Source organism: Haladaptatus sp. HS23, from assembly GCF_056892285.1.
On record NZ_JBXGLH010000006.1, the window covers coordinates 286,879 to 338,518 of the forward strand.

Sequence of the window (51,640 nt, forward strand, 5' to 3'; positions counted from 1 at the left end):
ACAAACACCATCCACGCAAGACCTACGTTCAGCAACCAGAATGCACGTTTCAGGTTCTTCGAGTCCCACGCACCGGGTTTTGTGGTGAACCGCAGGAGATACGTCGCCATCCCGAGCGCAAGAAAACCGAATGCACCGAACATTGAGGCGTGAGCGTGGCCCACCGTTAGGAACGTCCCGTGTTCGTAGTAGTTGATGATCGGGAGGTTGATGAAAAACCCGAGTGCGCCTGCACCAACGAAGTTCCACACCCCAGAGGCAATGATAAACATGAACGGAAGTCTGTACGGGAATGCCTCCCCAGCCGTCATGTATGCTCGGTACTGGTTGATTGCTTCGAAGAGGATGAACACTAGCGGGATGAATTCCAGTGTCGAGAAGAGACTTCCGATAGGCACCCAGTATTCAGGGAGTCCAATCCACCAGTAGTGGTGCGAGACGCCGATAACGCCTGACCCCATCACGAGTAGCGCTTCGAGAATGACGGCCTTCTCCGCACTCCGTCGCGATAGGAGGTTCATGGCGACGAGGGCAACACCGGTGACGGCGACGACAAAGAACTCGAACGCTCCCTCGACCCACATATGAACGACCCACCAGCGCCAGAATTCCGTCACGACGATGCTCGTCTTCGGTGTGTACAGCATACTCGCTGTGAATAGCAGGCCGATGGAGCCGCCGGCGTAGATAATCATGTGTGCGAGTCCGTAGCGACCCTCTCGGTCGAGAAGTGGTTTGAACCCACGGGCGACGAGGGCAGTCCAGAGTGCGAACCCCACGAGCAGCCCAATCTGCCAGAAACGGCCGACCTCGAGGTATTCGAGGCCCTCGTTCCCGATCAGCCACCAGAACGAACCATCAATGTATCCCTGTGCACCGAGCCAGATACCAATCAATCCACCCACAACCACGACAAACAGCGCGCCGAGCAAGACGTGGATGAGCGACTTCTGGTTGTCCGGTTCGTAGCCGGTGAGAAGCGGCGGGAGGAACAGACCGATACCAAGCCAGAGGGTTGCTATCCAGAGCACCGCGAGATCGATGTGCCAGGCCTTTGTGATGGCGAACGGCAGCGTCGCCATCGCATCGATGCCGAGCGCTTTTGCGATGCCGTAGAATCCTTCGCGTTCGATATAGTAGTGTGCCATCAGGCCACCCAGCAGTGTCTGGACGAGAAATAAGATAGCCGCGACCGGGACGAACCGGACGGCTGCGAACTGGCTCGGTGAGAGTGTGACCTCCTCAGGGTCGGGGACGTCAATCCCCTCGGTCCCCGGTTCGGAGAGTTCGATGGATTTGTAGAGCCAGATTCCGGCCCCACCACCGGCAATGAGTATCACCATCGCGAAAACGCTCCAGAGCATCGCAGAGACCGGAGCACTGTTCCCGGCACCCGGGGTGAACGGCCATTCGTTGGTGTAAGAATTGTCGCTCCCGGGTCGGTCGGTCGCAGAGAATAGCGACGTCCAAAGAGCGAAATCCGCGAATCGTCTCGCATCGTCCGCCGAGGAGACGAACTTCGCCGGGATACCGTGTTCGGGCGCACCTCTATAGTAGCGCTCGACGTACGCATTGCGGACTTGCTGGTAGGCGTATGCCTCGGTGGCACTGAGTTCGATTGTGTCGTCGATGACGTTGTCTTCGAGTTGGTGTTCGACAACCGCGTTCACGCTCGCCTGCTCGGCCTCATCGAGATCAGCGTAGGGCGTCTCGTAGCGCTCACGGGCGACATACTGACGCATATTCGTCACAACCCGATCGAGTGCGTCGGCGGTATAGTCGTCTCCAAAGTACGCGCCGTTGCCCAGTATCGATCCCTGATTCATGAGACCATTCTGTTGGAAGACGGCTTTCCCGCTCACGATTTGGTCATTCGTGGTGAGCGTCTTACCGTCTGGACCGACAATTTTGTCCGGACGCTCAGGTGACTGCTCGTAGGTGAGATACGCACCCGCTCCCATAACAATCAGGTTAAAGACGAAAGCCACTACGAGTACCTTTGCCAGCGTTTGTCTACTTACGTTCATTTATCGAAAAATACAGAGCCGGTTTCAAATAGATTCCCCCGAACATGATCATTCAATTGCTTCCCTTTCGACTGCATGCAATATGATATAAGAGTCTCTATGAAAATTTCGAACTTAGGCACCCAGCATGTGAATGAAGCTGTGTGCGGTTGGTAGAGACGGCACTGCTAGATTCCCCGTTTGTTCGAGTGCTGAGATCGGCGGTTGATTCCCCAATACTTGATGGCACCAGTGATGCTTGGAATAAGCTGTGTCGGTAGTCAGTCAGCGCTCTACGCTGGTCTGACTGCCGTTCCATATTTCATGAGCGCTCTTGTGAAGAAAATTGTTGGTAGAGAGCAGTGAGATATCAGATACAAAGCGTCGGAGGTTGTAGCAAACAATTCACACAAAGGATGGGTTCTCAATGGTCGAAAGAACTATACTGCTTTAGGTTGGCCTAAACTCATGAGTGGAAACGAATCCGAGTTGGAAAAGAACAAGCGAATCGCTCGACGACTCCCGGAAGAAATCGCGAGCAAAGGTGTAATCGAGCTCGTGGATGAGTTGTTTGTCGATGACATCGACGCACAGGTTAAGCCATTCGGAGAAGCACATGATAAAGACACCTTTCGTGAGATGCCACAACAAATGCGTGGGGCATTCCCCGATCTCGAGGCAACCGTTGAAGATATCGTTGCCGAGGATAATCGCGTCGCGATGCGTCTGACATTATCTGGAACCCACAAGGGGCAATTTATGAATCTCGAACCGACAGGTGAGCGATTCGATATCGAACACTCGGTATTCCTTAGGATCGAAGATGGAAATATTGTTGAACATCGGGGGCAGATCGACACTTTCGGCCTCTTTCGTCAGCTCGGTGTTCTCGACGAACCGTCTGTATAACGGTGAAGAATCACGGTTAGTTTGGAAAGTCTGGAAGTAATCTACTTCAGCTTACGAGCTAAGTTAGTACTAATAGTTGGTTTGAAACTCTCTGTATAAGCCACTGCTCGATTAGGACCAACCCAACAGAGAGCATCACATAGATTTTACTTTGTGGTAGCTGGCTCAACAATCAGTTCGCTCCCCCTGTCAGTATCAACCGTTTGGACACCCGATTGATGACCGATCACTCCGTTTTGTGCTATTTACTACTCATGTATCGACCGAACAATTGTATCGCGCGACTGGGCTGTGAAATCCCCGTTGAGTCATCGAATGGATTGGTCGTATCGAACACGATCGTTCCATTGAAATCCTGCGAGCCAGCAAGATACCACATGTCTACTGCAGCGACACCGAAGACAGCAAGTACTATAATATAACGTTGTGGTGCGACCTTCGCAAATGATCCAACGGCGTTTATCTCTTTAATTTCACTTAATCAATTTTGGAGGTCATCGGAATCCCGTGTGTCGAGTAAAATATCCCTGCCATGCTGTGCGAATTCCTGACCAGATAGAAAGTACGAACATGTTAGTGACATCCTTTCTACGGATTGAGTGAGTAGAGATCAGTAGAGTCAGATGCGATCGGATGCAAAACTCACACGTCGAACCGTACTCCGAGCGACCGCAATCGGTGGAAGTCTCCTCCTCGCGGGGTGTCTCGGAAACAGTGGTGACAGCACCCCTATCGAAAGCGATTCGGAGAACAACCAGTCAGACGACGTAGCCCAGGAGTCATCAGCATTCGGGGATTGGTTCGAGGATGTACCAAACTACGATAGTGTCGTGGATATCACCGACAAGAATACCGTCACTGTAACGGTCGGGGCAGACGACGGGTATACCTTCGCCCCGCCTGCCATCAGGGTATCACCTGGGACAACTGTCGTTTGGAAGTGGTCGGGGAATGGCGCCTCACACAATGTCGTCGAATCGAACGGTGCATTCAAGAGCGATCTGTCCGGGGAGAACGGACACACGTTTGAACAGACGTTCGATGAGGAAGGAACGTACCGATACTACTGTGAACCGCACAGAGCGATGGGGATGAAAGGCGGCGTCCTCGTCGAATAGTGAGTCACTGTACTGCGGTCGCTACAAACCAATCGACGACCCTTCCCTCGGCCCGATGGAGGATGTCGCTTGCCGTAGCTTTCGAGATGTCCAGCGATTCCGCGACATCCGTTAACGTCGCTCGCCGTGGCGTCTCGTAGTACCCCTGTTCGACGGCTGCAAGAAACACTTGTTGCTGGCGGTCGGTCAGGATGGCTTCGGCGTCGCTGTCGCCGATGCTTCGAACGTAGTCGATATCGAACTGGATACCCGACGTTTCCAACTGTTCACTAAGTGCGGAGAGTCGGGCCGAAGAGGTCGTCAGTTCCCATCTCGCGGTTCCATTGACGACCTCAAATGGCGTCTGCAACGGGATCCCGATCTCCCAGACCGGGTCTAACAACACGGGATTTGTCGTCTCGACCTGTAACAGTGCTTCGTCTTCATCCTTCCAAAGCAGTTCGAGCGAGGTGATATCCTCGTGGTGTTCCGTGTCGGTAAGTATCGGCACGAGATTCCGCGTCGTCAATTCGAAAAGCGCAACGCTCCGTTCGACTCCCGAGAGGACAGTGATGACTCTGAATACACAATTCGGATGCTCTTTCGAGACGTGGGCGATCCACGTCTCATCTGGGATGGTGATGGTGAATTGAGCTCGTGGCACTCGTTTTCCTCCGTCAATAGACTGCAGGAGACACATGTGCAAAGAGGCGGTTCCTAACATGTTCGCATACCGCTGATCCGTTCGCAAGAACCGTTTCAGTCATCTGTGATAAAAGGAGCACGAGAGGTTATCGAAAACATGCAATTACGAACCAATCCGTTCTTCGGGATGGCAGGACTATACCTGACGGTCGGATTACTGGCCGTAGTAGGGAAACTTGCTGTCGAGGCAGGATTCGTAGAACCGCTTTCACAGCTTCGGTGGGTGATGATCCACTTAGTCACCATCGGTGCGATGACGCAGGCGTTGTTCGGCGCACTTCCCCACCTCGTTGGTAGCGTCGACGGTTCGACGACTGGTCTTTCGGTTCGATCCCGTTGGACACAGTGGATCTCTCTGAATACGGGGTATTCACTCATCTTGTTCGGGATGACGACCGGTTCGAATCTCGTGGCAGTCACAGGTGCGACCATCGTGTTGTTCGCGCTGGCGCTTCTGTTGGTCACGATGTACCGAGTCAGTGCTGATTCACATGGCTCACTGCTGAGTCGATACTATCGTGTCGCACCGTGGTTTCTCGTCGTCGGGATCCTCGCTGCGTTCGGGATGTTGCTCAACGTTCACGGTCCCGGTGGTTACTTCGGTTCGATTGAAGCGCACGTTCACGCGAACGTCTGGGGGTTCCTCGCCCTCGTCGTCGCTGCGACACTCTTACATCTCGTCCCCGCACTGGCGGGTACTGAACTCCGTTATCCTCGTCTAAAGCGCGTTACGTTCTGGGGCGTGACAATCGGTACGGTCGGTCTCGTTTCGGGACCGTGGTTGGCGATGCACGTGTTGACCTTCACGGGACTTGCCATCTACGTGATCGGAACGATTGCACTGCTGGCGAATATCGTCGGAACTATGCGCGCGAGTGGCTGTACGAAGGAGGCCCGAGTCGGTCACATCCTCGGAGCATACGTGTGGCTCGTCTTCCCGATTCCGTGGGCACCCTTCGTGCTTTTGTTCCCGAACGTTATTCCAGGTGCTCCTATCGAAATGGCAGCTATTAACGGGTTAGTCTTTGGGTGGATGCTCCAGTTGGCGATCGCGTTTCTGCCGATCGTAGTTGATGCATTCCAGGACACGGAAGGAGTCGTCGATATGATGGGTGCGATCAGGCCGAGTTCCTACGCTCCATCGTGGATGGGTGTTGGCAGCATCAATCTCGGGATGCTTGCCATCTGGGCGACGGCGTTTCCGGTGTTCTCGAACGTTGCGGAGATGCTCAGCGTCGCTGGCTTCGCGCTCATCGCCCTTCCGTGGGCCGTGTTCGTCGTGCGCTTGTGGCAGACGTTCATTGCTGATAGTCCACATGACCGGCGTGAAGAACCAACCGATGCGTCGATATCGCTCAGTGACTGAGTATCACGATTTTGTCTACTGGAAGAAGGAATCCTGTTTTCATTGCAGAGTAAGTCATCGATAATTGTGGCCAGTGGGAAATCTCTCCCCATGCACTTGAATCGAGTACAGCAGTCGTCGTGTTCGCCCCGAGAGAGGACAGTTCCTATTGATCACGTTCACAGCGAGGAGTCGGACTTGCTTGTTCCCGGTCGGGAGTGTTGGCGACCTCACTCAATATTTGAAATCACCTGCTCGAATTCGATTTCGGCTGATCGCTCGATATCAGCTGCTCGAATCTCCATCTTTTCGGTAAACGCTGAATCCGAGAAGTGGTCTAAATTGGTCCGGACAGTGAATACAGACGCTTGGAGCGCTGAATACGCAAGAAATGAACCAGTCCCACCGTCGGGAACGGCACTCCTGTTGCCTTTTTCAGTCACAACAGTCGCATGTTCAAGAACGGGCAAACACGCCTCAGCGATCGTGAGTGGCACGCCGGTGGCTTTCTTTATTGCGACGGTCTGATCTGATTCGTCACGATATGCCGAAAGTAGCTCATCGACTACTTCTGCGTCTTTGTCGGCGAGTTCCAGAAGGAACCCCCGCTGTATCCCAAGCTCTTTCTGTATCTTCTCCATTTCCACTTCCACGTCTGCATACCCGTCTTTGCCGATAGTATGCAGACACACCATTTCGCAGAGTGCCGTTCCGATAGCGCCGACGAGAGCCGCGGCTGTGCCTCCAGCAGGGGTCACCCTCTGCGATGCGACGTTATCGAGAAAATTGTTGATTGGTTGATCGCCGTAGCTCATACGAATGAATACTAAAGCCGATCCGACATGGCTGTTTTCCTGCACCAACATCGTATCGTAACTCGTTCCGGACAATTCTAGACGTCTATCATCTCGAGGGATTGAACCGGTCGGCTTCATCGATATTCGACTCATATGACCAGGGTAACATCTCAGAAGGGAGTATCCGGGCCACCGCGGCTCGGACGCTCGTTCTGCCTGGCGCGTTCCAGGGGAGTTGACCCGACGTCTCCGTCGGGAACATGTGTAATGGACCCGGTCGAGAGATATTTGTCCTCTAACTCTTCGAGTTGGTCGTTTATCGCATTGCTCTGGTGATGCATCCAAGCAGCTCGAACATAGATGAAATCGTAGTCGTGACGGTCCGATAAGTCGTTCCACGCGCGGAAGGAGCCAATCGTGAGCGTATTTGTCTATGGACAGGATGGAGTTTTCGGCGTGAATGCCGCTCGGAGAACGGATGGGTCATCCCGTTCCTCCGCATACCGATAGTCGGCGTTCTTGTGGCGGGTATCGAGATTCAATCGCGCCAGATTATAGTTGAGCATCATATCGTAAACTTTTGGCTCCTCGAACAGCTCGCAGGTGATTTCCTGGAAAGCTACATGGTCCTCACCCGTAAGGACGTGGTGGCCTTCGAGGAATTCTCCGGGGGCGGGAATATGTTCCGGAACGAATTCGTCGTATTCGTCTAAGAGCCCACCGTCATTACTGGTACCACAAAGGGGGAAGAGAAGTCGGTCATGTACGACCATACGTACTTGCCCTTCCTATCGATGATCCCGGACATGTCCACAGGTCAGGTCGAAAACGTGGATCAAGGCTCCACCGGTGATCAAGGAGCGGTGATCACACCGTGGCTATATGAACTTCGGTGATGCCTGCGATGTCCATCGGAAGCCGACTTTGAATCGCCTGCGTTGTCATCGGCGAAATACCGCACCTGCTACAGGCACCCGACAGCTGTATCCACACTTCACCCGACTTAGGATCGAGAGCTTGTATCACTGCGTTCCTCTCATGCATCGCGATTTGAGGGAAATTCCGTCGCAAGAACGACGACACTTCCTCTACTAACGGTTCAGAATCTTCTGTGATCTCATTCGAGGTGGTCGAAGTATCGGCCTCCATAGCTACCACTTGAACGACAGAAAGGGAACTAGTTCGCCCGAACATCTTCTACTCTGTATCCCCATTCAGTACAATAGAGAACCGACATTTGAATTCAATCTACGCAGTAGTGCGGAATCTCCGCCCCACAAAGTGCAACGGAGAGGGGATGAGCGGGGAGGAATGGTTCACTTGACGTGGACGCGAGTAACGTGGCCCCCGCAACCGCATTGCTGGATGTATTCCCATTCCACATCATTGGCGTCGGTCATCTCACCGAGAGCGCGAAAGAGGTACTCGGAGGGATGACCATGGTCACCATGCGTAACGAGATTGACGTGATGTCCCGATTCAGTGTGTTCGATCGCGTCGATGGCTTGTGAAATGACGAGATCGATATCGGCAGCGTGCTGCGGTTTCTCGAGATTCACCGACCACGAATTATCGTGCATGCGGTCGGTGATAGGTTCGGCTTCGCTGTGTCCGTGATCGTGGTCGTGGGAGGCATTCATCTTCGTCTAGAGGAAGGGTATGAGTAGTGAAAGTAACGAGCCCGAACATCTTCGGCTAGGAGATGCACGGTGGGTACATCAGAAGCTAACCAGAAGAATCCAGGTCCAGCAGTTTCTTCAATATAGTGGATCTGCGATTCCAGTTCGTTCCTCCGTTGGCGTGGTATCTATCGGAAGCCTTCTCCGAGACGATTATACACCCGGCGTCTCTACTAGAAGAGGTGATACGACGAATAGCCAGCGGAGCAATCTCGGTGGGAGTGGCAGCGGTGCTCCTGAGCGGGATTGCCACCGCCCACGTCGATTACGTGGTCGACGCAGACCCAGAGACGATCGGCGAGGCAATCCAGTTCGTCATTGCGACGATGTTGGACCCGCTGAATGCCGTCCTCTTAGCTGCAGGTGCAGTGGGGCTCGTGGGACTGCTCGTCGGCTGGCTCGTCGTCAGGCCGTTCCCCCGTGACATCGCGGAGTTCCGGGCAACGATGAAAGAGTACACCGACCTCGTTCCGTGGCTCTTGCGTATCAGTATCGGCTTCCCGCTGGTTGGCGCAGGCTTCACGGGCTACTATTTCAGTCCAGCCGTACCCATCGAGGCACGGTTGCTCCAGATCGGTATTGGCTTCCTGTTGCTGTTTGGCTTTGCAACGCGTGCAGTCGCCGCGATCGGATTGGTTGCCTACGTCATCGGCCTTGCGGTTGACCCGCACATCCTGCTTGCCAATGAGTTCGTGGGCGGATTCTTGGCCATTATCCTACTCGGCGCCGGACGGCCGTCAGCTGATGACGTTCTCCAGCGCGTCGCTGCAGCCGACAGCACAGTGTACGGACGGATTGACCCTGTCCATCGGATCGCCGTCTGGTTCCAAAACCTCGTCGTCGATTATAAGATGTACCTGCCAACGCTGCTCCGTGTGAGTCTCGGGTTGAATTTCGTCTATCTCGGATTTGTCCAGAAACTCATGTCTCCGCAGTCAGCCCTCGCGGTTGTCGACAAATATAACCTAACGGTGGTGGTACCAGCCCCACCGGAGCTGTGGGTAGTTGGTGCGGGAGTCACCGAAATCGCGGTCGGCATCGTTTTGCTGCTCGGGCTATTCACTCGCGGGTTCTCACTGGTTGCGTTCCTGCTGTTTACGACGACGCTGTTCGGCCTGCCGGACGATCCGGTCCTTGCGCACCTTTCATTGTACGGGCTGGTGTCAGTTCTGCTCATCACTGGGAGCGGGCCACTGGCGCTTGATAACTGGCTCCAACAGACAGAGACGGCCTCATGGCGCCCCAGCATGGCCGACTAGAGCCTATCGCGCATCAACGGTCGCACGAAGACGTTCATATCATACATCTCCGAACCCCAATCAAAACGTTCTGGTCTCCATCGTGTTCATCACGGTGTTCAGTTGCGTCAGTCGACGGGATCGAACACCTCCGGACTCTCTGGCCCTTCGGCAGTGACGACTGCGAGCGCCCCCTTGTCTCTGTCGAATTGTTCTATGAGTGTCAATTAATATAGAGCCGAATTCTGGAATCTTAGATTCTCGGAGGTACTGACACACTCCTGAATAACTGTGTTTTGTCATAATTTGAGAGATGTGCCTAAAACACGAATCAATTTCGTTACGAATGAATCAGAGGAGGACATCAATACAGAGATAGAAGACGAAAGTCATGATGAACCACGGGACCAGTGCGAGACTTACTTCGCCTGTAAGCCATCTGGTGATCGTGAGCCAACCGGCAGCAAGCCCGATGAGCAGCATAGCACCTTGCAGAGCGATACCAAGCAGAAATTCAACGAGGCCGAGCAATTCGACCGGTGTGTGATTTTCGTCGACGAGATTGACGCACTCCTTGCTGGCCGTGGGAGCGACCTCCACCGAGAGCACGCCCAAGTCGTCAACGAGTTTCTGGCGCACTTAGACGATGAAGACCCGAGTTTTCTGCTTATTGCAGCAACGAACCGTGCGGATCTCTTGGATGAAGCTGCGACTCGTCGTGGTCGCTTTGATCAGCAGTACGAGGTGGGCCTTCCTGACAAGGAGGCACGCGAGCAAATTTTCAAAGTACAATTGCAAACGCTTCCGACTGAGCTCGATCAAGAGGAGTATGAGGAGCTCGCCAAGCTATCCACCGAGCTCAGTAGTGCGGATATTGTTGGGATTGTTGACGACGCTTCAATGCAGCTGCTGAGCGGGATGCACAAGCGATCTCGTATGATGATCTTGCCACGTCATTTCCTGATTGTATTACGACCGAATAGAAAAACGAGTTACAAAAGGTTCTGTAGTATCGTAATCAGCACACGTCTGTTGAAGATGAGTATCCACTACAAGAATTTTCCAATACATTATCTAGCAAGAGATTCATCACCCAACTTCTTTTGACAGCAGCGAGCCTACAGACAAGTATGGTAACTCACTCCCACGATCACGACCACGGTCACGGCCACGGCGAAACGGAACCCGTCACTGACCACATACACGATAACTCGTGGTCGGCGAATCTTGAGAAGCCACAGTACGCAGACGATCGCTCCTTGCTTGAACGTCACGCGATTGAAGCAATCGAACACACAACCAATGGCCACCACGTCAATCTCGTCACCCACGAAGCGCATGGCCATCCGAAGACGTATCTCTATGACGCTCTCAGTGACCGATTCGGGGAGGGGGACATCCGCTGGGAGTATGTCAAACAGTGTGGATGTGGTGGACACGTTGTCCGCGCTCACATCAAATAACACCAACAACCGCACCCAACGACGACAGCAGGCTGCAAATCCGTCCGACCACCGATTCAAATACAATGGTATACGTCAAATCGCTGCAAGAACTTGAAGGGGAACCGCATGCAAACGCGTTTCCCAGTGAGGAACCGAAAACGATCCGATTGACACTCTCCGAAGGAGAGCACGTTGAACCGCATGCCCATCCTGATCGGGAAATCGTGCTCTACCTCATTTCTGGCAACCTCGAACTTCAACTTGATGGAGAACCGTATCAGGTAAATCAAGGAGATGTGGTTCACTTCGATGGGGCGCAGGACATTTCTCCAGTTGCGAAGACAGACAGTATCGCGTTGCTCGTTCTCGCTGGGAAACAAGAGAGTTCAGACACCTCACAAGAGAACCTATGAGCTCCCAACAGCCAGCATCTCCGACGAAGCCAGAATCCGATGAAGAGACACCACAACAGCGACGGCTTGAGCGGAAACGAGAGCGGGCGATGGCTGCTCAGTCACAGGCCGAATCAGAGCGGGCTACTGACTCTAAAACTGAAACAATCCAGCTCAAAGTGTTTCGGTATGACCCTGATGTCGAAGACAAACAGGATCCCCGATTTGACGACTTTACTGTTCCCTACGAACGGGGTATGACCGTCCTCGACGCACTCATCTATGCGCGAGATCAGTACGACTCGTCGCTCACGTTCCGCCATTCGTGTCGAATGGCCGTCTGTGGTAGTGACGGCTTCTTCATAAACGGACAGCAGCGACTGGGCTGTCAGACACAGATTTCGGATCTCGACGAACCAATCCGCGTCGAACCGCTCCCCCACCAATCGGTGATCAAGGATTTAGTCGTTGACATGGATCACTTCTATGAGCGGATGGAGGCTGTTGAACCCTACTTTCAGCCCGACGACCTTCCGGCTGGTGAACTAGAAGGGCAGCTGCAGTCGCCCGAGAACCGTGAGCAGATCAAGATGGCCACCCGGTGCATCCAGTGTGGCTGTTGTACGTCGTCGTGTAATCCAGCACAAACCGATAACGAGTACATTGGGCCCGCAGCTATCGTCAAAGGATATCGGTTCTATATGGACGAACGGGAAGGAGATGATGCTCAAAAACGCCGACTGGAACTCCTTGATAAAGAACACGGCGTCTGGCAGTGTCACACGCAGTTCTCATGTACGACCGTCTGTCCGAAAGACATCCCGATCACGGAAGAGATTCAGGAGATGAAACGCGAGGCCATCAAGCGAAACCTTAAATTCTGGTAATCAGACTGGTGGGACTACGACTCCTCTTTTCCATTCGACTCGTAGCCTTTAGTCGCCGTGATTACATTGAGTGACCAAGTTACGGTACCAGTTGTTCGCCCGCATCATCATAGATTGTGATCGTGTCTACAGGGCAGACACGAGCCGCCATTTCCGCATCGAATTCCTCACCTTCGGGGATATCTCGCACGTGGAGGTCACCCTCGACTTCGTCGCTCCCGACGAGTATTGCTTTGCCTGCATCGCGGTCCTCGATGAACTTCTCCCACACTTAGACGAAGGCGATGTCGTGATGGATAGTGGAAATTCGTTCTGGCGAGACTCGATGCGACGAGAGCAACGGGTTTGGGAGGATGGAATATACTTCCTTGACGCAGGAACGAGTGGTGGCCCACCGGGTGCTAGAACCGGTGGGTGTTTCATGGTTGGTGGTCGCAAGGAGGGGTTTGACACCGTTGAACCGATCCTCGATAAGCTGTCCGTGGATAAGGGATTGGTGTACACAGGGCGACCGGGAACTGGCCACTTTGTGAAGCTCGTCCACAACGATGTTGATTTTGGAATGCTCCAATCTATTGTAGAAGAGATTGAGTTGATTGAAGCAAGCAGCTTCGATCTAGATATGACTGCCATCGTTACAAACTGGTCGCATGGCTCTGTCATTCGGAGCTGGCTCGTGGAACTGATGGCGAAAGGATTGCGCCACGAAGAGCAGTTCGAAGACGCACCTGACTTCGAGGATGTTCCCATCTATGCCGAGGACGCCGGCGAGGTAAACTGGCTGGTTGAGGAGGCGATCAAGGGGAAACTTCTGTTCGGGTCATCTCGCAAGCAGTCATGGAACTGTTCAAATCACGCGGAAATCAGCAACATGTCTACCAAGCAATTGCGATGATGCTCCATGGTTTCGGTTATCATCCTTTCGGTGAGTCTACAACCATTGCAGAGGAGCGAGAGAAGGGCATGGTGGAAGACGAATCACGGCTCCAGATCGAACGAACTGATTTTGAAGAAAGTCCACTCTAAACAAACTCCACGTTTTGCCCGCGTTCAGTAGGTTTCGCAGTCGAGTACCGAGGACGCCATCAGTCGTTATCCCTATTCGATTCGTCATCACCACCGTCTGCAAGAGCCGTCTCACGGCGCTGTTCGAACCACACCCACTCCAGTGAACGCAGCCCGTCGGCTTCAAGCCCCCACGGATCGCCGCTTTCGATCGTCGGGCCTTCAAGCCACGATTGGGCGATGTTCCAGACGAAAATGAGTTGCCCCAATCCGATAATGAATGCGCCGAGAGTCGCAACCTGATGCCAGGTGGTGAATTGCGGGAGATAGGTGGCGTAACGCCGAGGCATCCCCCCATATCCGAGAAAAATCATGGCGAAGAACGTCACATTGGTGCCAATCATCGTGAGCCAGAAGTGCCAGTGTGCGAGCGACTTCTGGTACATTTTCCCGGTGTAAATCGGAAACCAATAATAAAACGCCGCAAACAGGGCACCAGCGATAGCCATCACGAGAAAGTGGAAGTGGCCAACGACGTAATAGGTGTCATGTAACACGAGGTCCACAGGAATCGCAGCGAGGAACACGCCCGTCACGCCACCGATGATGAAGTTCTGCACGAAGCCAAGACAGAACAGCATGGGTGCGGTGAGGCGCAGTCGCCCATTCCACATAGTCGTGATCCAGTTAAACGTCTTCACGGCGCTCGGCACCGCGATAGCGAGCGACACAGCCATAAAGCTGAGCCGAAGTCGCGGGTCGATGCCAGTGGCGAACATGTGGTGGGCCCAGACGCCATAGCTCAGCACGCCAATAGCGAGCGTTGAGTAGACGACGAACTTGTAGCCGAACAGTTTGCGCCCAGCGAAGCGAGGGAGGATGAGGCTGACAAGCCCCATCGCCGGGAGGACGAGGATGTACACCTCGGGATGACCGAAGAACCAAAACAAATGTTGCCACAGGATTGGACTTCCACCTCCCTTGGGGAAAAAGAAAGTCGTTCCAAAGTTACGGTCGAGCAGCAGCATAATAATGGCACTACCGAGCATGGGGAATGCAAACAAGACAAGTCCACTTGTTGTGAGCATCGTCCACGAAAAGAGGTCAAGGTTTTCCCAGCCGATCTCACGCTCGGTAAAGATGGTGACGATGAAATTAATCCCTCCCATTGTGGTGCTGATGCCCGAGAGATGCAATCCGAGGAGCATCAGGTCGACCGATGCCTCTGGTTGTTCTACTGAAAGTGGTGTATACATTGTCCAACTCGTCTGAGAGGGGGCAAGTTGAGGGAGCAAGAATCCGGAGATGATGAGGAGAGCGGATGGTGGAAGGAGCCAGAAGGCGATGGCGTTAATGCGCGGGAGGGCCATATCGTCTGCTCCGATGAGCAGCGGGACGAAGTAGTTCCCGAACGCGAACGACATCGGTGTCACGAACAAAAAGAGCATTACCAGTCCGTGAGTAGTGAGGAGCCCGTTGTAGAACTGTGCCTGTATCAAGTTGCTGTCTGGCGTTAGCAATTCGGTGCGCATAATGAGAACGCTGGTCCCAGCCCAAGCAAACGCAAGAAGTGCGAAGAGTCCGTAGAGCATTCCGATGTCCTTATGATCGACTGTCGTTAGCCATCGAGTGATTCCTGCTGGTTTTTCGGCATACTCTGTACGCTGGTCTTCATCTCGGCCTATACCCCCACCCGTGGGTGTGTACGATCGCCAGTCTTCAACCTGTATGACGAAGTAGAGGACGATCAGGAGGAACCCACCCATCAGGATGGTGAGCGCCATCTGTGCGGTAAGCGCTACCATTATACATGATACTTGTGGGAAGAGCTAAGAACCTTCGGCCGACTGTCATTTATTCCGAATGGACTGTTTCGTCAATAAGGGTACGACACCAGATCCATAGTACCGAGGAAGAGTGTTCGATGTTATAGATGGGAATATCAGGACGTATTTTCTTAGGATCGCGTATACCAAACCCACACTTACACGGAGCATACATCTCGCACAAGAACATGTTCCTCGAGAAAAAGAGCCGATCCTTCTAGATGAGAGGCAGTAGTACGTGTTCTCTATCGTTGTAAGGCTTCCTATCATCGACGAACTCGTCGTAGCTGAACATCTTCGTGTGGTGCTCAATGCGATCTTCGATCCTGTACTTGAGAACCACGTGAAAACGTTCAGTTGAAACAATCGACGTTAGAATAGTCGTACAACCGCTGGACGCAGGTTGAACAACCGATCGGTGCTACTAAGGACTGCAGTTTCAAGATGCCGCACATCCAAGGCTGCGTACACGTGAAAACAAATGTGTTTCTGGCCTCTTGCCTGCGACTGAGAATTGCTATCGCCAATTACGAACGCAGTATCAATCCGAGAAAGACATCAATCCAAGGAGTTCACGTGAGGCAAAAAGAGATGTTTCGGCCATATCCCATGCAGTATGCAACCCAATCGGGAGCGCAATCGAATCCGTCAGTGCATAGCTGAGTCCAAAGAGAAGCCCGAATACCACGGCAAGTGTGACGATGGATTCTGTGACACCATCGAAAGTAGATCGGGAAACCCGTCACACATATCGACACTACGATTGTACTTCGGTTACTGCTGGTGAAGTCGCCATTCATTCTTCATTCTTAACGTGCATGAAACACGGCGACGATCAGGTATGCATATGTTATCGCACCGATGAACGTCAGTAACTCACCAACCTGGACGAGTGATTGTAGCTGGCCAATGAGGCCAATTAATTGGAGCAGAAGGCCTCCAGCGATACTCCCAATGGAAACAAGTGCAGTTCGGTTGGATGCCCCGCGAAGCGTCCCCACTGCCGGTGGATAAAATTGGTAGGCAATACCGATGATGGTAAGCCCCAGGAAGCCGAGCACATTTAGCCGCATGTGTGCAATCACGAGCGACGTAGTCGGATGGTCGAACGCAAACGATACGCCGAGGCCCACTCCGAGTACACCGCTTCCTGCGCCAGCAAGAACACCGTAGAATCCGACACGTCGGCGGTCCGAACGCACAAAGAGAATGCAGTAGGCGAGAGCGTAGCCGACTACTGCGATGGCTTCGATAACTGCTCCGAATTGGAACCACCGACCACCACCAAGTTGGTCCGCGAGTAACACTGGACCGAGAGCACCAGCTGGGAGGACGACAATGACGAGTACTCTAGGTGGCGACGCGACCAGAAATCGGGGAAGCAGTCGAAATCCGAGCGCAAAGATCAGCATTGCAGCTGTTCCCGCGGCAAGTAGGTGTGCTACTCGCGGGAAATATCCGTCAAAGAGCACTGGAAGACCGACATAGATCGCGACAGTGGCGTACGATCCGGCAGCCAAGTACAGAAGTGCGATTGGGACAAACCCGTTTGCAAGGCGATCAACCGGCTCTCGATCTACATTTGTTTGACCAGTCGCAGTTTGACGTCCAGTCAGATTATCCCGGATTGTCCACCAAAGCGCGGCGAGGAACACGGCGACTCCAAGACCCCACAGAACTGCCCCAACAGTGCCGATCCAATCAGGGCCGATCCCAAGTGACGCTCCAGTGAGACAGCTTACCCCGATCGCAGTGAAGGGAAACTGCACTTTCGGTGCGGAACGAGGAGTTAGTTGCCGGTCGAAATATGACGGGACCAGAGAGTATGCTTTTCCAAAAATCATGTGCAGGACAAATCCAAAAATACTCAATAGAACCTCTGTTTGTCGTGAAACACCAACGACCGTAGCACCCTGCCAGAGGGTGAAGAACAGGGCACTCACAATGACGTATCGACGAGCCCATCGGGAAATCGTTGTGGCCATCATCACCACACTACCTTAGCTATCTTTTCGATAGGAGACGGAAGACAATCAGTGCCCCTATTGACGAAGATCTTCTTCCCCCAGCTATATCGCGTTTGACTGACCGTATCTGGGATACGCTCCCAATCTTCATGACCGTGCCTAACAATAATACTGATATTTTATATGTATATGGCGGTCTGTATATATTGGTAAGCGTGTATCTGTGAATGTTAGCAGATTGAAGGGCTTCTCCTGCACTTATTCATACTCAACTAGCTTCAAGAACGTCTTTGAGGACAATCGCATTATTATGCTCTTCGTCTATCGCGGCGTACAGCAGCGTTACCGTCTCGTCAGTGGCTAAGTCGCGCAATTCATGGATGGCGTCTTCATGGTGCGCTAATTCATTTCGATATCGTTCAGCGAATTCGTCCCATCGTTCGGGGTCATGGTCGAACCAATGACGTAACTCATCAGAAGGGGCGATCTCTTTGATCCAGCGATCCAAACTTGCGTCTTCTTTTGAGACGCCACGTGGCCAAAGACGATCGACCAGTACACGCGTTCCGTCCTCCAGTTGAGCCGTTTCGTAAATTCGTTTTATCTGGACTGACATCTTAACACGTTACTACTAGATGTGATTCATTGTATAGGATTCGCCGTACTGTAAATGACGGCTACGAGTCATCAACGACGAGTAAGTCATCCTTCATGAGGTTCCACTGCTGATCGTATTCCATGATATAGACAACCTCCGTGGTGAGTCGCTCGCCATTCGGTCCTGTCGTCGCTGTGACGCCCGAAATAGTCCTGTCGTCACAGAGGAACCCATCCACTGTGGTGGAGTTGAGAAACGAGAAGGCATCATATTCCTGGGCACGTGTAACGACGCGTCGGAGCAGCGGTGGTTACTTCATCAGGATAACCTGCTCATCATCAAATTCAAACAAGGGATACGACCGACTATAGGCGACAAGCGTCCCCCGAGAAATCGTCTCGTGGGGAAGTGATTCATGTCGTCACGGAGATCCATTTCCGCGAGGAGACTTGGATCAGTGGTCGGAACCCGTACCCTCTGAACTCTCGATCGAGTGTCTGCTGTTGTTCGACCAGTGTCGTCTTTACACCACTGCGTGCGAGCAAGTAGGAGAGGATGCAGTCAGCTGGACCACCACCGACAACAACGACATCAGTCCAATAGTTAGTCACTAGATCCCCTCGTCACGGTCACGGCCGCTCGTTTGATGCTGGTACTTACGCCGCTCACAAGTACCTGTACTGGATTATCCATATAAAGCTGAACGAAAAAGTGGTGATTCTAATTACCGATTCTCACACTCGGATTCTGAATGTAGTATTCGGACTGTTAATGAGTTGGTATGGAGTTTGACCTTCTGAGAGTGTGTGGAATTCTGGTTGTGATCATTATTGTCGGAGTTGACCTTGGTCACATGCCAAAAATAGCTAAGTGAATTTGTCGGTAGGTAAGAAGGCATAGCTAGCGGTGTTACTCTATCCAATTTGTCAAGAGACATTACTCAGGAGGCATGCTGAGCACAAAGGATTAAGCCAATAACGAGTTCAAATCATCAAACGGTTACAGGAGAGCGTTCTTTCAGCATGGATGCCGTCATGACGCCGGTGGAGCATGATTGGGTTCTCATTGGGATCACCGCTCGTTGAGATGGCACGGACGCCCGTATCGACCGCTTCCATTGGACGGATCTCCCTTTCTCGGGGGTCGTCGACGGTTCTCTCAATATCACTATCTCGCTATCCTTGTGGATTCAATAAAGCTATTCGATGTTACTGTCGGCCAAGTATCGGGTCTTCGAGTACGACTACCTCAGCCATGATCGCATTAATGTGCTCGTCATCAACCCCATTTTTGACTAATGCCCGCTCAAGATATTCTGCAACCGCATCAAAATCAGACTGGTTAATATCCATGTGGGCATGCGCTTCTCGCATATCTGCTCCTGTGTATTGAACAGGGCCTCCTGAAACTGAGCTAATGAATTGTACCTGATGAGTATAAAGAGACTGCATATCATATTCTTCAAAATATTCAATTAGCTGCTCATCACTGAGTACCATTTCATAAAAATCCTCAACGACTGCTTCAACTGCCTCACGCCCCCCAATTTCGGTATGGGTTGAAACGGACATAAATAGTAATTTCAAGTGTAAATACATGAATGGCGATGTATTTTCTCAAGAACTGGGAACCAATTCCTAATCACTTGAGCTGAGTAACATTCGTGAACACGAGCGTCATCGCAGAATACCTATCTATCACTATCACGAATGGGAGACTATGGGGACGGACACAGAGGACAATAGAATCCACGAACTAGATTGTCGAGAAATTGCTGGGAACCCCTTTGAAGAGATACTGGAAGCTCTCGACGCTCTTCCCAATGATGAAACGCTTGTACTAATCGCCGATCACGAACCGAAACCCTTCTACTCCGTACTCGAGGAACATGGCTATACGTATGAAACGTCTCACGCGTCAGACGAGGAGTGGCGTGTAACGGTTACCGAAGAGTGAACATATATGGGAAAACATCTCAAACACAAACAGAGATGTCGTGATATATGACAGACAGGACGCTTAATGTTCAAAATATTCACCCAGCAGAGCACTCTCCGAAATCACTACTGAAATGTATCGGCTACTATCTGACACAAGAGGTGAGTAAACATGTATGTTGAATTTGATCGAGACACTTGCACCGGAATATTCAACTGTGTCCACGAATGGGAGAAATTTATCGAAGATCGTGACGCAGGCAAAGCTATACTCGTTGGAAGTGACGAGAAGGAGCCTGGATTATACGTTCGAAGTGTTTCAGATGGAGAAGAATTTGATGCCGAGATGGCTGGCCGCGTATGCCCCGTTGATGCGATCACGGTCTACGATGATGAGGGTAACCAATTAGTTCCCTGATTGGGCAACATCATCTCATTGTTTCAACGACCGCGATCTCTCTCGATCGACCCAATAAGAATCTTCGATATGAAAAAATGAAGACAGAGCGTTCTCCAAATCCGTACGTTGCATGACTACAAAACCGCAATACAACTAAACAGAGTAATGAACCTATAGTTCGAGTTCGCTGGTAGGGAGAAGACAGAATGAAATGGGAGCTCAGGCAGGTTGAATGGGATGCCGTAGCGGGAATTCTCGCCGCGCTTCTCGCACTAATTCTCCATTTCCTGCATATTGTAGATGAAGGCGTACTGTTGATGATCACGCTTGTTTTAATGGCGCTCCTCTTTCTCCGTGATCTTCGGTTAGAATCGGATACGGAACAGATCACCGAATCAGTGACGCACACCGAACGTACCGTCGACGAAATTCGTTCTGCGATGAATCCATCTGATCTTGAACTGATCGGCCCTGGTGCGCTCAGACAACGAAGCAAACGCTACTGTCAGAACGTCCGAGGCGATATGGTCTGGTTCAACGTCTGTTTACTCATGTTCGTACCGCAGGATCTTTTCGATTCACTGCTTCGGCCGGCAATTGAAAACCCGAACGTCACGTCAGTACAATTCATCCTCGACGAGAGTGAGAAGGAACGCTGGCGAACAGAGGTCAAACCCAAAGTAGAAAAATGTAAGGACATTCAGACCGTACGTGAACCAATCTGGCGTGAGTTAGATGAGAACGTCTCGTTTATCCTTGGTGAAAAAGAAAATGAGCGGACAGATGCCCTATTGAGTTTCTGGGGCGAACCGTTCATGGCACGAACGACGAGGGACGTTCCTCGATATATTATTTACGTCACGGACGAATCTGAGTTGATCCCACAGTTGCAGGATATTGAACGCGAACACAGATTTCGACGATCCTGAGCGGTATGTTTTTCACCATGTTTCTCCACTAATAGATAAGGCGATACAGTTCCATCGCATACCATATCGAAGAACCAGCGATTGAACAGACGCTCACGACCGCCAGGATACAATGAAACCATCGCAATTACCCACCTACCTCGAAAGTGAGTTTGAGTATCCAGTAGACCACGAAACGGTACTCAATCAGATTGGGGATGCAACGGTTGATGCTCCCGATGACACCGACTCCGAGACGATCAATGAAGTACTTGCCTACGACAATGACGAGATATACGAGACTGCCGAGGATCTCTTGGATTCGATTTTTGGAAATTTAGATGATAACTACATCGGTCGCAAGTACTACGACGATCGCGGCGCGAATATCGAAGAAGTAGATGGAGAGTATCCTCACGACGACCGCGACGTGTCGTTCTAAAGATGAGAAGTAGATAGCTGACTCGAAGAATAGTGTCCGTTGGGAATTCCGACCAGATATCTATCGTAATTCCCAAGATTATCCGTACTAGATTACCAAAAATTGACGTCGCGTTTTACTGCTTCTCGTTTCATCTCTTGGATTTCTTCGGTGATCGGGATATCCTTCGGACATACCTCAATACAGGAAAACTGGGGGTGGCACTGCCAGACGCCATGTTCTTCCGTGAGGAGATCGAGCCGGTGGTCTTGTGCTTGCTCACCTTCCCGTTCATCGAAGTAAAATCGATATCCTTTGACGATTGCTGCAGGTCCAATGTACTGGTCATCAGTTTGGAATCCATCCATTAATCCGACTCAGCAACGGCAGTCACAGTTGGGCTCATTCGCGAACGAATTAGCGCCATACCGATTGAATTGCGACGAACGTCCCATAGCCTGAGAACGAGTCGGATATCCGGATGATGCATCGAGTTAGTGGTAATCGTCTACACGAAAACCAATTAAAGGGTAGTGTGGCCTGATAAATAGATACGACTGCTCAAAGACAATGTTCTCGAAAAATTCGCCTTGTATTGGTGGAGAGCGGGTATTAATTCAATATATTTGAGAAGTAATTACTCGACGAGGAACTTATTTTTTCACTTCTGTCTTTATCACAACTGTCGGTCGAGTCGTCAGTCGAAGCACACGGTCAGTGACGCTTCCCAGGAGAGCACGGTATTCTGCAGGCCGGTGTTTCGTCCCGAGCACGACCATATCGATATCTTCTCGATCACCATAATCGAGGATAGTTTCAACCGGGTGGCCGTGCTCGATTGCTTTGATAATCTCGACTTCGGCATCCTTTGCAGTCGACCCGATATGCGCAACCGTTTCTTCACCAAGTTCTTCTAATCCGTGTTCCGGTCCTTCTGCTTCATCCACGTACTCATCTCCGCTGTACGCTGTATAGATGCTCTCGTCGACGACAAAGAGCACGTGCAGGGTGGCGGAGTGTTCCTTTGCAAGATCAATTGCGTGGGATTCAGCGTTCTGAGATGAAACGGTACCATCGGTGGCGAGTAGAATTCGATCGTACATTCAACTGAGACTTCATCCCATTACACAATAAGATTACTCCGCGATTCGCACATGTTTCGGCGATTTTTGACGTACTAATTTCCGGAGTAGGGAATTGTTCAAAGTAGCTAGTTCACGCAGACAGCAAATGCTTAGTGTAGCTTCAAGCTTAGACTGTCGAGTTTAACCTCTCTGGACATCTATCTACAGAAATAAGTAGGAAGCAACACCTTGTCAAACTAACTGACGAGAAGCGCAGGACGCTGGAGTGGTTCATTTCGACCGGTGAGCGCAAAGCTGAGGAGATTGCATGGACACAGATTCTTCTCAAGGTTGACGAGGGGGTTACAGAATAGCGCCCGAATCCTCTAGGCCGGTACGCCCCGGGCGATGAGGTAGCCGCCGATGCCGACCGCGAGAGCCGCGAAGATCGCCAACACAGCGAAGAGCGTGGCAGTGTTGGCGTACGTCAGCACGGCACCGGCAACCGCCGCACCGAGCGCCCCCACCCCGAATGTCCCGAGGTACGTGTAGCCGAACGAGAGCCCGTGGATGTCCGACGGAGCGTACTTTGCGATGATCGCCTGGTTGATGGGCGCCTCCATGTAAACGAAGAAGCCGAGCAGGGCACAGACGACGAGCAACGGGACAAGACCGGCGTTCACGGCAGGGACGAACGCGAGCGAGATGAGGACAAGGACGGCGAAGGTGCCCACGAGTGCGTACTCGGTGGTGATGCGGTCGCTCAGCTTCCCACCAGCATACTGACCCACGCCCCCGAGCATCAATAGTCCAGCATAGACATACTGGCTCTGTTGGAAGGATTCTCCAGCGAACGCGACGGGCTCGAACAGCGGCACGCCCGCGAGGATGTCCGGCAGGAAGGTAAACACACCCCGATAGTACATCCCATAGAGCATCGCGATGGTGAAGACGAAGGCGAACCCCCCCGCGAACAGGAGCTTCGACTGGGCCAACAACTCGGTTAGACCCGCTGCTCCCCCGTCGCTAACGGTGACTTCGTCACTTGTGCCGACCCCGGCGGTCTCGTCGAATTCGATGCGCCAGGAGATCGCGGCCGCAAGGAGAGCGGGGACGACGAGGAGCAGCGCGACCACCCGCCAGTGGAAGAACACGAGAAGGATGGCGCCGAGGAAGGGACCAACGGCGACACCGAGGTTTCCGGCCAGTCCGTGGTACGCGAAGGCCGTGCCGCGCTCTTTCGCCCCGCGGCTGATGAGCGAAAGCCCGGCGGGGTGGTAAACGCTCGCGGATAGCCCCCAGAGCAGCAGGCCAAGTGCGAGGACGATGACGTTCGACGCGACACTTAGGAGAACGAATCCACCACCCATGCCGAGCATCGCGACAATGATGAGCTGCTTTGAGTCGTAGCGATCAGAGAGGATTCCGCTGGGGAGCGCACCGACACCGATCAGGGCGAACCCAACACCGACGATCAACCCCAGCGTGGCGGCCGTGACCGAGAAGACGTTGAGCCAGAGCGCGACGAAGATCGGGATAACGAGCTCGTAGGTGTGGAACATCGCATGGCCAATCATCGTAAACACGGTGAGCGCTCTGTCGTTAGAGTCCATGGTATTAGTTGACGATTAACAGCAACGAATAACTTTTTGATGTAGGGGTGCTGTTCAGATAAGCAGTTGCCGAGGGATCAGCCGCTACGGAGGGTTGAAAGGGCTGACATCTCGACGACGGACGACGCCTAGTACCGCAGGAGCGAACGGAGTGAGCAGGGCGAGACGGAGGAGCCGTCTCGCATGCCGTGCGGGCAACTCGCGACTCGTTCGCAAGACTACGAAGATCACAACGAGTCGCCCGCGACGAGACGATGGAGGCTTTCGAGGGGGTCACGGTAGGCTATTCGTCCAGTCGCTGCTTATCTGAACAACATCCAAAGTAGATCCCTCAACCATTTCCCAGAGCACGGCTTCGTTCACTCGTTCTTCTTCACTAGAATGAGTAACGCGGTGCTGTCCGTAGGGGCAGACGAAGTGTTAGCGTGTACTCACTTCCGCCTAATTGAATAATCAGTTACTGTAGTAGAATTCGCCGCTCGATTTCTGTTCTCGATCGAGTTGACTGCCCGGCTTGTTCACTCGCGGTCTACCAGTTCGTTCATCCCGTCGAAACGTGACTCCAAGCGAGGAGAGGAATGCATTCATTCCGTCCCGTATTGGCTGGGGAGTGTTTGCCTGTCCATGTTGACTCAGTTCCCCGTCAAATACGATTAAGCGGTCTGCCACCCGATCGATAACGAAGGGGTCGTGGTCAACGACGAGTACCGGTTGGTTTGTTCGTTTGCTGAACTGACGGATTTGGTCGGCGAGGGTCACTCGATGGTCGACATCCAAGAACGCCGAAGGTTCGTCCAAGAGATAGAGATCCGCGTCACGTGCAAGACAGAGTGCAATCCCGACACGCTGTAGCTCTCCGCCTGAGAGCGATCCGAGCAGACGATCGTATAACGGTTCGAGTTTAAACGGACTCTGGATCCGTGCCGCGAACGACTGCGAATGAATGTCAGTAACCGATGCGAACCGCTCGCGGACCGTTTCTTCGCTATCCGGAGTAATGTACTGTGGCTTATACGATACGGCTGTATCATCTGGAACAATCCCGTCGTCAGCATCTACACTGCCGGCGAGTAATTTCACGAACGTCGTTTTGCCAAGAGCATTCTCCCCAACGATACCAACCAACTCACCGGCATGAATCCGTCCAGGTTTGACTGCAAGCGAAAATTCCGCGAAGGATTTTTCCAACCGCGGATAGTCGAGGACTGATTCGCCATACTGGACTCCACGTTCGCCGGCCGAGGGAAAGTCAATCGAGTTCCGCCGGATCTGGACATTCTCCTTTTTCAGTCGTCCCTCCAAGAACTGGTTGATGCCCGTCCGAACTGCCAATCGCTGGGCGACGACGCCGAATCCGCCCGGTTCACCGTACAGTATGTGGATCACGTCAGAGAGCAGGTCGAGCATCGCAAGGTCGTGTTCGACGACGAGTGCCGCTGCGTCCGTTTCCTGGACGTAACTGCGGATTATTCGCGCCACTGATAGCCGCTGTTCGATATCCAGAAACGACGATGGTTCGTCGAACAGATATAGATCTGCATCAGTCGACAAGGTAGCCCCAATAGCAACCCGCTGACGTTCACCACCGGACAGATCAGCCAGCGAACGACCCTGGATTGTCCGGAGGTCAAGTTCGTCAACGAATCGGTCCGAATCGTCCGAACGAACGGCGAGCAGTTCGTGCACCGTCTCGGCGTCGGCTTGGTGAAGAGAGTCGACCCGCTGGTCCTTGTGGGTGGTCGTAACCATGTTATCTCGGAGCCGTTCGAGGTGCGTCTGGAGGGTCGTTCCTCGGAAGGATTCGATCGCCAGATTCCAGTCGGTTACCCCCTTGAAGTCCCGAAATTCGGCACCGATTCACCTGCCAGAATACGCAGCGCGGTGCTCTTCCCGATGCCGTTGCGGCCGAGAAGTCCGACAACGGAACCTTCCTCTGGGATGGGGAGGTTATACAATCGAAACACGTTCTCGCCGTGCTGGTGAACAAGCTGACCAGTTTCAGATGGGAGTGGAATGATCTGGATCGCGTCATTGGGGATCTTCTTCTCAATGAGTTTGTGCTCGCGCATCACGTTCACGTCATCGATATGAAGTTCGCCGTCCTCGGTGACGTAGAATCCCTCGTGACCAGACCGATTCAACGGATTGTACTTGACGGCGATGTTCCGCACTTCGTCAGTGACCTCGTCTTGGTCGATGATCGCGATGTACCTCTCATTTCGAGAGCTTCTATGAGTTGTCATGGATTGTTCGTCCCGATAGTTCGCACGATAATTGATCGCTGTAGCCGTGGATCAGTTTGAAACGGACACAGATATCGAAAGCTCTGCACTGATAACTGCCATCTGGTATCTAAAAGCCATCATTCTCCCTCGAGAATATAGGACTCTTCACCGAGATAAATTTGAATAACGGCTTTCAAGATTATCGCACTTCGATTCTGTAAATAGCGATTTTTATTTTGTGGATTCTTTCCCTGTCGGGGTGCATGTCTGGGGTGTGCTACGTAGTAGTGCTAGGAGAGCGGAGCAAAGTCGCGCCAAATCCCGCGGTAATGGCAAGTACGCCACCGATAAGAAATACGGTTGTCCACCCTGTCGTGCCTACAAGCCAACTGACTGCTGCACCGCCAAAAATACCACCAATCATCTTCGCAGAATACAGAATTGCATAGTTTGTCGAAGAATGTTTCTCTCCAAAGTAATCACCGATAATACTCGGAAACAGTGTGTACTGAGTTCCTTCAAAGCCGGCTGCAATCACAACAGCAGCGAGAAAACCAATGGTAGACCCGATCTCACCGAGTCCAACAAGCAAAAATAGGCCGATGCCACAGAGCGTGAAGGTAACAAGCATCGAGCGTTCACGGCCGATCCGATCCGAAATGCTACCCGTTCCGAGTCGACCAAGCCCGTCAGCAATGGGAAGAACAGTTGCTGATGCGGTCGCAACAATCGTGGCAAGACCGAGATTGTCTGCGAATGGAACGAGATTCGCTGCAAGCATGAGATTCGCCCCAGAAATCTCTATGAACATCACATACATTAGCCAAAATTGCCACGTCTGTATCACTTCACGCCACGTGTATTGCTGTGTCGTCTTTATTGCCGAATTGGAAGCGTTCGACCGTTCGACCCTACTCTCCTCTCTACTTGAGCTCTCTTTAGCTGCTGTAGCATCTTCAATTTCATTGAGCCAATCATTCGGTGGATCTCTGAGAACAAGAGCACCGACGATGACGCCAATGCCGATAAGCAACCCAACGTTCTGAAGAACTGATCCAAATGCCCCTCCCGTTGCGTTCGCACGTACATACGGAACAAAGAGCGCACTTCCCGCCGCGAACGCCATGGTACCGGCTCCGGTGGTAAGTCCCCGCCGGTCGGGAAACCACTTGACTGCAGTGTTAACGGCAACGGTGTATACGATTCCAACACCGATCGCGCCAATTGAGTAGAGAAGATACACTTGCCAGAGGGCATTCGCATGGGCAAGTCCCACGTATCCGCCACCTGCTAAGAGACCTGCAACGAGCGTCATTACTTGAGGTCCGTGCCGATCGCGTAACCACCCCGCAGGAAATTGAATTCCTGATTGGAAAATCACATAGAGAGTGAATACGGCCCCTAATGCTGGCAGTGAAACTCCAAGATCATTGGCGAGTGGTTGTTGGAGTGATGACCACACATACTGGTACGGGCTGACGAGCGCCATCATCACAATTGCCGCAACAATCTGCCACCATCGGGAGAATCCCAGCTCGTTGTGAGCCTTGGTCGCAATATTCACTTCAGCCATGCAACCTCTCCTCCTTGTTTTGAGTATACATTCGTCTATTTTGCAGTTGTGCGTCTTACAGCCAAAATCTCACTCCCAGTATACAGGGGAAGTGATATGCTGTGATCCCGTACAGTATTCTATAATGTGGGACGCTACATTGTTAGTCCGACATCGAGGGTGTCCAATATCTGACGAGAGTGCAGCCATTCCCGATGTTCAGCTCCGGTACCTTTCAAAGATATACAACAAATCTGAACGGCGACTCATCTACATAGATGGCCCAGACAAACCAGTAGATCGTTTCCTGCAATCACTTCAAATCCGTTCTGAGGTGACGTACCTTGAGACAAACGTTGGAGATTCCAACAGTCAGATAACTGTATCAATTGAGTATTCTGCGGAGAATCCCAGTATTCGGCGGTTGATTGAACAATTTAGTTGTTATCCTATCGAATTGGTTGTCGTTCAAGACGGGGGTGAACGATGGCAGATCCGCGGTGAATCTGATACTGACCTACGTGGCCTCATTGAGACGATCGAGAGCCATGGAAATAGTGTTGAACTGCTTTCTCGCACAGCAGTACGGGAATCAGAGACAGGTACGGTCCCAATTACGCCACCAACAGATCTCCTCACGATAAAGCAGAGTGAAACGCTTCACACTGCGTTCACTCTTGGTTACTATTCTCCGAATGATGGAGTCACAATTGAGCATATTGCTGAAGAACTTGGGGTCCATCAAACGACTGCTTGGGAACACCTAAAGAAAGCCGAGAACAAGCTTATCACCAATTACTGTTCGCTCGTCTATTGATATCTTGCAATGATATGGGTATTTTCTCTTCTCCAGTGTCTTTGGAATAATGGTCTGATAGTGTCTTGTACTTAAGGAGTCACCTAAGTGAGATAACTTGTTGAAGGTTGCCACCTATGAGCGATCTCAGAGTCCTCACGGTATTCTCGTTATTTCAGCACTAAAGAGAATATATTTCGCGGATAATAGTAAGTGGTGTCCGAGGGACGATGATTCTAAAATAACTATTTGTTTGTAAACGGGTGGAGATATTTTGAGATCGCTTTGGATTATTTGATGCTTGTTTTTGTATCATTTGCACTCAGTGCTTCGTCTGCTGATCCTCGTGAGACAAAAAATCGGAAAGAAAAGATCGCAAGAAAGACAGAGATTACTGATAGAATCAAGAACGCATTATACAGACTGTCTGAGATAATCCCACGTGTCCGACCAATTTCCGCCGCGGCAACACTGATACTCAGACGGCCAGGCATCGCTGATGCCAGGAGTGCAATTGTTTCTCGCTCAAGACCAACAACCCACCCACCTGCAATGGATCCAATTGATTTTGAGCCAATCCCTAATAGCAGAATGCCAGCAAGAAGCAAAGGGCTTGCCGACCAGAAACTCTCCAGATTGAAATTTGACCCCACATAAAAGAAGAAGACTGGAGTGACTAAGTCCGAAACTGGTTTCATTGATTGCTGAATAGTATGTCCCTCATGCGTAATCACTGCGACAAGAAGTCCAGCAAAGAATGCACCAAGTATTGCATGAATTCCAATGACTTCCATTCCATACGCAAGGACGACCATCAGAAAGACACCAACTTTCACCGAATTCTGAAACACTCCTTCTTGAAGTGTATTTGAGAGATGATCCTCAAGCAAAAATGGAAGCCCAATAAAGAACACAAGCAATGCAGCAGTCACAAGAATAACTCCGGTTATTGGGTGAGGAGCTGTAATAAGGGTGATTCCATATGCAAGTGCTGCAACTGACAATAGATCGTTCAGTACCGTTACAGAGAGAATTGTTTGTCCAACATTGCTCTCAAGGAGCGAAAAGTCTTCGATAAGTGGATAGACAAGCCCCAGTGATGTGGTCGAAATAGTAACTCCAGTCAGAAATGAGGCGAACAGATTGAGCCCAAGCACCTTCGCGAGGCCAAACCCAGAGATGAATGGGAGGACAAACGTGAACGCGGCGAGCTTTACGATTTGTTGTGGGTTTCGCCGAATCGTGTCCGGGTCCAGCTCCAAGCCAGCGTCAAACATGATCATTAGGAGCCCGAATGCTGCAAGTGCAGTGAAAAACTCGAACCCAGGCGTAGATGGATTGACGATATTGAATACTGAGCCAAATAGTATCCCGGCCAGGATTTCAACTGCTAAGAGTGGAACGTTGTAATTTGTTAATGATTTAAAGAGTAGACTTGTTCCATAGACAAGCGCAAGAACCAGCACAAAATGGAAGGTTAATGCCACAACGATTCACCAACTCGATAAGGAGGTTTTTTGAGTCATTGTATTCTCTGTCATTGATGTCAGAAGACGATTCTAGCTGTTGATTCTGTGACTTATTCAATGCAAAATTCTGCGAAGTTTCTCTGAAAGTGGTTGCCGCTGTGGCGGTCCCTCTGGCGCAAATTCATCGACGACTGTAGGGAGCACATCGGATGCAAACATGCCATTGGTAAAAACTGTCTCTTGAATATGGTCATCCAGTAAGTGGACGAACTGTTCTGTACTCGTGAGTGCATCCTCGCGGTCATTATACGACATCACATGCCGTTCGTAGGGGGGTGGCGTCGGCCCCTCAACAACCATCGCCGTCTTTAGGTGGTAGGTATGGTCGTTTAATTGCGGAAGCGTCGACAGTCGAACGCCAACGTAGGTGTTTGAACGTGGCCAATGGCGGAACACGTATTCCAATTCCTCACCGTGGTCGAATGCCGTGATGACCCGCCATGAGTCTGGCAGTGAAATTGGGAGGTCGTGCATCACCTGAAAATTAGTTCTGTACGCACATGTATGTTGGTGTAAATTAATTGCGGAATATCCGCTGAAATCATGTTTGAGAATTTCTACGGCCCAGATTCAAGATGTAGATTTGTAGCTCATGCCAACTATCTATGGCTTATACTTTATACTGCTTGGACAGTAAAGTATCTCGCGCCCATATTGATGACCATGTTTCAGACGATTTTACTTCCAATCGATGGAAGCGACGAGACGTTTGCGAGTGTCGGGTATGGGTTTGAACTTGCCAACCAATATGATGCGACAGTACATGCATTCTATGTTATTGATGGACGAAAGGGAGGAGCGGAGTTTAGAGACACGGAACAACAACGGTTGCAAAAGAAAGGGAGAGGAACATTAACGGAAATTGAACATCGAGGAATCAAGAGAGGAATTGCTGTGACCACAGCAATATCTGAAGGAGTACCTGCTAAGGAGATCGCACAGTATATTGATAACAATGGGATTGACCTGACTGTAATGAGTTCGCATGGTCGGTCCGGTGTGAGTCGATTTGTACACGGGAGTGTGACTGAACGCGTCTTACGATTAACCAACTGTCCAGTGCTTGTCGTCGATCGATAATTAGTAGATGGAACGCGTAAGCAGACGGAACCAAGTAATCATTGGACGGTTTCTATATAGCGAAATAGCAAGGATACGTTCGTCGGCCAAAAGTAGTAGTCGTCAGCCTTACTGCTGACGAACGGGAGTTTGCCGACGAGGGAAATGCGATATGCGTCATAATCAGGGAGGATGAGAGTGGTCACAAGCAATTCGAGAGGTTCGGTGGAGTTGCATTTACCATTGTAACTGGTCTGAACCATACTGGGATGTATTCGAACGGGTACGTGACGTCGTCAAGGTAAACACGACTTCAAGGAACGTCGGTACAGTGCTCAATCAGCATACTCCCGTGTCAAAAATTCGACGCAGCTCCATAGCAAGAGAAACAACATACCAATTAACATATATAATTGGGTCGTAGCACAACGTATCTCAATATTCTCCAGATATTTGGAATACATTCGCCCATGTTGGCTTCTATTTGAATGGAGTGTTGACAGTGCTTTTCACTATCACCCTCGACTAGTATATATGGACTGGGATTCGATTGGGCTCGGTGTTGGAAGCTATATTGGATTTCACTTACTGCTCCTTGGGCTCTTGACGTGGGTAACTGGTGAACGTTTTTTACTGCCGAGTCTCGGTCCATCCATCTTTGCACTTGCGACACTTCCCAATCACGAGATGCATCTCCCCCGGCGATTCGTTGGTGGCCAGCTTATTGGCGCTTCGGCAGCGTTTATCGCGACAGAATTATTGCTCGGTGGGCTCACTCCAGGGGCTCCGACTCATCCGTTTTCAGCAGCAGCTTTGCAGCAAATACTTACGACATTCGTTGCTGCCCTTCTAGCGACGATTGGGATGTATCTTACGAAGACACAGCATCCTCCCGCTTATGCAACAACCCTCATCATCTCACTGGGATTCATCACGAATGTGATCGAGATTGGTGTATTCGTCGTAGCGGTTTTAGTCACAATTACAGTACATGAAATATTGAGCAATCGGCTTCAGATTTGGAATCTTCCCTACGAGTATGAGTTATAGAAATAAATAGCGGATGCAGGTTTCAAACGTATACTCATTATTCTAATTCATTCCGTTAGATGGTTCATCACGGCTCACAACTAACACAGGACGATTTGTTAGCCGAAGAACGCGTTCCGTGACGCTCCCGAAGAGAACGCGACTCACACCAGACCGACCATGGGAACTCATAACGATAAGGTCGATATCGAACTCATCTGCATAGGATCGAATACCTTCATGGGGGAAATTTTGACGAACAGCCGTTACGACAGTGACATTCGCATCGCGTGCTTGCTGTTCAATTGCTTTGACTGCGGTTTCACCTTCTTCCCGAAGCGACGCAAGCGGATCCTTGTTTTCCAGCCCCATCAACCCAGAATCTCCCCGATTATCATCAACCACATACAACGCATGAACAGTCGCATCATACTTCTGAGCGAGATTGACTGCGTATTTGAGGGCTGCTGCTGCTCCGTCACTCCCATCCGTTGGAACGAGAATATCGTCGTACATATCTGGAGTAGTATGTGGACTTACTTAATGGTCAATCTCGTCGTTATGAGGCTCCCCGTTTCGTGAGTAAGAGATTCAGGTAGCCACTGAGGCGACCTTCTTCTCGAACTCGTTCGTCATCGAGTTGCCGGAGTGCAGAGGTCATGAGATTCTGCGAATCAAGTAATCCCACTAGCTCTTCCTCGTTATCCCGTGGAACGATCGGCAGTTGCTCGATATCAGCCTCTGCCATCCGGATCACTGTTTCGAATAATTGTTCGTCAGGATAGCCGACAACGAGGTCAGTCGTTCCAACGTCAGTAACGGTTTGATCGCCATCGCCACGTGCAATTGCTCGTACCAAGTCACCATACGTGATAACCCCTACTAACCCTTCACTCGGATCGACAATCGGAAAACCATCATGGATTGTTTGATCGGACTCTTCGGTGAGTTCAATTGATTCTGCTTCGGCTACCTCAATGATCTCATCAATCAATTGTTCCATGCCGCCATCCGCAACCGAGGATTCTGATGTGGAATCACCTGTCCCAGCAATCGTCGCGGCTAATTGTGCAACAGTTACACTGGGATCGATGATTGCTGGATTCGTGTCCATGACTTCTCCTGCCTTGAATCGCTTTAGTACGTCGATTTCGTAGTCTTGATGAACGTCAATGCCCCGATCCGACAGTTCCCTTGTCATTATGTCCGGACCCATATAGAGTGTTGCAACCGCATCGGCCACAACACCAACCAAAAACACGGGTAACAAAGCGTCATATTGACCAGTGACTTCAATGGCGAAGATCGTAAACCCGAACGTTGCGTTGCTCACGACGCCGAACAGAGTTCCCAGGCCGGCTAAGGCGAAGAGCGAGACCGGGATTGTGATCCCTGGAAGCAAATTCATTACATGAGCAAAGACGCTGCCGATCGCGGCTCCTGCAACGAACACTGGTGCTAGGAATCCTCCAGAGGTTTTTGAACCCAGAGTGACAGTTACCCCGACGACTTTGAAAAGCATGACGACAAAGACGAGTCCGACTGCAAGTTCGTTATTGAGGATCTCCTGAGCAACATCGTAACCCACTCCGAATGTCCGTGGAACCAACAATCCCATCACACCGAGGATGAGCCCACCAATTGCTGGCAGGAGAACGTCATTGACGGGAATCCGATGAATGTACTTTTCAGCGAGAAAGTATCCATCTTTGAAAAGCATTGCTGCGCCGCCAATGACGATTCCGAGCGCGATGAGGAACGGAAGGTTTGGAAAAAACTCGGTGGGGATTCCTTCGACTTGGAACATTGGCCCGACGCCAATCAATGGTCGGCGAGCCCCAGTTGCGATAAGACTCGCGATACTAATGGGGATAAACGAACGTGCTCGAAACTCAAACACCAATAATTCGATTGCAACTAAAATTCCTGCAAGGGGCGTATTGAATGTGGCTGCCATCCCTGCCGCTGCTCCACAGGCAAGTAAGACCTTGCGTTCAGCAGCCGTTGTGCTGATCCACTGTCCAAAAACAGAGCCCATTGCACCACCACTCTGAATGATCGGCCCTTCAACACCGAACGGAGCGCCTGTGCCAATGGCGATTGCTGCTGAGATTGGTTTTAAAATCAGCACACGGGGTGCAACCTTGCTATCGTTATCCCATACTGCTTCCATCGCTTCTGGAATCCCATGCCCAATGATCCGTCGTGACCCATATTGAGCCATCAATCCAGCAATTAATCCACCTATTGCTGGAATGAAAATTATCCACATTGGAAGCCCACTGTCTGGTGGTTCGATAAACGAGAATGCAAGTCGTTGGTAGAAAAAGAGATTGTAGAGAAAGCCGATAAAGTGGTAGATGAGAAATGCAATAATTGCTGCGAGAATACCAATAATCCCCGAAAGTACGGAGACAAACCCAATGCGAAATCCACCATTCGATTCAATTGGTCCGCGATCTGTGTTCTGAAGAGGTGATGCCGTCATTCTAGCGTGTTGTTGTATCTTGAGCACCCCCTTGGTTCTGTCGAATTGTACTATGAGTGTCAATTAATATAGAGCCAAATTCTGGAATCTTAGATTCTCGGAGGTACTGACTCACTCCTGAATAACTGTGTCTTGTCATAATTTGAGAGACGTGCATAAAACACGAATCAATTTCGTTACGAATGGATCAGAGGAGAAACCATCATTTCTGATAATATAAATCGAATTCAAGCACAATCGCTTCTGGATAACAATCAAAATTAGTCGCCTCCGTTTCCTCCTTCTAAGTCGCAAGCGAGGTAGTGGTCCATATCTAAAAAAGCCATATTCGTGAAAACAGCGTTGGATACAATTATACTCCGTTCCTCTCCGTTTTTCTAAGAGTTACGTTTTGCCAGCCCCTTCTAAAAAGAGATATTATTGTAGAGTAGCGCTTTAGTGTCTCTTTCTGGCGCAGATAGTGAACGTCTTTACTCATATGATCTATTTTCTACGAGATAGCCAATGGTTTTTCACGATACAGCAGATCTCTTCTCATAAATCATTCTCCCAATAGGCTTGCAAACGAAAGCCACAGGTTCAAGCCTACTGTTTCTCGATAACTCTTAAATGAATGTTGACAGGGAGTTACGAACGCAAACCCATACTAATCGGTATGACTCGTTCGGGACAATTACCACAGATCAACAACCCACGAGACGGAAACTTCTCACTACCATTGCTGCTGGAACGGCAACACTCGCAGGTTGCTCAGTAATTAGCGCTGGATCAACGAATAGTACACTTCGTTTGGGAACGTTGTACCCACCGATTTCCCTTGATCCAATCGTCCTTGAAACGATTGGCTCTGCGCAGATTGCCGAACGAATATTCAATGGACTCTATACCTACAATGAAACGACAAGGATTGTTCCTCAGATTGCAAATGGCGAACCAAAAATACGAGACGACGGGCATGTATACGAGGTTACGATCCGGAAAGACGCACAATTTCAGAATGGGAACTCAGTAACACCAGAGGACGTGAAGTATTCGTTCGAGGCACCGGTGGTCGAAAAGTCACCAACTGCAGGCGATATCGAGATGGTTCACTCGATCAAGAGCATTGGGAGTCGAACGGTTCAATTCACACTTGAATATCCTTATCCAGCGTTCAAATACGCGCTCACACGACCAATCGTTCCTAAATCAGTGCGGAAATCAAAGGGAGAGAAATTTGGGGAAAAGCCGATTGGTGCGGGCCCATTTAAGCTCACGTCGTTCTCGCCTGAGACGAAGGCAGAGCTCACACGCTGGGACGACTATTGGGGAGAACCACTCCCCGCAATCAAGAATATCACTGTCGCATATATCGAGTCGCCGGTTACTCGGCTAACCAGTCTCATTGTCGGACGGAGTGATCTGGTCGAGCCAGTTCCATCAAAACTTTGGAACCAGTTCGAACGTCAAAACGGGATTTCAATTGCAGCAACGACTGGATTTATGTCGTGCTACGTGGGTTTCAACTGTAACGAAGGACCGACCACGAAACGGAAAATTCGCGAAGCGGTCGATTACTGCTTTGACATGGACGAAGCGGTACGGAAATTCGTCGGCCAATCTGGGCAACGCCAGTACAGTCCGCTTCCTCCACAAGTAGCGAAGCAGTGGAACATGCCACTCGAACATTGGAAAACGGTTGCACATTCTAAGAATATCGAAAAAGCAAAAAAGCTATTTGAGAACGCAGGTGTTTCAAGCTGGAAGCCGAAAATTCTCATTCCAAAAGATCCAACACTCCATGCAATCGCACTGTCGATTGTTGGTGGCCTTCGGGAAGCTGGATTCACTCAGGCGACGGTTTCGACGGCAACAGGGAAAGAGTTCGGAAAACAGCACGTTAGCGGCATCCCAAACACGTACGCGTTGTACATCGATCGCTGGGCTGGAACACCAGATCCGGATTCATATTTGTATCCACTGCTGCATGAGAATCAGGAAGGAACAACAAATGGAACGTTCTATCAAAACAACCGTGTGATGACGCAGATTATGACTGCACGAAAAACAAACAATCGAAAGAAACGCAGGCAGCTATATGAAGCAGCGATTACTGCAGTGCTGGATGATCGCGTGGTTCTCCCAAGTTTCTCCCGGAAGAACAGCTTTGGTGTCAAATCACGCGTTAAGAATTTTCATGCCCATCCAATCGTGGGCGTTAATCCACAGTTTGTAGGGAAAGAGTATAGAGTCTCGATTAAATAAAAAAATCAACTACACATCAATGAGCGAAAATTTCGGGCTTACGACGGCTGTTGCAGTCGGTGTAGGAGGCATTGTAGGTGGAGGAATCTATGCAGCAATCGGCATTGTCGTAGGTGCTGCTGGCTACTTGACGTGGCTCGCATACGTTATCGCCGCAATCGTCGTCTTGGGAACGGCCTACTCGTATGTAAACCTAAATCGATTGACCGACACTGACGGCGGCTCGGTCAGCTTCATTGAAGAATTCACAGGGCGATCCACATTTGCTGCTGTCGTCGGGTGGACCCTTATTGTTGGATATATCGGAACCATGGCGATGTATGCCTATGCATTTGGAGCATTCGCTAAATTTCTGATCGGCACAGAGTACCTCTTTGGGTTTCCAGTTCGACCTCTCATTTCAGCATTCATTGTGACGCTCTTTATTGGATTGAATCTTCTCGGAGCTGGTTCCTCTACCAGCACAGAACGATATCTCGTTGTTGTGCAAGCAGGTATTATTGCTTTCTTCGGAGTTTGGGCGCTCTACTTCGGATTCACGCACAACCAACTCAGGACCGGGCTTTCACATTTTAGTCTCGATCCGGTGACTGCTGGCGCTGTCTCGTTCGTGTCCTTTGAGGGATGGCAGTTACTATTCTATGATCAAGAGCAATTTGAGAATCCGACCGAGACGCTCGCTAAAGGAGTCTTTATCTCGATTGGTATCGCTGCAGCGATTTACATCCTCGTTGGATTCGTGATCACAAGTCTCGTCCCCCCAGAAACCATTACGGCACAACCAGAGGCTGGACTCATTTATGCAGCATTAAAAACAAACAAATGGCTTGCACTTGGTATCATTGTCGCAGCGCTAGTTTCGACAGCGAGCGCAATCAATGCAACCCTATTTAGTGAAGCTTTGTTTGCAAAGAATTTGATCTCGGATAATATCCTCCCAGACCGGCTTGGGGAAACCGGGCACAATGAACTCCCAAAACGAACAGTCATAGTTCTCGGCATTTTCATTATTCTCTTTACTGTCAGGGGAAGTCTCGAAGGAATTGTAGAATTCGCATCACTCACCTTCATTGTCGTTTATGGTTCCGTGAATGCAGTCGCATTGACTAAGCGGGAAACGAACAAGATTTCGATGGGCCCACCGGTAATCGGCGTCATCGGTTCAGTCGTTTTCTTTGTTCTATTATTGCGGCATCTCTACTTGGTAAAACGGCCGGTGTTCAATGCGGTCGTCTTGATCACACTGGCCGTATTTGCTATTGAAGCACTGTATTTCAAACGAGGGGTAATCGAAGAGGGCGCAGAAGAACTCGAAGAGCAATTGTAGCGAAGCGATATTGTTTACAAACGGTCTATTTAGCAGAAGCTGGCCTTCTACTCCCCAACCTCAAAAGAGGAAGTATACAATCCAAGACGCTTGCGAGACTCTCGTAGTTCTGCTTAGTGCAACATGAGGTAGTAGGTGTTTGATGCCGAATACCGTCTCAAGTGAAGCTCGTTAGACTGTCGTCGTAGTATTGTTCCACAAGCCGTAGCCGCCTTGTTTGGCCTCTTGTTGCTTTCGCTCAAACTCCGCTCGCTTGCTGAACTCGCCGTCTGCCACCCGTGCATAACCCGACCGGAGCAATTGCGTATTGTACAGCCACTCCCCCGTATAGACGTACACTTGTGGATGGCCGTCACTGCTGCTTCCTTCCTGTGGGTCTGTCACGAGTGTGACGGTGCTGTACTCTAGTTGCGCTTTGGTGGTCTGGAGCGCGCGTTTGTGGTATAGACCGCTCTTCGGCACGTGCACACCGATTAGATCAACCGTCTGGGTCTTGCCGTTGCGTTCGACTTTGATGGTCGTCGGATCGACGATTTTCGTCACCCGTGCCTCAAACCGTTGGCTGCCATTCGGTGTATCGATTTGTGCGGTGGTCTGTGTCGGTACTGTCGTTGTTTGGCTTGCCGTGCTGGGTTGTGTCGTTGTTGTTGTGCTAGTCGTTGCTGCGGTCGTGCTGGCTGTCTGTGTGGCTGTTGTCTTGGTTGTCATCGTTGACGGCGTGCTGGTCGCCGTCTGCGTCGGCTCTGTGTTGGTTGGTGCCGCAGTGGTTGTGGTTGGGTTGTCGCTACTACCGCCGAGTCCAAGGCCGCCGAGACAGCCTGTACAGACGATGAGTAGGACAAGGCTGAGAATGGGGAGGGAGCGATGCATACTGGTGGTCGTCTCTGTGTTTAGTTCAACGTTGGGGGTGCCGAATGATGCGTGATGGCGAGCGAATGAGAGCGCCGACCCGAACGCTCCGCACCGACCGGCCTCAGCTGACCGCCCAGCAGCGCCGAATGACCGCTCCTCGTGACCACTGGACAGTCAGCCGGCAGAAACCAGACGGGATGCCCTCCCAGCTGAAACACAGCGGTTTTCATCTGCTTTTCTACTGGCCAGACAGTCAGTCGGAGTTCTTCTACCGCCCTCCTGGTGACACACCGGATTTCCTTTGCTTTTCCACCGGCCAGACAGTCAGCCTAGCTCCTGACAGTCCCACTAATGACACACCAGAGTTCCGTTGTAAACAGTGCTGACTCGACAGTCCCACCGTCACTAGATCAGACTCACTCCTGCTGGTACACAGAGGACAGTCCACCGGGCTCTAACCTCCTTATCACTCCTGTGCTGTTCATCTTGGACAGTCCTTTCAGCGTGAGACCATCGGAGTCCGGGGTGTGCTGGTGGTCAAATATGACAGTCCATCTGTAGTGGTCGGCGGACACGGTAATCTGTCGTTCGTGGATAGTCTTCCGTGCTGTTCATCTCCTGCTGTCGTGGGTCGCTTCATTGAAACTGCGGTGTCTCGCCGGAGACGGCACCCCAGTGGTGGGCTTGGGTCGGCACCCAGATCATGCCGTCAAACCAGATTTCAGACGGTGTGTGCTCCTGTTAGCACCCGTTCTGGCATCCTGGTTGGCACCCAAATCTGCGTGAAGCCAGTGGACACCCAATTATTACAGCCGCTGGCACCCTACATACGTCGCTCATCTGATTTCTTCATCCTGTCCGGGTAGAAGGACTGTCAGAACCCGTCGCTCTTAGTGGCTGTCCTGTGCTGTCTCACTGCCTTGGTGTCTCGCACTTCGTCACTCAGTGTTGGGGGTGGACCGCTCCTCGAGGTTCTCTCGCCCTGGTGGCTGTCGTCCTCTCGTAACGCTGCACGTCCTTCCCGTCGGTACTGCCGGCTAGCTCCTCGTCGTATGCTCATCGCTTGTTTTCAGCCACCCTTCTCGCTCCCGCTACACTGTTCGTCGCTGTCTCGCTCTCGTTGACTGTCCACTGTTCTCGGGGTGGCTGTCTCTGCCCCTTCGGTACGCTAGATCGGTCACTATTTCGGCCTTCTATTTGCACTACCGGACTGTCCCATCTCGCGTTATTCTGTGTTCTGTGGCTACTGTTTTTGCATGATTGGACTGTCCCCCTGGTCTCGCACTGGCCTCTCTTGCTGTCTCGGCTTGGTGGACTGTCGTCCAGTCGCTACACACCAGTCTGCAGAAATCTCGCTTTCGGGGAGGACTGTCCACACACCACATTTCATCTGTTCACCATCCCTCATTCGGGCGCTAGCTTCCATCCACTTCTCAGAAATTTGACTGTCGTCACCTTCGTGGATTTCGTGACTGTCGGCCCTGTCGCTTCGTCCCATTGTATCAATGTCTTTAATACTGTCATGGGTGCCCACTCCGCTTGTCTCACACAGTGGGGGTGCCCTCCTAGCTATGCTCATCTGGGGTGCCCATTTCTTGTCACTGAGTTCGTTCTCAGTCTCTCTTCAGTCGTGGGTTTCGTTGGTCGCACTTCAGTTGTTTTCCAGGGTGTTTTTGCAGGGATGTTGCCACCGGTTTTCGCTCTCTTTTTTTCTTACACGTTGTTTCTCCCGGTGGTTGGTTTGTCTGCTGTTATTTGGGGTGTGTTTCAGCTATATGTGTCGGGAGGGGTTGATTATCCGCGTTTATGCTCCTAAATGCCAATAGAATTATTAGCGTTATCAACGTTTATGCGCATATGGAAACTTCAAGGACTAGAGAAGATGACGAGATGATTCGAGGCCACCGTCGGACATTGCTTGATGGCCTTCGCTACTACGGTGGGTCAGCCAACACCAGTGAGCTTCGTTCCTACGGGGACGTTCCACCGGGGAGTATCCGGCACCATCTCTCTGTATTAGAAGAGTGGGAGCTCATCGTGCAGGAGGGAACGGAGCGACTTGAGAATGGTGAAACGGCCAATCAATATCACCTCACAGACACTGGTTCAGCTGCTGCCGAGGAGATTGCAGAGAGTACGACCACAGCCGAAACTGTCGAGAGTTTAGAACAGAAGGTCGACCAGCAACAAGAGCAACTCGAAACGCTCCACGATGAAGTGAAGTTGCTTCGGGAAGAGATGGATGAACTCAATGAGCTTCGAGCAGAGTTCAACCGGATGGCCGAGATCGTCGAAGACTTCGCAAGGCAGGAACAATAGAGGATGTTCTAAAACCGGTTGAACGTGATTTCGCTTTCCCCGTCTCGTTCGTTGGTTTGTGTTTCGGTCGGTGATTGCCCTTCGCTGTCTGTGTTACTGTTGTGGTCCTGCTTGTTCGTTACGAGGTTAGTGAGCGGTGTCTGTTCGTCATCCTCGTATAACCGAAGATCCATCGGCGTCTCTGTCTCCGGTGGCACTACAATCACATCCCATTCGACCTCACGTAGATTCCCGTCCATCTCGTACTCCGGGATGATCGGCGGTTTCACGTTCCGGTTGCCACCCGTCGGATATGCACTCGCGTCGGTGAAGATATCCGCTGCTGAATCAAACCGGGCGTGAACCGTCCCATCCCCATCTCGAAGGACGTACTTCCCCGTCTGTTCGTCGTGAATCCACACGTTCTCACGATTTCCTGGCCGGGTGATCGTCTCACCCTCGATACTGAGCGTATTCGTTCCTGTGTAAAATCGCCGTTCGCCCTCGACGCTGTGATTGCTTCGACAACAGAACGGCGCATGGGCTACTGTATTGTACACCTGCTTGGCGACCTCTTCACGTGCAAAGAAGAGGCATCGATTTCCGTCGTTGTGTGCCTGTGCGAGGTTCTTCACCGTCTGCGACGGCTGCGTACTCCCGGTTGTGTGCTCGCTCTCGATATAGACGTCTTTCGTCCCCGCTAACCGATTCAAGAGGACGTGACCCTCGCGGTAGCTGTTGACCGTGTCTGCCACCGTTTCCGGGTCATCGTCCGGTGCAATTGCTAAGACGTCGTCGAGTCGGGCTAAGCCGTCCGGCATCGCCTCCCCCGTCTGCTCTGGAATCTCGAAAATGAATCCGAGTTGCGTCATCGGCACGTAGGCGTCAGCCATCGGAGCCCAATGCTCTGCCTTCCCGTCGTTTTCCGAGTCACCGAGATTCAAAAAGCCGGTATCAAGCGGCTTCACTTCCATCTCATCCTCGACCTCGCGATGGTCGAGGTGCGTATCCGGTACTCGCTGCAGGACTTTTCGCCATGCTTTCCCGGCATCGGTTACGTCGTCACCGGGTAGATATCGATTCAGCCGCTCAACACATTCCGCTATCTGTACCCATCCACCCGGATCACCCTGTCGAATGCTCTCGTCGTAGACTGCCTTAAGCGTCTGATTGCGCAGGTGTTCGTCTGTCCCGACCGGGAGGTCTGCTGGATCGTCCGCCGTAGTGCCCTCGTTCAACTCACCATACGGTAATTCGCGCTGAATTTCGGCGTCGGTAATCGGCGGACTGCCATACTGCTCCAGACTCCGATGAATCACGTCCTCGGCGTCCTCCTCCGATCGAAGCGGTGGATACGGCGCGAACGTATGAATCTTGAGCGGGTCAGAGTACTGCATCCCGCCCTTGATCGGGATTCGCGTCCACACTTGGAAGTTCTCGGTCTCCATCAAATCCTCCTCATTGTACCCTTTGAACAGCTTCGCGACGGGACGAGCATCCTCGTCGTTCGGCAGACGGAAGATCACCGGGTTGTTGCAGTTCGCTTTGACGGCGCTCAACACACTCGCTTCTTTGAGTTGTTCGGGGTACTGGCAGGCGATGGTCACTGACAGGCGCATCGACCGCGCTCGGGCGAGCATGTTTTTGACATCGAGATTCTGACTGGCAATCGCATCGAACTCGTCGAAAATCGCAAAGAAGGGCTCGTTCTCTCCGTCCTCAAAGGACCGGTTTTGAACGGCGCTCCAGATCGGACGCATCACGCCAAGGGTAATCATCTGCTTGACGTCCTGGTTCGACACCGGTGTGCGGACAATCACGATTTTGTTCTCGTCGATGATATCTTGGAAGTCGATCGAACTCTCACGCTGGGCGATAATCCGACGTATCACCCCATTCTCGACCCAGTTTTTCACTCGCGATAGAAGGGGACGAACAGCATCGTCGTCCATCTGAGCGATCTCGTTCACGAACTCCTTGATATACGGATCTTCAACCTCCTCGGCGAACTGTTCGCGACGTTCCTGATTCAGCAGCACGAAGTAGAAATCGATCACCGAGTAGTCTTTGTCCGATTTCATCATCGCTCGGCCCATGCTCTCGGTGATTGCCCGCATTCGCGGCCCCCAATAGTCGTCATTGTCGAGAATCGCTTTCAAGTTCTCCAGTCGATCCTCGATTTCTCGCTCTTGTTCGACCTGGCTATCCGTTTCGGGGATTTCGAGGAAGTTGACCCCGACGTCTCGGTCGAAATCTTCGTCTCCGGGTTCAATCCAAATCACGTCGTCGAGGCGGTCCTCCGGGAGCAGCTGGAGAAGTTCTTTCGAGTCGCGTGCCTTCGGGTCGAAGTAGACGAAGCCGTGGCCAGCGTACGCTAACTGAACCATCCAGTTCAGGAGTTCCGTCGTCTTCCCCGCACCCGTTGTGCCACAGACCCAGTTGTGCTGGAAGAGCGAGCCGAATTCGATGGGAACTTCGCGAAAACCTTCCTGGGCGCTGTCGTTATATCCCGTCCACAGCGGACCTTCCGGACGGTCGCGTGACCCTTCGAGGAGACGGCGAACCTTCGGCCCGGCGACGACGCCATGTTCTTCAGTATGAGTGAGTACTTGGGCACCGCCGATTCGGTCGTTCTTCGTTGGCGTTATCTGATACGGTTCGCCAGTTGGTGCTCGAAGCTCGTCGGGGATATCGTCGGCATCCTGCTCATCGCGATCGGCCTCTATTGACTCGGTGTCTGGTGTGTCGTTGTTGCCAAATAGGTTATCGAACATTGTGGATCACCAAGTCCCGGGGTCGGGCTTGCACCGACGTGACGGCGTGAACCGTCCGGGAAACGGGGGAAAGTCGCCGCTGTTACTCTTCTCGCTGACTGTCGGCCGGCACTTCCCCACCGCGTTGGGAGTAGCGCCAATCAATTTTCGGCGTCTCGATCTCCTTGTTCGGGATATGGGCAGCACCGGCGAGTTCGCTCACCGAGAGAATCATCTCGCGGTCTTCCCACTCCCGAGCATGGAGTTTCTCGATGAACGCTCCTCGGTCGCTGGCCGGTATGGGCTCGTCAGTAAATCCCTGCTCAGTCATCGTGTTGTAGTAGCGGGTGAACATCCCCGCGACGCCTCGTGCTCGTGATTCGGCTTCATATGGGTCTGGTGAGACGGCGAGAATCCGCATATTCGTATGAAAACCGTACTGTCCGCGCTGCATTTCGACGACGTCCGCCGCTTCGCGGTCCTTCTTGCTGGCGTCACGAGTGCGGGGATTTAGCCACCCAACGACTCGGTCCGATCGAAGCCCTTCGGCGACGTCGTCCACGCTCTCACCTCGGGATAGGAGCCCACCGTCGCCTTCTGTCCAATCGTTTTTCGCGGGGCGGAAGACTACTTGCACAACAACGCGTGTTTCCGGCGTCGAGAGCATTTCACTCGTCACTTCACCATACGGGTCGCGCTCGAAGCCGTCGCCCTGGTGGTTACGAATCGGGTAGTAGTAGTGACGGTTCAAATCGAGCTCTGCGCCAGCTACGTAGTCGTCAGCGTTGATCTGTGGAAATGCGTCGCCACCTTCTACCCGAAAAACCTGCGTATTTGAGTAGCTGTTCGCGACTCGTCGCCGGAACTTGTTTGCGGCACTCTCGTCGGCGGCATGCATGTAGAATTTTAGCTTCTCCTCGTCAAACCACAGTTCGAAGGAGTGGTGTTGGCTGACGTTCTTGTCTCGGAGCCCCTTCGTTCGAACATCGTGGAGTGACTGAAGCATCGCTGCACCGTCGATGATTCCCTGATTGTCTTTGTAGGGCTGAATCCCGAGCAACACACCCGGCGTCTCGTCCACGGTTTGGGTGTAGGTTTCACCGAGCTGGGTCGCAGTATAGCTCCCTAGCGTCTCGTCACTGCCGAACAGACCCATCAGATCTCACCCCATTCATCCTCAATGTACTGTCGAAACGGCCCGTCCTCACTCGCTTTGTAGCTATAGATAGCGTCCTCAAATGGAGAGGCCCGTTCCTGGGCGTGCATCCACCCTTCGACGTCCGCATAATCGACGAGATAGTCCGTGTACCCCAGGCCGTCTTCCCCGCGTTTCGCTTGCGAAGTGATGAAGTTCAGTTGCTCGTCATTCATCCCGAAGCGCTGCTTCGCGTCGTCTTCCTCCAGCTTGTCCGTGTAGAAGAACTCAGTCGTCGGAACCTGACCGAGAATGGCGCGCTTAGACTCTTGCATGTCCTTGTCGTCGGCGCTCGCGAAGTCGCTTGGCCGGTGCGAGAGGAACCACAGTCCGGCGTTGAAGTGCCGCCAGTGACGGGCCGACTGTTGGAGCCACGCCAGGATTTCCTTCGATTGGAAGAGGTAGTGCGCTTCGTCGATCACGAACAGCGTCTTACTCGGCGCTCGCTTCACCGCCTGGTAGACCTGCCCGAGCATCAACTGGAGCATGGTCGCCTTGTCTGCCGCGGCGCCGAGGCCCTGGATTTGTTGGAGATCCAGGTACGACACTTCGCCCGGACGAATGTGCGCCTCGGATTCCCCGACGAGTGCGTCGTGTTCGCCGCCCTGTTTGAAGCCACTGAGACGGCGGAGGAGCGGCCCGGCATTCTCATGGATCTGTGCCTTCTCCAACTCCGAGTCGACGTAGTCGCCCGGATTCTCGCCCATATCGTTGACAGTCTCCCGGAAGTCGGCCATCGTCGGACTGTTCTCGGCTTTGTGTGTCGTGACGTCCTCTTTCAGCACACCCGCCTCCTCGTAGGTGGCGTTCAGGGCATCGGAGACGAGCGGCGCAAACTCGCCGGCTTCGTCGCCGATCATATCGAGGATGAAGTTGCGCGCCTCAGTGAACTTCATATCGTACGGGTCCAGGTTCCCTGATGCTGCCAGCGCTGCTTCTGGCGTTTCCTCAATATGAAGCGGGTTGATGGTCTGTGAACCATCCACGGTGATGTGCTGGCCGTTCAGGAGTTCGATAAGACTCCCGAACTCGCCCATCGTATCACACAGAATGAGCGTGCGGTCCTCGCCAGCAAGGTACCAGCGGGTCGCTTGCTTGCCGACGTGGTAGGATTTCCCGCTGCCGGAGTTCCCGATCGTCAACCGATGGCCGGGCGCGACCGAGAATTGATCCTTGATGATTTCGCTGCCGTTCTGGACGTTGCGCCCTTGCTCGACGCCGTCTTCCTGGTCGATGTAGGCAGATACCGGTGGGAAGGCCGCCGCGATCGTTCCCGACAACGTAAGCGAATAGCGCTCGCGTGTTGAGACATCCGCGAACTTGTCCCGGCCGTTCGGCGAACAGGATTCGAATAGTTCAGCCTGGCGCTGTTCTGGGGCCAGTACTGTCAGGTGAGCGGGTGCGCTTTCGAGTGTGTCTCGCACCGTGTCGCAATCGTCTTCGAGCGCCCGGTGTTTCGCGATATCCAACGTGAGGTCGTCTTCGCTTGCCAGCCCCTCCTCGATTCGCTTCTCGGCTTTGTCGAGCGCTTGGCGCGTTCCTGCTCGTACGGTGACGTAGCCACTCAGATCCCATGGCTGGGCCTGTGTGTGGTGGAGGAGCTTGTACATCTTCACGTACGGATCGAGGTCGTCTTCGACGAGAATCGCCGAGACGTCGCTCACGTCTTTGCGCTCGTCGATATTCGCGTCGATCTCCCCGATCGTGTCCTTCAATTCTAGCTCTGTCATGCGTTTGTCTCGCTCGCGAACGTCCAGACAGACGTCTACGTCCACACCTCGCATAGTGTAGATCTGCTCGAGGAACTTCTCTCGGGGCTCGACCGGCCAATCAGCAATCCAGTAGGTCCGACAGTACTGTTGTCCCGTCCGAACATAGCCGTCGCGAGCGTCGAACGTCTGTGGCGCGAGCAGCTCCTGAACGCGGTCCTGAGCCAAACCGGCGCCGTCGTCGCCACCGCCCGCGAGCGGGGCGAGCAAGCCTTCACGAACCTGCGCGAGGAACGACGTGTCTCCGTCGGCGTTATCATCCGCATGCGTACTCGTTGCGACGGGTTGCGAGACGGTGCCGCCATCGGTTGTCGCTTCGACCGTCGCGACATCCGCGACGCCCGTCCGTGGCGCGTCGGTTTCGTCCACGGCTTCTGGACGCGGGCTGTCGCCCTTCTCGGCGGTATGGGGCCATACCGCCGCATCGATATCTTTCGTCACCCGCTCGGTGTCGAACGAGTGTTCCGTACCGCTCCAGTAGCGGCCCAAGAGAAGCGCATGCTCGGCGGGACCGACGTGGGTCGTCTCACACCCGTCGGTACTCCCGAACGCCCGACAAAGACGAGACAGGCGCGTTTTCACTTCCCGCTGCATCCGCCGGCGCTTTGCCTCCCACTGTTCATCGTCGCCACCGAACAGCAACGAGCGAATCTCACCGTCATCGGTCATATCCGACATGGCGACTTCATCCGGACGGACCTCGACGACGAGATAGTGCTGCCATTCCCGAGCGTCGAAGCGTGGGAAATCGGTGTTCTCGGTCCACTGAATGACGCTCCGCAATAGCTCGCGCGCTAGTTTCCACTCCTCACCGGCGTACTCCGAAGAGTAGAGCTTTGCGCGGTACTTGTCGGTGACATCGCGGGGGTCGATTTCCAGGGCTGAGCTGAACAGGCGGAAACTGAAATCGCTCACGTGCTGGTCGAGTTCGGTCCGAACCCGGCCAATCATTTCCCGTGCCTCGCTCTCTTTCTGCATCGCCGTATTTCGGCCCGAAATGCGAGCCATCGCGACGAGACGGCTATCTTCCATTTCGGCGGTGCCGTCGGCGTGGATTCGCTTCACCCCGTGGACAGTCGCTGCTTCGTCGCCCGTCTTGGGCAGGCGACGGCTGGCCTTCAGCTGGGCGAGCGGCCCCTTGATTCGGTCCAGCCCCGTGGTGTACTCGTCGGAAGAGATCGCAAGCCCAAAGGCGCCAAGCCCACCCAGAGCGCCGACACTGGCGCCCACTGCAGAGGGGACAAGTGGGGCGCCGAACAGGGCAGCGAGGCCACTAATGCCCATCAGACCGGCACCCGGGGCACTGTAGAGCATATCGTTCACGTTGAACCCGTGAAAGTCGAGACTGGAGTCGACGTAGGGCGGGACGAGCTGTGTCGGGTCTTTCGGTGCGTCTTCGTTGGTTGTCATAGGTAAGGCCCGTCTCCCAGCCTTGCAATGGGATGGCGGCGTGAACCGAAACGGGTCGGAAACCTCTCGTGAGATCTACTTCGACGGCTGAACCTGAGACCGAAGCCTAGAATGACGAGACAGATCCCAACCACAAACCACTCCGAGGCCAATATTGGGCGGAAATTGGTGAAGATAGGCGTGCCTCCGAGTGCGCACCCTGAGAGCCGAGATGTCTCTTTCGTCAACGAAAGCGGACACACAGGGAGCACGGAGAGGACAGGAATGACGACGAGCAAGGCCCCTATGAGAGACAGCACAGTCCCAAGTACCGAAAGGCGCATGTCAGGAAGAATCTCATCGGCGGACTCGTTCTGACGTCGCTCGCTTGAATGCTCTGTCATTGTTGAGGCCCGTCTCCCAGCCTTGCACCGGGATGGTGGCGTGAACCAAAACGGGGGTTAGTCGTCGTACTGTTCTGCATACCACCGGGCCAGGTTCTCGGCCAGCAACCGGGACTTTCCGATCCCGGTCTGTTCAAGCGTGATCCGGTGGTATCCGTCGTCTTCTGCCAGTTCGAACGGTTCGATTGTGGTATCGTCCTTCATGATTTTCTAATCGTATTTCTGGAGGATGTTGCGACCACGGTTCAGTTCATAATCAGCGCGTTCCTGTTCTTCGCGGGCGGCCTGAGCGTCGATGCCGCCGTCGGCATTCAGTGCATTATCGACCGAGTGGTAGTTCACCGTCTCATCATCCGCCGACGAGCCAGCGCTAAACGTCGAATTCTCCGACTGCTCCCAACTCGAATTGTCGCTGCGATAGTCCTGGACTTTCTCGTGGACTTCGTGACCGACGCGCTCGCCAGCCTTGTCGACGTATTCGCCCGCCTTCCGCTGGTTCGACGCAGACGTCCCAAGCGCGACCGATGCCGCGTCATTCGCATGCGCGAGCATCTGTTTTGGAAGGATGAGCAGTGCAAAACCGAGCCCCCCGACAACGAGTGCGAATGTTTCCAGCGCACCGAGTGCCGACGACGTCCACGGGAGCTTTGAGAGGAGCATGAGGACAAGCGCTTGGAAGAGCTTCGTGACAATCACGACGCCGAAGAGGTAGACGAACGTGTCACCGATGCTCTTCAGGAACCCGGAGAAGCACCGACACGCCCAGGCAAGCGGCCATAGAAACACGCTCAAGTAAATGAGCGCGCGCTCAAGCCCGAGGACGAGAATCCCAACGACAACCGTCCCTGTTTGGAGAATGCCGAGAGCGGCACCGAAGCCGATCCCAACACCGAGCTTGGCGAGCTTTGAGTTCGTCTGAATGAACTCGGCACCGCCGGGTGCGATGGACATCGCTGTTTCGTTCGCCAAGTGGAGGATGAGTGGGGGAATGATCCAGGTCGTCGCCAGCATGAAAAATGCAATGCCCACACGCTTCCAAGCTTGGCGCTTCTCGTAGGGGTCCGATCGGTAGAAGGACATGCCGAACCCGGCCATGAGAACGACCGCACCAAGTCCGGACGTCCACTGAGCAGCGGTATACACACCGGGCCACAGCCCATTTTGCGGATTGATCCACGTACTCGGGTCATCGGGCTGTCCGGGTGCAGGAATCGCTGCAACGCTGTCACGGACCATATTCGCAATTCCCTTCCCAATGCCGAGGAAAATCCCGGCGATCGCTTTGAGCTGTCCTCTCGCCATGTCGACCGGGTTAATCGATGGAACCAGCCCACCGCCGCCGCCAATTCCATCGAGAAGGCCACCACCGTCACTAGCATTCCCACCGGTGCCACTGTCCCCGCCGCTCGTAGAGTTAGTACCATTCGTCGTTGTCGTCGTCGCGCTGTCCGGGGGCGATGTTTGCTCGGCTGCTGGGCCCCCGATCCAGTGATGCTGGGATGTTGTCGAGTTGTTCGCTGCGACTTGTTGTGCAGCGACGGGAGTAGTGAGTAGTGCAACTATCGCGACGAGACAAAGCACCGACAGCCACCTAGTGTTACGATTCTGTATCATAGTCAAAAGGATGAGCCATGTGGCTCACATGATGTTCGCGAAATTCACGCACGACAGCGTGCTCACACCGGCTTTGTCGATGACGACCGCGAACAGCGGGAAGAACCAGGCGCCAAGGAACGTGATAATCGCACCTTTGAGCGCCTCGCGGCCCTCCTTCTTTTTGTCCGAGCGAGCACTCCCCATCTTGTTAACGGCGATCGCTCCGCGGAACGCTGAAAGGAGAATCATTCCCAGTGTGATCATCCCGAACGCGAGTGTAATCACAGGACCGAGGCCGGACGAGCACATCACGTCGCTTGCTTCGTTGGTCGCTTGTGCTGCAGCCGGCACCGAAAACACCGACAAGAGGGCGATGGTCTCCACGCTCTTTCGAACGGATTGCGTGGAGAGAACCTCATACGCCTTGGTGAGTGCGGATTTCCAAGAGCGATCGCTCTGTGGTGAGTCGTGTTTAAAATTCTGAAACCAGTTTGAGCTGGTTTTTTCATCCGATTTCGACTTTTGTTCAATCATCGTGTTCACTATGAGATCTAGATCTCTAGATAAATACTTTACGGACACAGTGGTCTAGTGTGTATTACGGATACGACTGTTGTGTCCGTAAAGTACTAGTAGTTCGGAATAGGGCTGTTTTACATGCTCCTATACAAACCCAGTAGCATGGTCTCGCTCACAGATGTCGACAAAGAAATTCTCGAACTCCTTCGGGAAGGACGCGCAACCCAATCGTACATTGTCGATGAAACGGGTTTCTCACGCCAACACATCCACAATCGCTTAGGGATTCTCGCTGCTGCAGGTTACCTCGAGAACATTCACGCGAAGACGGCATTGTATGAGTTAGTGGACGATCCACTTGCTGATGAGGAGAATGG

General features: G+C 52.4%; 49 protein-coding genes and 2 pseudogenes (1 of these 51 cut by a window edge). 20 read left to right on the forward strand and 31 right to left on the reverse strand.

Annotation, left to right across the window (positions count from 1 at the left end; translation table 11 throughout):
- On the reverse strand, positions 1 to 2,027 hold the 5' portion of the coding sequence (locus AC1XDK_RS17850; protein ID WP_483351312.1) for a nitric-oxide reductase large subunit. The gene continues 289 nt to the left of window position 1, outside the view; only the first 2,027 of its 2,316 coding nucleotides appear in the window; the start codon lies at positions 2,025 to 2,027; its stop codon lies off the left edge, out of view.
- A gap of 447 nt (positions 2,028 to 2,474) precedes the next feature.
- On the opposite strand from AC1XDK_RS17850, the gene AC1XDK_RS17855 reads away from it, so the two are divergent.
- On the forward strand, positions 2,475 to 2,915 hold the full coding sequence (locus tag AC1XDK_RS17855; RefSeq protein ID WP_483351313.1) for an ester cyclase: 441 nt from the start codon (positions 2,475 to 2,477) through the stop codon (positions 2,913 to 2,915).
- 623 nt (positions 2,916 to 3,538) lie between these two features.
- Positions 3,539 to 4,033: a halocyanin domain-containing protein gene (locus tag AC1XDK_RS17860; protein ID WP_483351314.1), complete on the forward strand. Its 495-nt coding sequence runs from the start codon at positions 3,539 to 3,541 to the stop codon at positions 4,031 to 4,033.
- Positions 4,034 to 4,037: 4 nt separating this feature from the next.
- Here AC1XDK_RS17860 and AC1XDK_RS17865 read toward each other — a convergent pair whose 3' ends face one another.
- Positions 4,038 to 4,676, reverse strand: coding sequence for a helix-turn-helix domain-containing protein (locus AC1XDK_RS17865; protein ID WP_483351315.1), 639 nt, complete (start codon positions 4,674 to 4,676; stop codon positions 4,038 to 4,040).
- A 138-nt stretch (positions 4,677 to 4,814) separates the two neighbouring features.
- Between AC1XDK_RS17865 and AC1XDK_RS17870 the strand changes: the two genes are divergently transcribed.
- Complete coding sequence (locus AC1XDK_RS17870) at positions 4,815 to 6,083, forward strand: hypothetical protein (protein WP_483351316.1); 1,269 nt, start codon at positions 4,815 to 4,817, stop codon at positions 6,081 to 6,083.
- Between the two features lie 209 nt (positions 6,084 to 6,292).
- Here AC1XDK_RS17870 and AC1XDK_RS17875 read toward each other — a convergent pair whose 3' ends face one another.
- The 4 genes and pseudogenes from AC1XDK_RS17875 to AC1XDK_RS17890 all read right to left on the reverse strand — a co-directional run bounded on the left by AC1XDK_RS17875 (position 6,293) and on the right by AC1XDK_RS17890 (position 8,499).
- Entirely contained in the window at positions 6,293 to 6,877 is a 585-nt protein-coding gene (locus tag AC1XDK_RS17875) for a cyclodeaminase/cyclohydrolase family protein (protein WP_483351317.1), read from the reverse strand.
- A 152-nt stretch (positions 6,878 to 7,029) separates the two neighbouring features.
- Positions 7,030 to 7,632, reverse strand: a pseudogene (locus AC1XDK_RS17880) (DUF7998 family protein).
- 94 nt (positions 7,633 to 7,726) lie between these two features.
- Complete coding sequence (locus AC1XDK_RS17885) at positions 7,727 to 8,053, reverse strand: NifU family protein (protein ID WP_483351318.1); 327 nt, start codon at positions 8,051 to 8,053, stop codon at positions 7,727 to 7,729.
- Between the two features lie 122 nt (positions 8,054 to 8,175).
- Positions 8,176 to 8,499, reverse strand: a complete 324-nt coding sequence (locus AC1XDK_RS17890) for a CGCGG family putative rSAM-modified RiPP protein (protein WP_483351319.1) — start codon at positions 8,497 to 8,499, stop codon at positions 8,176 to 8,178.
- Between the two features lie 221 nt (positions 8,500 to 8,720).
- Here AC1XDK_RS17890 and AC1XDK_RS17895 point away from each other — a divergent pair, with 221 nt between their 5' ends.
- From AC1XDK_RS17895 to AC1XDK_RS17915, 5 genes are all read left to right on the forward strand, one after another.
- Complete coding sequence (locus AC1XDK_RS17895) at positions 8,721 to 9,797, forward strand: DoxX family protein (RefSeq protein WP_483351320.1); 1,077 nt, start codon at positions 8,721 to 8,723, stop codon at positions 9,795 to 9,797.
- A 294-nt stretch (positions 9,798 to 10,091) separates the two neighbouring features.
- Positions 10,092 to 10,883: an AAA family ATPase gene (locus AC1XDK_RS17900; RefSeq protein ID WP_483351321.1), complete on the forward strand. Its 792-nt coding sequence runs from the start codon at positions 10,092 to 10,094 to the stop codon at positions 10,881 to 10,883.
- A gap of 23 nt (positions 10,884 to 10,906) precedes the next feature.
- Positions 10,907 to 11,239, forward strand: a complete 333-nt coding sequence (locus AC1XDK_RS17905) for a CGCGG family putative rSAM-modified RiPP protein (protein ID WP_483351322.1) — start codon at positions 10,907 to 10,909, stop codon at positions 11,237 to 11,239.
- A gap of 65 nt (positions 11,240 to 11,304) precedes the next feature.
- Positions 11,305 to 11,634 carry a cupin domain-containing protein gene (locus AC1XDK_RS17910; protein WP_483351323.1) on the forward strand — a complete coding sequence of 110 codons (330 nt, stop codon included), beginning with the start codon at positions 11,305 to 11,307 and terminating at the stop codon, positions 11,632 to 11,634.
- Positions 11,631 to 12,500, forward strand: coding sequence for a succinate dehydrogenase/fumarate reductase iron-sulfur subunit (locus AC1XDK_RS17915; protein WP_483351324.1), 870 nt, complete (start codon positions 11,631 to 11,633; stop codon positions 12,498 to 12,500). The genes AC1XDK_RS17910 and AC1XDK_RS17915 overlap by 4 nt, the downstream gene beginning before the upstream one ends.
- Positions 12,501 to 12,579: 79 nt before the next feature.
- Here AC1XDK_RS17915 and AC1XDK_RS17920 read toward each other — a convergent pair whose 3' ends face one another.
- Positions 12,580 to 12,771, reverse strand: a complete 192-nt coding sequence (locus tag AC1XDK_RS17920) for a ferredoxin (protein WP_483351325.1) — start codon at positions 12,769 to 12,771, stop codon at positions 12,580 to 12,582.
- A gap of 21 nt (positions 12,772 to 12,792) precedes the next feature.
- On the opposite strand from AC1XDK_RS17920, the gene AC1XDK_RS17925 reads away from it, so the two are divergent.
- The gene (locus AC1XDK_RS17925; RefSeq protein WP_483351326.1) at positions 12,793 to 13,395 is read left to right on the forward strand and encodes an NAD(P)-binding domain-containing protein; all 603 of its coding nucleotides are present in this window, start codon (positions 12,793 to 12,795) and stop codon (positions 13,393 to 13,395) included.
- Positions 13,396 to 13,585: 190 nt separating this feature from the next.
- Here the strand turns inward: AC1XDK_RS17925 and AC1XDK_RS17930 are convergent, their stop codons facing one another.
- The 6 genes from AC1XDK_RS17930 to AC1XDK_RS17955 form a co-directional block, all read right to left on the reverse strand.
- Entirely contained in the window at positions 13,586 to 15,271 is a 1,686-nt protein-coding gene (locus tag AC1XDK_RS17930) for a cbb3-type cytochrome c oxidase subunit I (protein WP_483351369.1), read from the reverse strand.
- A gap of 601 nt (positions 15,272 to 15,872) precedes the next feature.
- Positions 15,873 to 16,019: a CPBP family glutamic-type intramembrane protease gene (locus AC1XDK_RS17935; protein WP_483351327.1), complete on the reverse strand. Its 147-nt coding sequence runs from the start codon at positions 16,017 to 16,019 to the stop codon at positions 15,873 to 15,875.
- Positions 16,020 to 16,140: 121 nt separating this feature from the next.
- Positions 16,141 to 17,274 (reverse strand): hypothetical protein, encoded by a 1,134-nt coding sequence (locus AC1XDK_RS17940; RefSeq protein ID WP_483351328.1) that lies wholly within the window; start codon positions 17,272 to 17,274, stop codon positions 16,141 to 16,143.
- 292 nt (positions 17,275 to 17,566) lie between these two features.
- The gene (locus tag AC1XDK_RS17945; RefSeq protein ID WP_483351329.1) at positions 17,567 to 17,914 is read right to left on the reverse strand and encodes a DUF488 domain-containing protein; all 348 of its coding nucleotides are present in this window, start codon (positions 17,912 to 17,914) and stop codon (positions 17,567 to 17,569) included.
- A 395-nt stretch (positions 17,915 to 18,309) separates the two neighbouring features.
- The gene (locus AC1XDK_RS17950; RefSeq protein ID WP_483351330.1) at positions 18,310 to 18,507 is read right to left on the reverse strand and encodes an FAD-dependent monooxygenase; all 198 of its coding nucleotides are present in this window, start codon (positions 18,505 to 18,507) and stop codon (positions 18,310 to 18,312) included.
- A gap of 597 nt (positions 18,508 to 19,104) precedes the next feature.
- Positions 19,105 to 19,467 (reverse strand): group I truncated hemoglobin, encoded by a 363-nt coding sequence (locus tag AC1XDK_RS17955; RefSeq protein ID WP_483351331.1) that lies wholly within the window; start codon positions 19,465 to 19,467, stop codon positions 19,105 to 19,107.
- 148 nt (positions 19,468 to 19,615) lie between these two features.
- Here AC1XDK_RS17955 and AC1XDK_RS17960 point away from each other — a divergent pair, with 148 nt between their 5' ends.
- The 4 genes from AC1XDK_RS17960 to AC1XDK_RS17975 all read left to right on the forward strand — a co-directional run bounded on the left by AC1XDK_RS17960 (position 19,616) and on the right by AC1XDK_RS17975 (position 21,583).
- Positions 19,616 to 19,852, forward strand: coding sequence for a DUF2249 domain-containing protein (locus AC1XDK_RS17960; protein ID WP_483351332.1), 237 nt, complete (start codon positions 19,616 to 19,618; stop codon positions 19,850 to 19,852).
- A 153-nt stretch (positions 19,853 to 20,005) separates the two neighbouring features.
- Entirely contained in the window at positions 20,006 to 20,251 is a 246-nt protein-coding gene (locus AC1XDK_RS17965) for a ferredoxin (protein ID WP_483351333.1), read from the forward strand.
- 188 nt (positions 20,252 to 20,439) lie between these two features.
- The gene (locus AC1XDK_RS17970) at positions 20,440 to 21,162 is read left to right on the forward strand and encodes a hypothetical protein (RefSeq protein ID WP_483351334.1); all 723 of its coding nucleotides are present in this window, start codon (positions 20,440 to 20,442) and stop codon (positions 21,160 to 21,162) included.
- 112 nt (positions 21,163 to 21,274) lie between these two features.
- Positions 21,275 to 21,583 (forward strand): DUF5789 family protein, encoded by a 309-nt coding sequence (locus AC1XDK_RS17975; RefSeq protein WP_483351335.1) that lies wholly within the window; start codon positions 21,275 to 21,277, stop codon positions 21,581 to 21,583.
- Between the two features lie 92 nt (positions 21,584 to 21,675).
- Here AC1XDK_RS17975 and AC1XDK_RS17980 read toward each other — a convergent pair.
- From AC1XDK_RS17980 to AC1XDK_RS18005, 6 genes and pseudogenes are all read right to left on the reverse strand, one after another.
- A pseudogene (locus AC1XDK_RS17980) lies at positions 21,676 to 21,912 on the reverse strand (succinate dehydrogenase); the annotation flags it as partial.
- Between the two features lie 303 nt (positions 21,913 to 22,215).
- Positions 22,216 to 22,665: a universal stress protein gene (locus tag AC1XDK_RS17985; protein ID WP_483351336.1), complete on the reverse strand. Its 450-nt coding sequence runs from the start codon at positions 22,663 to 22,665 to the stop codon at positions 22,216 to 22,218.
- A 347-nt stretch (positions 22,666 to 23,012) separates the two neighbouring features.
- Positions 23,013 to 24,239 (reverse strand): MFS transporter, encoded by a 1,227-nt coding sequence (locus AC1XDK_RS17990; RefSeq protein ID WP_483351337.1) that lies wholly within the window; start codon positions 24,237 to 24,239, stop codon positions 23,013 to 23,015.
- 453 nt (positions 24,240 to 24,692) lie between these two features.
- Positions 24,693 to 26,096, reverse strand: coding sequence for a ribosome biogenesis/translation initiation ATPase RLI (locus tag AC1XDK_RS17995; RefSeq protein ID WP_483351370.1), 1,404 nt, complete (start codon positions 26,094 to 26,096; stop codon positions 24,693 to 24,695).
- Positions 26,063 to 26,410: an ATP-binding cassette domain-containing protein gene (locus AC1XDK_RS18000; RefSeq protein ID WP_483351338.1), complete on the reverse strand. Its 348-nt coding sequence runs from the start codon at positions 26,408 to 26,410 to the stop codon at positions 26,063 to 26,065. The genes AC1XDK_RS17995 and AC1XDK_RS18000 overlap by 34 nt, the downstream gene beginning before the upstream one ends.
- A gap of 331 nt (positions 26,411 to 26,741) precedes the next feature.
- The gene (locus AC1XDK_RS18005; protein ID WP_483351339.1) at positions 26,742 to 28,037 is read right to left on the reverse strand and encodes an OFA family MFS transporter; all 1,296 of its coding nucleotides are present in this window, start codon (positions 28,035 to 28,037) and stop codon (positions 26,742 to 26,744) included.
- 124 nt (positions 28,038 to 28,161) lie between these two features.
- On the opposite strand from AC1XDK_RS18005, the gene AC1XDK_RS18010 reads away from it, so the two are divergent.
- Complete coding sequence (locus AC1XDK_RS18010; protein ID WP_483351340.1) at positions 28,162 to 28,833, forward strand: helix-turn-helix domain-containing protein; 672 nt, start codon at positions 28,162 to 28,164, stop codon at positions 28,831 to 28,833.
- Positions 28,834 to 29,102: 269 nt separating this feature from the next.
- On the opposite strand, the gene AC1XDK_RS18015 is transcribed toward AC1XDK_RS18010, so the two are convergent.
- Positions 29,103 to 30,299 carry a cation:proton antiporter gene (locus AC1XDK_RS18015; RefSeq protein ID WP_483351341.1) on the reverse strand — a complete coding sequence of 399 codons (1,197 nt, stop codon included), beginning with the start codon at positions 30,297 to 30,299 and terminating at the stop codon, positions 29,103 to 29,105.
- Positions 30,300 to 30,395: 96 nt separating this feature from the next.
- Positions 30,396 to 30,815, reverse strand: a complete 420-nt coding sequence (locus AC1XDK_RS18020) for a hypothetical protein (protein WP_483351342.1) — start codon at positions 30,813 to 30,815, stop codon at positions 30,396 to 30,398.
- Positions 30,816 to 30,884: 69 nt separating this feature from the next.
- On the opposite strand from AC1XDK_RS18020, the gene AC1XDK_RS18025 reads away from it, so the two are divergent.
- Positions 30,885 to 31,421 carry a universal stress protein gene (locus tag AC1XDK_RS18025; RefSeq protein ID WP_483351343.1) on the forward strand — a complete coding sequence of 179 codons (537 nt, stop codon included), beginning with the start codon at positions 30,885 to 30,887 and terminating at the stop codon, positions 31,419 to 31,421.
- Positions 31,422 to 31,934: 513 nt separating this feature from the next.
- Positions 31,935 to 32,450, forward strand: a complete 516-nt coding sequence (locus tag AC1XDK_RS18030; protein WP_483351344.1) for an HPP family protein — start codon at positions 31,935 to 31,937, stop codon at positions 32,448 to 32,450.
- 42 nt (positions 32,451 to 32,492) lie between these two features.
- Here AC1XDK_RS18030 and AC1XDK_RS18035 read toward each other — a convergent pair whose 3' ends face one another.
- Both AC1XDK_RS18035 and AC1XDK_RS18040 read right to left on the reverse strand, forming a co-directional pair.
- Positions 32,493 to 32,945, reverse strand: a complete 453-nt coding sequence (locus tag AC1XDK_RS18035) for a universal stress protein (RefSeq protein WP_483351345.1) — start codon at positions 32,943 to 32,945, stop codon at positions 32,493 to 32,495.
- A 43-nt stretch (positions 32,946 to 32,988) separates the two neighbouring features.
- Positions 32,989 to 34,980, reverse strand: coding sequence for a chloride channel protein (locus tag AC1XDK_RS18040; RefSeq protein WP_483351346.1), 1,992 nt, complete (start codon positions 34,978 to 34,980; stop codon positions 32,989 to 32,991).
- Positions 34,981 to 35,526: 546 nt separating this feature from the next.
- On the opposite strand from AC1XDK_RS18040, the gene AC1XDK_RS18045 reads away from it, so the two are divergent.
- Positions 35,527 to 37,161 carry an ABC transporter substrate-binding protein gene (locus AC1XDK_RS18045; protein WP_483351347.1) on the forward strand — a complete coding sequence of 545 codons (1,635 nt, stop codon included), beginning with the start codon at positions 35,527 to 35,529 and terminating at the stop codon, positions 37,159 to 37,161.
- 19 nt (positions 37,162 to 37,180) lie between these two features.
- Positions 37,181 to 38,488: an APC family permease gene (locus AC1XDK_RS18050; RefSeq protein ID WP_483351348.1), complete on the forward strand. Its 1,308-nt coding sequence runs from the start codon at positions 37,181 to 37,183 to the stop codon at positions 38,486 to 38,488.
- A 171-nt stretch (positions 38,489 to 38,659) separates the two neighbouring features.
- Here the strand turns inward: AC1XDK_RS18050 and AC1XDK_RS18055 are convergent, their stop codons facing one another.
- Both AC1XDK_RS18055 and AC1XDK_RS18060 read right to left on the reverse strand, forming a co-directional pair.
- Positions 38,660 to 39,358: a thermonuclease family protein gene (locus AC1XDK_RS18055; protein WP_483351349.1), complete on the reverse strand. Its 699-nt coding sequence runs from the start codon at positions 39,356 to 39,358 to the stop codon at positions 38,660 to 38,662.
- Between the two features lie 398 nt (positions 39,359 to 39,756).
- Entirely contained in the window at positions 39,757 to 39,915 is a 159-nt protein-coding gene (locus tag AC1XDK_RS18060) for a hypothetical protein (protein ID WP_483351350.1), read from the reverse strand.
- 1,282 nt (positions 39,916 to 41,197) lie between these two features.
- Between AC1XDK_RS18060 and AC1XDK_RS18065 the strand changes: the two genes are divergently transcribed.
- Positions 41,198 to 41,659, forward strand: coding sequence for a hypothetical protein (locus tag AC1XDK_RS18065; protein ID WP_483351351.1), 462 nt, complete (start codon positions 41,198 to 41,200; stop codon positions 41,657 to 41,659).
- Positions 41,660 to 41,667: 8 nt separating this feature from the next.
- On the opposite strand, the gene AC1XDK_RS18070 is transcribed toward AC1XDK_RS18065, so the two are convergent.
- The 6 genes from AC1XDK_RS18070 to AC1XDK_RS18095 all read right to left on the reverse strand — a co-directional run bounded on the left by AC1XDK_RS18070 (position 41,668) and on the right by AC1XDK_RS18095 (position 51,278).
- Positions 41,668 to 44,412: a type IV secretory system conjugative DNA transfer family protein gene (locus AC1XDK_RS18070; protein WP_483351352.1), complete on the reverse strand. Its 2,745-nt coding sequence runs from the start codon at positions 44,410 to 44,412 to the stop codon at positions 41,668 to 41,670.
- A gap of 82 nt (positions 44,413 to 44,494) precedes the next feature.
- Positions 44,495 to 45,547 carry a DUF8128 domain-containing protein gene (locus tag AC1XDK_RS18075; RefSeq protein WP_483351353.1) on the reverse strand — a complete coding sequence of 351 codons (1,053 nt, stop codon included), beginning with the start codon at positions 45,545 to 45,547 and terminating at the stop codon, positions 44,495 to 44,497.
- On the reverse strand, positions 45,547 to 48,765 hold the full coding sequence (locus tag AC1XDK_RS18080; RefSeq protein ID WP_483351354.1) for a VirB4 family type IV secretion system protein: 3,219 nt from the start codon (positions 48,763 to 48,765) through the stop codon (positions 45,547 to 45,549). The genes AC1XDK_RS18075 and AC1XDK_RS18080 overlap by 1 nt, the downstream gene beginning before the upstream one ends.
- A gap of 440 nt (positions 48,766 to 49,205) precedes the next feature.
- The gene (locus tag AC1XDK_RS18085; protein ID WP_483351355.1) at positions 49,206 to 49,352 is read right to left on the reverse strand and encodes a hypothetical protein; all 147 of its coding nucleotides are present in this window, start codon (positions 49,350 to 49,352) and stop codon (positions 49,206 to 49,208) included.
- A gap of 6 nt (positions 49,353 to 49,358) precedes the next feature.
- Complete coding sequence (locus AC1XDK_RS18090; RefSeq protein WP_483351356.1) at positions 49,359 to 50,729, reverse strand: TrbL/VirB6 family protein; 1,371 nt, start codon at positions 50,727 to 50,729, stop codon at positions 49,359 to 49,361.
- 57 nt (positions 50,730 to 50,786) lie between these two features.
- The gene (locus tag AC1XDK_RS18095) at positions 50,787 to 51,278 is read right to left on the reverse strand and encodes a hypothetical protein (RefSeq protein WP_483351357.1); all 492 of its coding nucleotides are present in this window, start codon (positions 51,276 to 51,278) and stop codon (positions 50,787 to 50,789) included.
- A gap of 147 nt (positions 51,279 to 51,425) precedes the next feature.
- Between AC1XDK_RS18095 and AC1XDK_RS18100 the strand changes: the two genes are divergently transcribed.
- Positions 51,426 to 51,640, forward strand: a 215-nt coding sequence (locus AC1XDK_RS18100) for a helix-turn-helix transcriptional regulator (protein ID WP_483351358.1), incomplete at its 3' end; no start/stop codon positions are given.

Excerpts from the sequence above, each read along its gene's own strand:
- AC1XDK_RS18050 (WP_483351348.1), top strand. The coding sequence starts at position 37,181 with ATGAGCGAAAATTTCGGGCTTACGACGGCTGTTGCAGTCGGTGTAGGA.
- AC1XDK_RS18070 (WP_483351352.1), bottom strand. The coding sequence starts at position 44,412 with ATGTTCGATAACCTATTTGGCAACAACGACACACCAGACACCGAGTCA.
- AC1XDK_RS18005 (WP_483351339.1), bottom strand. The coding sequence starts at position 28,037 with ATGGCTGAAGTGAATATTGCGACCAAGGCTCACAACGAGCTGGGATTC.
- AC1XDK_RS17910 (WP_483351323.1), top strand. The coding sequence starts at position 11,305 with ATGGTATACGTCAAATCGCTGCAAGAACTTGAAGGGGAACCGCATGCA.
- AC1XDK_RS18035 (WP_483351345.1), bottom strand. The coding sequence starts at position 32,945 with ATGTACGACGATATTCTCGTTCCAACGGATGGGAGTGACGGAGCAGCA.
- AC1XDK_RS17960 (WP_483351332.1), top strand. The coding sequence starts at position 19,616 with ATGGGGACGGACACAGAGGACAATAGAATCCACGAACTAGATTGTCGA.
- AC1XDK_RS17905 (WP_483351322.1), top strand. The coding sequence starts at position 10,907 with ATGGTAACTCACTCCCACGATCACGACCACGGTCACGGCCACGGCGAA.
- AC1XDK_RS17930 (WP_483351369.1), bottom strand. The coding sequence starts at position 15,271 with ATGGGTGGGTTCCTCCTGATCGTCCTCTACTTCGTCATACAGGTTGAA.
- AC1XDK_RS18075 (WP_483351353.1), bottom strand. The coding sequence starts at position 45,547 with ATGGGTCTGTTCGGCAGTGACGAGACGCTAGGGAGCTATACTGCGACC.
- AC1XDK_RS18055 (WP_483351349.1), bottom strand. The coding sequence starts at position 39,358 with ATGCATCGCTCCCTCCCCATTCTCAGCCTTGTCCTACTCATCGTCTGT.
- AC1XDK_RS17870 (WP_483351316.1), top strand. The coding sequence starts at position 4,815 with ATGCAATTACGAACCAATCCGTTCTTCGGGATGGCAGGACTATACCTG.
- AC1XDK_RS17885 (WP_483351318.1), bottom strand. The coding sequence starts at position 8,053 with ATGTTCGGGCGAACTAGTTCCCTTTCTGTCGTTCAAGTGGTAGCTATG.
- AC1XDK_RS18085 (WP_483351355.1), bottom strand. The coding sequence starts at position 49,352 with ATGAAGGACGATACCACAATCGAACCGTTCGAACTGGCAGAAGACGAC.
- AC1XDK_RS17985 (WP_483351336.1), bottom strand. The coding sequence starts at position 22,665 with ATGTACGATCGAATTCTACTCGCCACCGATGGTACCGTTTCATCTCAG.
- AC1XDK_RS18045 (WP_483351347.1), top strand. The coding sequence starts at position 35,527 with ATGAATGTTGACAGGGAGTTACGAACGCAAACCCATACTAATCGGTAT.
- AC1XDK_RS17855 (WP_483351313.1), top strand. The coding sequence starts at position 2,475 with ATGAGTGGAAACGAATCCGAGTTGGAAAAGAACAAGCGAATCGCTCGA.
- AC1XDK_RS17875 (WP_483351317.1), bottom strand. The coding sequence starts at position 6,877 with ATGAGCTACGGCGATCAACCAATCAACAATTTTCTCGATAACGTCGCA.
- AC1XDK_RS17970 (WP_483351334.1), top strand. The coding sequence starts at position 20,440 with ATGAAATGGGAGCTCAGGCAGGTTGAATGGGATGCCGTAGCGGGAATT.
- AC1XDK_RS17915 (WP_483351324.1), top strand. The coding sequence starts at position 11,631 with ATGAGCTCCCAACAGCCAGCATCTCCGACGAAGCCAGAATCCGATGAA.
- AC1XDK_RS18025 (WP_483351343.1), top strand. The coding sequence starts at position 30,885 with ATGTTTGAGAATTTCTACGGCCCAGATTCAAGATGTAGATTTGTAGCT.
- AC1XDK_RS18095 (WP_483351357.1), bottom strand. The coding sequence starts at position 51,278 with ATGATTGAACAAAAGTCGAAATCGGATGAAAAAACCAGCTCAAACTGG.
- AC1XDK_RS17945 (WP_483351329.1), bottom strand. The coding sequence starts at position 17,914 with ATGTCAGTCCAGATAAAACGAATTTACGAAACGGCTCAACTGGAGGAC.
- AC1XDK_RS17860 (WP_483351314.1), top strand. The coding sequence starts at position 3,539 with ATGCGATCGGATGCAAAACTCACACGTCGAACCGTACTCCGAGCGACC.
- AC1XDK_RS18065 (WP_483351351.1), top strand. The coding sequence starts at position 41,198 with ATGGAAACTTCAAGGACTAGAGAAGATGACGAGATGATTCGAGGCCAC.
- AC1XDK_RS17955 (WP_483351331.1), bottom strand. The coding sequence starts at position 19,467 with ATGTCCGTTTCAACCCATACCGAAATTGGGGGGCGTGAGGCAGTTGAA.
- AC1XDK_RS17890 (WP_483351319.1), bottom strand. The coding sequence starts at position 8,499 with ATGAATGCCTCCCACGACCACGATCACGGACACAGCGAAGCCGAACCT.
- AC1XDK_RS18080 (WP_483351354.1), bottom strand. The coding sequence starts at position 48,765 with ATGACAACCAACGAAGACGCACCGAAAGACCCGACACAGCTCGTCCCG.
- AC1XDK_RS18030 (WP_483351344.1), top strand. The coding sequence starts at position 31,935 with ATGGACTGGGATTCGATTGGGCTCGGTGTTGGAAGCTATATTGGATTT.
- AC1XDK_RS18020 (WP_483351342.1), bottom strand. The coding sequence starts at position 30,815 with ATGCACGACCTCCCAATTTCACTGCCAGACTCATGGCGGGTCATCACG.
- AC1XDK_RS17965 (WP_483351333.1), top strand. The coding sequence starts at position 20,006 with ATGTATGTTGAATTTGATCGAGACACTTGCACCGGAATATTCAACTGT.
- AC1XDK_RS17975 (WP_483351335.1), top strand. The coding sequence starts at position 21,275 with ATGAAACCATCGCAATTACCCACCTACCTCGAAAGTGAGTTTGAGTAT.
- AC1XDK_RS17925 (WP_483351326.1), top strand. The coding sequence starts at position 12,793 with ATGGATAGTGGAAATTCGTTCTGGCGAGACTCGATGCGACGAGAGCAA.
- AC1XDK_RS18010 (WP_483351340.1), top strand. The coding sequence starts at position 28,162 with ATGTGGGACGCTACATTGTTAGTCCGACATCGAGGGTGTCCAATATCT.
- AC1XDK_RS17990 (WP_483351337.1), bottom strand. The coding sequence starts at position 24,239 with ATGGACTCTAACGACAGAGCGCTCACCGTGTTTACGATGATTGGCCAT.